The 57,671-nt window shown below is 49.6% G+C and carries 45 protein-coding genes, 1 tRNA gene and 1 pseudogene (2 of these 47 cut by a window edge); 7 read left to right on the top strand and 40 right to left on the bottom strand.

Features of this window, described 5'->3' with window-relative positions; translation table 11 throughout:
• The 3 genes in view from RWO08_RS06560 to RWO08_RS06550 are tightly spaced (at most 19 nt apart) and all read right to left on the bottom strand, a layout consistent with a single transcriptional unit that may run on beyond the window.
• Positions 1-1,231 carry the 5' portion of a family 20 glycosylhydrolase gene (locus tag RWO08_RS06560; protein WP_314211568.1) on the bottom strand. The gene continues 629 nt to the left of window position 1, outside the view, so the window shows 1,231 of its 1,860 coding nt (coding positions 1-1,231); its start codon is at positions 1,229-1,231; the stop codon falls past the left edge of the window.
• Positions 1,232-1,236: 5 nt separating this feature from the next.
• The gene (locus tag RWO08_RS06555; protein ID WP_314211567.1) at positions 1,237-3,930 is read right to left on the bottom strand and encodes an alpha-mannosidase; all 2,694 of its coding nucleotides are present in this window, start codon (positions 3,928-3,930) and stop codon (positions 1,237-1,239) included.
• Positions 3,931-3,949: 19 nt separating this feature from the next.
• Entirely contained in the window at positions 3,950-5,242 is a 1,293-nt protein-coding gene (locus RWO08_RS06550) for a glycoside hydrolase family 125 protein (RefSeq protein ID WP_399495876.1), read from the bottom strand.
• A gap of 210 nt (positions 5,243-5,452) precedes the next feature.
• Between RWO08_RS06550 and RWO08_RS06545 the strand changes: the two genes are divergently transcribed.
• The 4 genes from RWO08_RS06545 (at position 5,453) to RWO08_RS06530 (ending at position 10,258) form a co-directional block, all read left to right on the top strand.
• Positions 5,453-6,721: a DUF1576 domain-containing protein gene (locus RWO08_RS06545; protein WP_314211566.1), complete on the top strand. Its 1,269-nt coding sequence runs from the start codon at positions 5,453-5,455 to the stop codon at positions 6,719-6,721.
• Positions 6,722-6,733: 12 nt separating this feature from the next.
• Positions 6,734-7,078, top strand: a complete 345-nt coding sequence (locus RWO08_RS06540; RefSeq protein WP_070755786.1) for a hypothetical protein — start codon at positions 6,734-6,736, stop codon at positions 7,076-7,078.
• A 32-nt stretch (positions 7,079-7,110) separates the two neighbouring features.
• Positions 7,111-7,383: a hypothetical protein gene (locus tag RWO08_RS06535; RefSeq protein ID WP_314211565.1), complete on the top strand. Its 273-nt coding sequence runs from the start codon at positions 7,111-7,113 to the stop codon at positions 7,381-7,383.
• A 916-nt stretch (positions 7,384-8,299) separates the two neighbouring features.
• Complete coding sequence (locus tag RWO08_RS06530) at positions 8,300-10,258, top strand: ABC-F family ATP-binding cassette domain-containing protein (RefSeq protein ID WP_314211564.1); 1,959 nt, start codon at positions 8,300-8,302, stop codon at positions 10,256-10,258.
• Between the two features lie 152 nt (positions 10,259-10,410).
• Here the strand turns inward: RWO08_RS06530 and tsaD are convergent, their stop codons facing one another.
• From tsaD to infC, 11 genes are all read right to left on the bottom strand, one after another.
• Positions 10,411-11,424, bottom strand: a complete 1,014-nt coding sequence (gene tsaD / locus RWO08_RS06525) for a tRNA (adenosine(37)-N6)-threonylcarbamoyltransferase complex transferase subunit TsaD (protein ID WP_314211563.1) — start codon at positions 11,422-11,424, stop codon at positions 10,411-10,413.
• Entirely contained in the window at positions 11,421-11,906 is a 486-nt protein-coding gene (gene rimI, locus RWO08_RS06520) for a ribosomal protein S18-alanine N-acetyltransferase (RefSeq protein ID WP_314211562.1), read from the bottom strand. The genes tsaD and rimI (RWO08_RS06520) overlap by 4 nt, the downstream gene beginning before the upstream one ends.
• Before the next feature lie 11 nt (positions 11,907-11,917).
• On the bottom strand, positions 11,918-12,511 hold the full coding sequence (gene rimI / locus RWO08_RS06515) for a ribosomal protein S18-alanine N-acetyltransferase (protein WP_314211561.1): 594 nt from the start codon (positions 12,509-12,511) through the stop codon (positions 11,918-11,920).
• Positions 12,483-13,232 carry a tRNA (adenosine(37)-N6)-threonylcarbamoyltransferase complex dimerization subunit type 1 TsaB gene (gene tsaB / locus RWO08_RS06510; RefSeq protein ID WP_314211560.1) on the bottom strand — a complete coding sequence of 250 codons (750 nt, stop codon included), beginning with the start codon at positions 13,230-13,232 and terminating at the stop codon, positions 12,483-12,485. Before tsaB ends, rimI (RWO08_RS06515) begins: the two co-directional genes overlap by 29 nt.
• A 176-nt stretch (positions 13,233-13,408) precedes the next feature.
• Positions 13,409-14,857: an N-acetylglucosamine-specific PTS transporter subunit IIBC gene (nagE, locus tag RWO08_RS06505; protein WP_314211559.1), complete on the bottom strand. Its 1,449-nt coding sequence runs from the start codon at positions 14,855-14,857 to the stop codon at positions 13,409-13,411.
• A 23-nt stretch (positions 14,858-14,880) separates the two neighbouring features.
• Entirely contained in the window at positions 14,881-15,780 is a 900-nt protein-coding gene (locus RWO08_RS06500; RefSeq protein ID WP_023392339.1) for a hypothetical protein, read from the bottom strand.
• Between the two features lie 270 nt (positions 15,781-16,050).
• Positions 16,051-17,817, bottom strand: a complete 1,767-nt coding sequence (locus RWO08_RS06495; protein WP_291454021.1) for an ABC transporter ATP-binding protein — start codon at positions 17,815-17,817, stop codon at positions 16,051-16,053.
• Between the two features lies 1 nt (position 17,818).
• Entirely contained in the window at positions 17,819-19,561 is a 1,743-nt protein-coding gene (locus tag RWO08_RS06490) for an ABC transporter ATP-binding protein (protein WP_314211558.1), read from the bottom strand.
• 95 nt (positions 19,562-19,656) lie between these two features.
• On the bottom strand, positions 19,657-20,010 hold the full coding sequence (rplT, locus tag RWO08_RS06485; RefSeq protein WP_023392342.1) for a 50S ribosomal protein L20: 354 nt from the start codon (positions 20,008-20,010) through the stop codon (positions 19,657-19,659).
• Between the two features lie 30 nt (positions 20,011-20,040).
• On the bottom strand, positions 20,041-20,238 hold the full coding sequence (gene rpmI, locus RWO08_RS06480) for a 50S ribosomal protein L35 (protein ID WP_023392343.1): 198 nt from the start codon (positions 20,236-20,238) through the stop codon (positions 20,041-20,043).
• A 22-nt stretch (positions 20,239-20,260) separates the two neighbouring features.
• Complete coding sequence (gene infC, locus RWO08_RS06475) at positions 20,261-20,776, bottom strand: translation initiation factor IF-3 (RefSeq protein WP_023392344.1); 516 nt, start codon at positions 20,774-20,776, stop codon at positions 20,261-20,263.
• Positions 20,777-21,569: 793 nt separating this feature from the next.
• Here infC and nrdD point away from each other — a divergent pair.
• Positions 21,570-23,460 (top strand): annotated as a pseudogene (gene nrdD, locus RWO08_RS06470) (anaerobic ribonucleoside-triphosphate reductase); the annotation flags it as partial.
• A gap of 2 nt (positions 23,461-23,462) precedes the next feature.
• A complete protein-coding gene (nrdG, locus tag RWO08_RS06465; RefSeq protein WP_314211557.1) occupies positions 23,463-23,996 on the top strand; it encodes an anaerobic ribonucleoside-triphosphate reductase activating protein in 534 nt (177 codons plus the stop codon).
• Positions 23,997-24,132: 136 nt separating this feature from the next.
• Here the strand turns inward: nrdG and RWO08_RS06460 are convergent, their stop codons facing one another.
• From RWO08_RS06460 to RWO08_RS06365, 20 genes are all read right to left on the bottom strand, one after another.
• Positions 24,133-24,897 (bottom strand): class I SAM-dependent methyltransferase, encoded by a 765-nt coding sequence (locus RWO08_RS06460; protein ID WP_314211556.1) that lies wholly within the window; start codon positions 24,895-24,897, stop codon positions 24,133-24,135.
• A 130-nt stretch (positions 24,898-25,027) separates the two neighbouring features.
• Positions 25,028-26,569 (bottom strand): prolyl oligopeptidase family serine peptidase, encoded by a 1,542-nt coding sequence (locus tag RWO08_RS06455; RefSeq protein WP_314211555.1) that lies wholly within the window; start codon positions 26,567-26,569, stop codon positions 25,028-25,030.
• Positions 26,570-26,664: 95 nt separating this feature from the next.
• Entirely contained in the window at positions 26,665-27,774 is a 1,110-nt protein-coding gene (gene glf / locus RWO08_RS06450; protein WP_070755766.1) for a UDP-galactopyranose mutase, read from the bottom strand.
• A gap of 30 nt (positions 27,775-27,804) precedes the next feature.
• A complete protein-coding gene (locus RWO08_RS06445; protein ID WP_314211554.1) occupies positions 27,805-29,328 on the bottom strand; it encodes an LCP family protein in 1,524 nt (507 codons plus the stop codon).
• Positions 29,329-30,005: 677 nt separating this feature from the next.
• Positions 30,006-31,349: a CapA family protein gene (locus tag RWO08_RS06440; RefSeq protein WP_314211553.1), complete on the bottom strand. Its 1,344-nt coding sequence runs from the start codon at positions 31,347-31,349 to the stop codon at positions 30,006-30,008.
• A gap of 198 nt (positions 31,350-31,547) precedes the next feature.
• Positions 31,548-33,854: an N-acetylmuramoyl-L-alanine amidase gene (locus RWO08_RS06435; protein WP_314211552.1), complete on the bottom strand. Its 2,307-nt coding sequence runs from the start codon at positions 33,852-33,854 to the stop codon at positions 31,548-31,550.
• Between the two features lie 316 nt (positions 33,855-34,170).
• A complete protein-coding gene (locus RWO08_RS06430; RefSeq protein ID WP_314211551.1) occupies positions 34,171-35,631 on the bottom strand; it encodes a flippase in 1,461 nt (486 codons plus the stop codon).
• A gap of 22 nt (positions 35,632-35,653) precedes the next feature.
• The gene (locus RWO08_RS06425) at positions 35,654-36,691 is read right to left on the bottom strand and encodes a hypothetical protein (RefSeq protein ID WP_314211550.1); all 1,038 of its coding nucleotides are present in this window, start codon (positions 36,689-36,691) and stop codon (positions 35,654-35,656) included.
• Between the two features lie 192 nt (positions 36,692-36,883).
• Positions 36,884-37,852 carry a glycosyltransferase family 2 protein gene (locus tag RWO08_RS06420; RefSeq protein ID WP_314211549.1) on the bottom strand — a complete coding sequence of 323 codons (969 nt, stop codon included), beginning with the start codon at positions 37,850-37,852 and terminating at the stop codon, positions 36,884-36,886.
• 17 nt (positions 37,853-37,869) lie between these two features.
• Positions 37,870-38,847, bottom strand: coding sequence for a capsular polysaccharide synthesis protein (locus RWO08_RS06415; RefSeq protein ID WP_291428943.1), 978 nt, complete (start codon positions 38,845-38,847; stop codon positions 37,870-37,872).
• Positions 38,848-38,863: 16 nt separating this feature from the next.
• Positions 38,864-39,856, bottom strand: coding sequence for a glycosyltransferase family 2 protein (locus tag RWO08_RS06410; protein WP_314211548.1), 993 nt, complete (start codon positions 39,854-39,856; stop codon positions 38,864-38,866).
• A gap of 1 nt (position 39,857) precedes the next feature.
• The gene (locus RWO08_RS06405; protein ID WP_314211547.1) at positions 39,858-40,949 is read right to left on the bottom strand and encodes a glycosyltransferase family 4 protein; all 1,092 of its coding nucleotides are present in this window, start codon (positions 40,947-40,949) and stop codon (positions 39,858-39,860) included.
• A gap of 9 nt (positions 40,950-40,958) precedes the next feature.
• Positions 40,959-41,669 carry a CDP-alcohol phosphatidyltransferase family protein gene (locus RWO08_RS06400; RefSeq protein WP_291453974.1) on the bottom strand — a complete coding sequence of 237 codons (711 nt, stop codon included), beginning with the start codon at positions 41,667-41,669 and terminating at the stop codon, positions 40,959-40,961.
• Between the two features lie 17 nt (positions 41,670-41,686).
• Positions 41,687-42,634: a glycosyltransferase family 8 protein gene (locus RWO08_RS06395; RefSeq protein ID WP_314211546.1), complete on the bottom strand. Its 948-nt coding sequence runs from the start codon at positions 42,632-42,634 to the stop codon at positions 41,687-41,689.
• Between the two features lie 74 nt (positions 42,635-42,708).
• Positions 42,709-43,404: a polysaccharide biosynthesis tyrosine autokinase gene (locus tag RWO08_RS06390; protein WP_314211545.1), complete on the bottom strand. Its 696-nt coding sequence runs from the start codon at positions 43,402-43,404 to the stop codon at positions 42,709-42,711.
• Positions 43,405-43,419: 15 nt separating this feature from the next.
• Complete coding sequence (locus RWO08_RS06385) at positions 43,420-44,109, bottom strand: Wzz/FepE/Etk N-terminal domain-containing protein (RefSeq protein ID WP_314211544.1); 690 nt, start codon at positions 44,107-44,109, stop codon at positions 43,420-43,422.
• Positions 44,081-44,842 carry a CpsB/CapC family capsule biosynthesis tyrosine phosphatase gene (locus tag RWO08_RS06380; protein WP_314211543.1) on the bottom strand — a complete coding sequence of 254 codons (762 nt, stop codon included), beginning with the start codon at positions 44,840-44,842 and terminating at the stop codon, positions 44,081-44,083. The genes RWO08_RS06385 and RWO08_RS06380 overlap by 29 nt, the downstream gene beginning before the upstream one ends.
• A gap of 495 nt (positions 44,843-45,337) precedes the next feature.
• Positions 45,338-49,102, bottom strand: coding sequence for a pullulanase (locus RWO08_RS06375; protein WP_314211542.1), 3,765 nt, complete (start codon positions 49,100-49,102; stop codon positions 45,338-45,340).
• 639 nt (positions 49,103-49,741) lie between these two features.
• On the bottom strand, positions 49,742-50,041 hold the full coding sequence (locus tag RWO08_RS06370; protein ID WP_314211541.1) for a cupin: 300 nt from the start codon (positions 50,039-50,041) through the stop codon (positions 49,742-49,744).
• A gap of 901 nt (positions 50,042-50,942) precedes the next feature.
• Positions 50,943-51,329: a hypothetical protein gene (locus tag RWO08_RS06365; RefSeq protein WP_314211540.1), complete on the bottom strand. Its 387-nt coding sequence runs from the start codon at positions 51,327-51,329 to the stop codon at positions 50,943-50,945.
• Positions 51,330-51,566: 237 nt separating this feature from the next.
• Here RWO08_RS06365 and RWO08_RS06360 point away from each other — a divergent pair, with 237 nt between their 5' ends.
• A complete protein-coding gene (locus tag RWO08_RS06360) occupies positions 51,567-52,103 on the top strand; it encodes a hypothetical protein (protein WP_314211539.1) in 537 nt (178 codons plus the stop codon).
• Between the two features lie 67 nt (positions 52,104-52,170).
• Here RWO08_RS06360 and RWO08_RS06355 read toward each other — a convergent pair whose 3' ends face one another.
• The 6 genes from RWO08_RS06355 to RWO08_RS06330 all read right to left on the bottom strand — a co-directional run.
• On the bottom strand, positions 52,171-53,223 hold the full coding sequence (locus RWO08_RS06355; RefSeq protein WP_314211538.1) for a hypothetical protein: 1,053 nt from the start codon (positions 53,221-53,223) through the stop codon (positions 52,171-52,173).
• A gap of 63 nt (positions 53,224-53,286) precedes the next feature.
• Positions 53,287-54,051 (bottom strand): alpha/beta hydrolase, encoded by a 765-nt coding sequence (locus tag RWO08_RS06350; protein WP_314211537.1) that lies wholly within the window; start codon positions 54,049-54,051, stop codon positions 53,287-53,289.
• A 104-nt stretch (positions 54,052-54,155) separates the two neighbouring features.
• Positions 54,156-54,482 carry an inorganic diphosphatase gene (locus tag RWO08_RS06345; protein ID WP_291429275.1) on the bottom strand — a complete coding sequence of 109 codons (327 nt, stop codon included), beginning with the start codon at positions 54,480-54,482 and terminating at the stop codon, positions 54,156-54,158.
• Positions 54,483-54,711: 229 nt separating this feature from the next.
• A complete protein-coding gene (gene guaA / locus RWO08_RS06340) occupies positions 54,712-56,262 on the bottom strand; it encodes a glutamine-hydrolyzing GMP synthase (protein WP_314211536.1) in 1,551 nt (516 codons plus the stop codon).
• A 140-nt stretch (positions 56,263-56,402) separates the two neighbouring features.
• A tRNA-Leu gene (locus RWO08_RS06335) sits at positions 56,403-56,485 on the bottom strand.
• A 132-nt stretch (positions 56,486-56,617) separates the two neighbouring features.
• Positions 56,618-57,671, bottom strand: the final stretch of a protein-coding gene (locus tag RWO08_RS06330) for an endo-alpha-N-acetylgalactosaminidase family protein (protein WP_314211535.1). 4,925 nt of this gene lie beyond the right edge of the window; the window shows 1,054 of its 5,979 coding nt (coding positions 4,926-5,979); the start codon falls outside the window, past its right edge; it ends in the stop codon at positions 56,618-56,620.

Genomic DNA, 57,671 nt, shown 5'->3' with positions numbered 1-57,671 from the left:
ATAGGGATAAACCGGAGAAGAAGCTTAACCATTGGCTAAACTCCTCTTCTACATAGTCAGCATGGCTGTCTAGGTAAGAATAGAGGACCAGGCCGAAGACGGCCGCTTCAAATGGCGACTCAGAACTATCGTCTCCCCAGGCGGTCGCCATGACTTCCTGGATGCCGGTTTGGCGGGCCGCTTCTAGGCCGGCCAGGCTAGCCACCAAGGTCTTACGGTGGTGCGGCGTGTAACCCGTCCAACGCCAGGCCCCACCAGCAAAGCTGACTTGAGCCCCTAAACTACGACGTTGGGCGATTTTATCCAAGTAAGCTTGGGTGGTATGTTGGTAGTAATCCCAGTACATGAGGCTGATGCCCTCAGGAATGGCGATTTTCTCGTCTTCTCCTACTTGGTTATACCAAGAGAAGAACATGTCATCCCAAATGATTGGTTCTAGGTCATAGCGGTCACAGAGGGTCTTCATGCGGGCTAGGTGGTCCAACATAATGTCAGTCTTAGCTCGCAAGCCCACTTGATCCAGATAATGGCCTCGCCCTAGGTCATAGGCTTCATCCATACCTAAGTGAATGCGCTTGGTTGTAAAACAAGAAGAGAGAGAGGCCAACATTTGGTCGATTAAGGTATAGGTCTCTTCCCGCCCTACGTGGAGGACGTCCGCTAGATCTGCATATTGACTGTTAATATGCTCCCATTGGAAGAACTGGTTGAGGTGGGCCAAGGTCTGCACACAAGGCACCAACTCAATACCCAAGTCCTGGGCGTAAGCATCCAATTCACGCAGATCGGCCTGGCTATAACGGCCTCGGAAGGCCCCAAAATAAGGCTGCTCCGGAATTTCATAGACATCTTCCATATAGAGCATATACCAAGTGTGGCCTAAGACGGCCAAGCGTCTTAAGAGGGACTTAACATAGTCCACCTTGGCAACGGCATTGCGGGAGTTATCCAGCATGAGGCCATTGCGGCTGAAACTAATGGGCTGGCTAAAGCTGCTAGTCTGGCCGGCTTGTTGCCGCATATTCCAGAGGGCCAAGCCATGGAAGAAATGTGGTAGGTCAGGCGCCACAATGAGGACGCCCTCTCCTTGGTCGGATACTTCTAACTTGCCCGCCGGGCCCGCTTGATAGTCAACCAGGCGGCCATCAGGCGCTAGGGATAGGTCTAATTCTGCTGCTAGACGCTCAACCTTGTCGCGCAAGGCCGCATCTTCAATCCAAATCTTAGTCATACTACTTACCCTTTCTTAAGGCGATAGGTCTTGATTTCATAAGGCGCAATCAGCGAAGAGGTCTCCTCTAGGTCCTCTTCTAAGAGGTTGACCGATTGCAAGTGGCTAGGTAGATAAGGTGCCAGGTCGAGCGTCTCTGAGGCATGGCTGACCAGGCGGAGAATCCAATCTTGGCTATCGTGGGCCTGCTTGAAGGCCGTCACTTCGATGCCTCTTGGCAGGTCATTGACCTTGACAGGGCTGGCTTGCCAGTCAGCCAAACCTTGGCCTAGGCTGGCTTGCTTGACCAAGAGTGGGATGAAGATGGAAGACCCGGTCGCAAAGCTCTGGCTTAACTGATCTTGGCCTTGCCAGAATTGGAGGTAGGCACTGGCTTCGTAATCGCCCAGACATTGGGCTTCCGGTGTTGGGAAGTAACCCCAGTCACCTAATTCGCCGGTGCAACGCAAGCAGGTCAGATAGAGATAAGTCGCTTGGTCGTCAACGGTCACTTCATATTCAGGCAGCCCCTGTACACTCAAGGTCAAACCTTGACTCTCCCCAATGGCCACATTGCGGTGCAAGGCTTGTGGGTTGCTTGGGTTACGCCATTCAGGCGCCACATGGTTAGAGCGCCAGAGCCATTCATAGGCTGAGTCGACAAAGTGGCGGTCCGTGCGCTCAGGTAGCTTGAAGCCCAGTCGTACCCGGTGATCCAAGACCTCATTGTGCCCTTCTAGTCGGATGGCTACACCCCGTGATTGAGGGGTCAGGCTATAGGTCACGAAGATTTCAACCGACACTGTCTCGTCAGCCCGGCCAATTTGGCGTTCGACCACATCGATGACTTGTTTTTGCGCCTCTAGTAAGGCATAGTCAGCCGAAATTGGCACTTGAAGTTGATAGCCTAAGACCAGATGATCGGCCAAGCCATCGTGGATGACCCGGGCGCTAATCAGAGCATCAGCTTGGGTCAGGCGTTGGCCTAAGGATTCGCGGAAAATATACTCATTGCCCACATCCCCAGTTTCTTCTAAGAGACCTTGATCTTCATAGACCTGGCCGGTCACCTTATCGGTGATGGTAACGGAGCCGTTGGCTGCTAGGGCCACTTTGAGGTAGTCATTTTCGATGAACTCCTTGTCTTGGGCCCCACCTTCTAGTTCCAGGTCCTCTGTCTTAGGCACCAAATAGTACTCAGCCAAGGACATGGCAGGCACGGTGGCTAGCCATTCCACTTCTAATTCACGTGCGAAGTAGGCCCGGCGGAAACGGTCATCTGGTAGGTCATAGTCGAAGTTAGCCCCTAGGTCCACAATGGTGGCAGGCACGACTTGGCCTTGGCCATCCACTAATTGGTAGTCTTCAATGGCTAATTCTGCCATGCGTTTGTAGGCTTCCTTAACCGGATATTGACTGAAGAAGGCCCGGTCTAAGACGACTTTGCTGACTAGGCGCCCTTCCTTGAGGCAATTGCTTGGGTTCCAGACCTGCAAGACATAAGGCTGGTCTGCCAAGCGATTTGGCGCTTTGACCTGCTGAGCCAAGAAGTCTAAGATGCCCCGCACTAGGGTCTGGCTAGCCGCTTCAACGGCTTCAAAGCGGGACACCATGCCCCGGTGAACTTCGTCGATACTGCAGCCACAAATGCTGTCATGAGGATAGTTCTGTAAGAGGGTCTTCCAGATAAAGTCAATTTTATCGCTTGGATAGACGTAGCCGTAACGAGTAGCTAAGGTGGCTAACGGCTCCAGAACTTGCTCCAAGTAGTCAGACAGACGAGCTGAATACTGCTTGAGGTAGAGACGGGAAGAAGCGGTATTGGCCAAAGTATACCAACCATCCGTTGCTTGCGAACGTAGTTCCCCTTCCACCACACTTAATTGTGGTTGATTGCTTGCTAGGCTCGCTTCTAGGGCTTCTTGATAGAGGGTAAAGTTGGAGTGGATGAATTCATAGTCTGGGTAGAGCTGGTTGGCCAAGGCAATGGCTTGGGACAGATCAGTCTGGGCAGGTTGGTGGTCACAGCCATTGAGCATGAGCAACTGGTCAGAGACCGCATAGCGCTCTGCATCGGCTAATTTCTTGTCCCAGAAGACTTTGGCTTGCTCAGGATCAGCAGGGATTTCATTGCCGTTACTATACCAGTTAGCGAAGAGAATCCCCAGGACATCCGAGCCATCTGGACTCTTCCAGGTAAGCTCTGAGAAGGCCGACTTGAAGCTGCCTTCTTCAAAGGTCTGGTTGTCAAAGCCCGTTGGTTTGACCCCGCGACCAAAGGCTGCCACAGACATGCCCATACCACGAGTGATTTGTGGGGTTTGGCCGGTTAGGCCGAAGGTGTCCGGATAGTAACCTAATTGTTCGCCCTTAACCCCCCAGCGTTTGAGATCTTGATAACCAATCAGACCGTTACGTACGGTTGCCTCGCCACTAATCAGGAAGGCATCCTGCAAGATATAGAAGGGCCCAATCCGTAATTTGCCGGACTGAACGGCCGCCTTAAGTCGCGCTTCTTGATGAGGACGAATTTGTAGATAGTCGTCCAAGGTGATGGTCTGGCCATCCAGGTGGAAGTAACGGTAGTCTGGATCTGTGTCGAACAGGTCTAGGACTTGATCAATCAAGTCGACTAAACGTAGGTGGTGTTCTTCAAAGGGAAGATACCATTCCCGATCCCAGTGGGAGTGGGAAATGATATGAACTGTTTTCTTGCTCATGTTATTGCCTCATGTCTTTCTAGCGTTTAACGCGAATATCGAAGTAGTCTAAGAGGAGTTCGCAGAACATCATATTAGACCAAGAGAACCACTCCCGGGTGTAACGACTGTCATCGTCCACGTGGAAGGATTCGTGCATTTGGTTGGTGCCGGCATCCGTATTGACCAGCAAGTCTAAAATCCGAGCCTTCTCCGCCTTATGGCTGGTGGTTAAACCTTCCATAGAGAGGGAAATTGGCCAGATATACTGATCCCAAGTATGAGAGGAGCCCAGGCCACTGGCTAATTTGCCACTGTAGTAGTAAGGGTTCTCTGGCGACAGAACGGTCTGGCGTGTGGCCACATAGATAGGATCATCTTCTGAACAGAAGCCTAGGTAAGGCAGGGAAAGTAGGTTTGGCACATTGCCATCATCCATGATGCTGGCATTGCCTAAACCATCTACTTCGTAAGCATAGACTGCCTGACCTTGGGCATTTTGAATAATCCCATAGCGCTCAATGCCGGCCTGGATTTGAGCCTTAAGGGTGGCCGCTAGCTCGATTTCTTCTTGAGTCAAGCCCAAGAAGGGCGCCAATTCTGCCACATAGCCCAAGACCACGCTAGCAAATTGGTTGGATGGCACTAAGTAGTGATAGGTACAACGATCATCACTTGGACGGAAGCCAGACCAGGTCATGCCAGTGTAGCCGACGGGTGAGCCCATGCCATCAAATGGCAGGGTGTCTTCTTGGCGGTCGGTGTCACGCACAAAGCGATAAGGACTAGCCCCTGCATGGTCTTGCTCCGTGCGCCAGAGGTCTAGAATGGTCACCAAGCCCTTGCGGACGGTCTCTGTTAAGTGGTCGGTCCGGCCACTATTAACATAGAGTAGGTAAGCTAATTGAATGGCATAGGCCAAGCTATCGATTTCGTATTTGCGCTCCCAAATCCAGTCATTCATTTGAGTGTGGTCGGTCGCCCCATGGCCTTGGCCATTTGGTTCTTGGTTGAAGGCATTGGTGTAAGGGTCAATTAAGATATAGCCAAATTGGCGCTCGACCAAGCCGGCAATCATGTCGTAGATGTCCTCATGCTCCTTAGCTAAGACCAGGTAAGGCCGGACTTGTGCGGTCGAGTCGCGTAGCCACATGGCCGGGATGTCTCCAGTCACCACGAAGGTAGTGCCGTCTTCTAGGCGTTCAATAGTCGTCTCTAGGGTATTTAAGAAACACTCATGAAAGACCTCAGCCCAACGGGGATTGACCGCCCGGGCTTGATCACAAATCTTTTCCATATATTTTTTTAATTCAGTTGATACTGGCATTGCCATTTTTCTTCCTCCTCATCACGAATCGAGTCTCCTCTATCCTCTATTATTGCTAAGCGCTTACCCTAAATCAAGTCTTGTCACAGACTTCTCTATTTTTTGCTAAAACAACTATAATTTGTTAATATATGCCCTTCAGAAAAACAGTAAAAAACCCCGCGAAAGCCTTTCCTTTGTGCTATACTAACATTAGCAGCTGATAAGGAGGTTCCCATGGCTGATTCTACTATCCCATCTTTCCTGCGGCCCAACAAGAAGTCTAGTCTCTTAGTGCTGGCCCTCTATACCTTTATATTTAGCTTCTTGATGCCAGATGCTGGAAGCCTCTGGTCTGATTACGGCCAAATTTTAAGTAAACAAAGCTACCTAATGACTGACTTTACGGCCATGGGGATGGCGGCTACTTTCTTCAATGTGGCTTGCCATTTCGTTATTGCCTACATCCTGGTCTACACCAACACGCGGTCACGCCTTAATGGTCTGCAAGCGGCAGCTGCCGGTATCTTTGCTGGCCACGCCCTCTTCGGGACCCATATCTTGAATATCCTGCCTATTATTTATGGGGTCTACCTCTATAGTCGCTGGACCGGCCAATCCTTCGGCTCCTTGACCACGGTCAGCCTCTTCGCCACTTCGGCGGCGCCCTTTATCTCCTTCTGGGCCATCGCACCTGGCTTGTCCTGGTGGTCGCTCATTTTGGCAGCCCTGATTGGGACTGGTGTCGGCTTCATCTCGGCGCCTTTGGCTGAGCAATACCTCAAGTTCCACCAAGGCTTTAACCTCTATAACTTTGGCTTCGCCATGGGCATCATCGCCATGTTCGGGACCATTAGCTTCCGCTACTTCAAGCTAGAGGCGCCTAGCCTCAGCATCCTCAATCAAGAGCATCATGGCCTCTTAGTCCTCTATCTGCTGGGCATCTTGCTGGGACTCTTTGGCCTAGCAGCCTTCAAGCGAACAGAAGTCAAAGCCAACTACGGCAAACTCTTGCGCCGGGCCGGTCGGACACCAGATGACTTCTTAGCTCACTTCGGCTTCGGAACGGCCGCCTTCAATATGGCCCTTAACGGCAGCCTCTACTTGTTGCTGGCCCTGGCCTTGGGTGTCCAATTCAATGGGCCTATCCTGGGCGGTATCCTAGGGATCATGGGTTTCTCCGCCTTCGGTAAGCACCCGCGTAACTGCCTGCCTATCTCAGCCGGCATTCTACTAGCTGCCTTATTACTAGGCCAAGACCCCGCCCAATCCTCAGTTTGGGTGCCTATCTTATTTGGGACCACCCTAGCACCAATTGCTGGACATTATGGCATCATTTATGGTGCAGTCGCAGGCTTTTTGCATTATAATGTAGTGAGTATGGTCTTTAGTTTACACGCAGGCATGAGCCTCTATAACAACGGCTTTGCGGGTGGCTTTGTCGCCGCCTTCCTGGTACCCATCTATGATACCCTGCGCAGCAACCATCACGCTTATGATGATTAGAAGGAGTCCCCTATGAATATCGAAAAACACAAAGCAACGCGTATTATGAAGGAGATTGTCTCCTATTTCTTAGACAATGGCCTCAATGATTTTAACCTGGACTTTAAGGCTAGCAACCAAGTCATTGAAATAACGGTCCAGGCGCCCTGCCAGGCCGAACCCGCTAGCTTCCAAGAGCTACTCAAGGATTTACAAAGTCCGCGGGAAATCGAAGTAGACGAATACTTTAACGCCCTCCTGGGTAGTCACTGCTCCGGCCATGACTACAGCTTCCTGGGCAAGGCCATCGATGAAGCCCAGGGTGGCTTCCAAGATGGCGTCTTGACTCTCACCATCAGACGTTACAAAATCAAATAATTTAGTCACTAGTAGAAAGGATTGTTTCCCCCATGGAATTTCTCCGCATGCCAGCTTATCAACTCTTCTTACATCCGATTACGGGTGGTGCCATCTGGGGCTATGTGCTTGCCATGATTTATCTGCGCTATGTCCGCCGCTTCCCACAATACAAACCGCACTTCTACGGCGCCTTGGCTGTCTTGATTTATGTGGCACCCCTCTTCTTAACCCGGCACATCAACGAAATCCACGGGCTGACCTGCGGATTAGCCTATGTCCTGACCCGTCTCTATGACTATGACCGAGCACAAGTTGCTAGCTAAGTAGACACGAGCTCCTCTTGAGGAGCTCTTTTTTTGTGGCTAGCTTGATAAGATTTGAGGCAAAAATATTTTGGGGCATTTTAGCTTTTGCTTAATATTTTTGGGATGACTCTTGGTAGAACAGCCATAGTAGGAATCGCTATAAACTTCTTGGTTTTCAGCTTTTTGATGCGAGTTGTGGTTAACCACAACTCGATGCCAAATATTGATTAGCAAGATTATTTTGTTTTAGGGTTGGCGCCTAGTAGTTCTGGGCATCTTTGGTCTTTGAGTCTAAAGTAGCTATCTGGCAGCGCCAGTCTTTTGCTTCGATAGGCTATTTTCCGTAAAAATTATTTTAGGCATTTCAAATTCCTTCCCATATTATTTCTATGAACGTTGATATCATATTAATAGTAGACTGTACAATCACTTTCTTGCTTTTCAGTATTTTTATGCGAGTTCGGGTTAACCCGAACTCAACGTAAAATATTGAAAAGCAAGATAATTAAATTCTCGGTGTTTGTGGCGAGAACTCGTGATCGCCTTTCGGCATTTAAACCTAAAGCGGGCATTGGGAGCTGGACCGGCTCTAGCCTGGCTAGGCTTCCAACGGATTTCTCGCCGTCCGACCCCTCTTTTGTCCCAAACATGAGCCTTGTCTCCGCTAAAAAATACTTGGGCTAGTTTAAGTTTCTCCATGTTTTCTACACTTCCATATTGAGATACAGGCAACGGCGCCTTTTCCTATGACTTTCTTGCTTTTCAAGATTACCCACCCAGTTCGGGTTAACCCGAACTGGGCCTAAAATATTGAAAAGCAAGATGACGACAGCCCGCCCTCCAGTCTCCGAGAATGCGTCCCTTCTCTTTCCTTGAAGGTCCTGAATCTTCAAGGTATAATGATAGAGACACTGATAGAAAGGAATCGCCTGCTATGATTCTACTACAAGCCAATGACCTGGCTCGGCGCTTTGCCGATGACACCCTCTATGAAGGGGTCTCCTTCAATATCCAAACTCAAGACCGTATTGCCCTAGTGGGCCGTAATGGGGCCGGCAAGTCCACCCTGATTAAGCAAATCATGGGCGAGGAGCCAATCTCGGACGGTTCCATCACCAAGGCCAAGGGCCTAAAAATCGGCTACCTGGCCCAACATGTTCGGACCGAATGGAACGACAGCCTGTCCATCTGGGATACCATGCTGGCAGTCTTCCAGGAGACTTTGGCCCTGCGCCAGACGGCTGAAGAAGCCGCCATGCGACTAGCCGAGCTGTCAGACGACACCCAAGCCCCAGCCTACCAGGCGGCCTTGGAGCGCTACGACCAACTCCAGGAAGCCCTAACCCAACGCAATGCCTATGCCATTGAGTCCGATATCCGGACAGTCCTACATGGTTTCCGTTTCTACGAAGCCGACTATGCTACGCCGGTTAGCCAATTATCCGGGGGGCAACGGACCCGCCTGGCCCTGGCCCGCATCCTGCTCATGGACTATGACCTGCTGATTCTGGACGAGCCGACCAACCACTTAGACATGACCACCCTAGCCTGGCTAGAAACTTACCTGACTGGCTACAAGGGCGCCCTCCTCCTGGTTTCCCACGACCGTTATTTCCTAGATAAGGTGGTCAACCAGGTCCTGGAACTGCGCCATCATCGTCTCCACACCTACAAGGGCAATTACAGCTACTATGTGGAAGAGAAGGCCCTGCGCCTGGCTGCAGAAGAGAAGGCCTATGCCGCTCAACAAGCCACCATTCAAAAACTGGAAGACTTCGTCCAACGTAACCTGGTGCGAGCTTCAACGACCAAACGGGCCCAAAGTCGCCGCAAACAGTTGGAGAAAATGGACCGCCTAGACAAGCCTAAGCAAGACAAGCAGGCGCCCCGCATCCAGTTCCTAGCAGCCAAAGACTCCGGTGAAGACGTCCTCGCCGTCGACCATTTGGCGGTGGGCTATGAGGCCACGCCCGTCGCCCAGGATCTCAACCTCCAGGTCCGGCGCCAAGAAGCCATCGCCCTAGTGGGGCCTAACGGGGTCGGCAAGACCACCCTGCTCAAGACCCTGATTGGCCAACTGCCTGCCCTGGCAGGGACCTATCGCTTTGGCGCGGGCGTCCAAATCGGCTACTACGACCAGAACCTGGTCTTGCCTGACGAGAATTTGACCGTCTTAGAAACTCTCTGGCAGGCCCATGACACCACCGACGAGAAGGTCATTCGGACCATTTTAGGTAGCTTCCTCTTCTCGGGCGATGACGTCCTCAAGAAGGTCTCCATGCTGAGTGGGGGCGAGAAGGCCCGGCTCAGTCTAGCCCTGCTAGCCACCGAGCACGACAACACCCTGATTCTGGACGAACCGACCAACCACTTGGATATCGACAGCAAGGAAGTTCTAGAAGATGCCTTGATTGCCTTCGATGGCACCCTACTCTTCGTCTCCCACGACCGCTATTTCATCAATCGATTGGCGACGCAAGTAGTTGAAGTCACCCCACAAGGCGTCAAGACTTACCTAGGCGACTATGACTACTATCAAGAGAAGAAGGCCGAAGAAGCCTTAATTGCCCAGAGCCAAGCTAGCGAGGCAAGCACTGAACCTAGCTCAGCTAGTTCAGCTAATCCGGCCCAACAAGACTATCAAGCCATGAAAGAAGCCAAGCGTCAACGCCGCCGCTTGGAAGAAGCCGTGGATCAGGCAGACGCAAGCCACGCCCAATGGGAGGCTCGCATCGCCCAACTCCACGCCCAGATGGAGACGGCTGCCTTGGCCAATGACCAGAGCCAGCTAGCCCAGCTCCACCAAGACCTGCAAGAGGCTGAAGCTGGACAACTTGAGGCCTTAGAAGCCTGGGAAAGCGCCAGTCTGGCCTTGGAAGACTTTCTAGCTTAAGTTTAGCATTTTCCCAATATATCCTATATGATATATCGGGAAATCAAAAAGGCACTGAGACTTAAATCTCAGTGCCTTTTTCATTGGCTTAAATCGATTTAGTGCCCCTTAGTGCGCAAACTTTGGCCCTCAAGAAGAAAAAATAGCCCAGCTTATAAGAATAAGCCAGGCTTAGCATTGAGGGTCAGTGGACTATATTTTTTTTGTAAATAAAGCGGATAGGCGGCCGCCCCAATCATGGCCGCATTGTCGCCACAGAGGGATAGAGGCGGAATCAGAACTTCAAGCTCAGGATAGCGACTGGCCAATTCCTCGCCGAGACGCTGACGCAGGCCAGAGTTAGCGGCTACCCCACCGGCCAGAATAAATTGCTTAACAGGATATTGCTCTAAGGCCTTGAGGGTCTTGCCCACCAAGACATCGACAACCGCCTGCTGGAAGCTGGTGGCCAAATCAGCCGTCACCAGCTCCTGGCCCCTTTGCTTAGCATTATGAACTAGGTTCATGACCGCGCTCTTCATACCACTAAAGCTGAAGTCCAAGTTATCTTCTTGCAGCATGGCCCGTGGCACCGGATAGGTGTCCTGACCCTGATGGGCCAAGGCGTCCACATGCTTGCCGGCCGGATAAGGCAGGCCCAGCAAGCGGCCGACCTTATCATAGGCTTCGCCGACCGCATCATCCTGGGTCTCCCCCACGACTTGATAGCTTGCATGCTCAGGCATATAAACCAACTCGGTATGGCCGCCCGAAGCAATCAGGGCCAGCAGGGGAAAGGCTAGTGGCTGGCCGATTTGACTGGCATAGATGTGGCCGGCCAAATGATTGACCGCAATCAAGGGCTTGTCGTGGACCAAGGCCAAGGTCTTAGCGGCTGTAATCCCGACTAGGAGGGCGCCGACTAGGCCAGGCCCTTGGGTCACCGCAATGGCATCAATGTCCTGCCAAGTGACGCCTGCTTGTTGTAAGGCCAGACGGGTCACCTGACTGATTTGTTCCACATGGTGGCGGCTGGCTACCTCTGGCACCACCCCGCCAAAGCGGATATGGCTTTGGACCTGGGAAGCCACCACATTGGCTAAGATGGTCTGGCCGTCTTCGACAATGGCCACACTGGTCTCATCGCAAGACGATTCAAAGGCCAGAATCCGAACTTTTTGACTCATGAAGGCTCCCCCTCCTTTTCTGATCGACTTAGTAATTTTTGCATAATGACCGCATCATCCACCGGATTTTGATAGTAACGCGGCCGGACAATTAAGGTTTCAAAGCCGGCCTGCTGGTAGAGGCCCAGGGCCGCTGCATTAGCCTGGCGCACTTCCAAGAAGACATGGCGGATGCCCCGATGGGCTAGTTGATTTAAGACGAAATTCAGGAGCTGGCGCCCCAAGCCCTGGCCCCGTAAGTCAGCTTGGATATAGACTAGGTTGAGGGTGGCTTCATCCAAGACATGGTGGAGGCCAACATAGCCCCGCACCTGATCATGGTCTAGCAGCAGGTAATACTCGGCCTGGTCCAGTTGGAAGTCGTCCCGACTCTGAGCTTCATTCCAGTGCAAGGCCTGATTGCCTTCAATAATAACCTGACGGAAGGCCTCGGGTAGCTGGGCGCCGGTGAAGGGCACCACCTGATAATGTTTGCTGTCCATGCCGACACCTCCTATTGCTGACAGTCGTAGACCATGAAGAGGGCGTCCTCCTGCATGGTGTGGTAGTAGTTGGGCACTAGGCGTTCAATTTCAAAGCCTAGCCCCTGGTAAAGGCTTTGAGCGGCCTGGTTGGTCGCCCGAACCTCTAAGGTCACCCGCCGGCTGCCGATTTGGCTGACGCAACGACACCAGCGTTGCACCAGGCGACGGGCATAGCCCTGGCGCCGAAAGCGCGGGTGGATGAAGAGATGGCTGATGTGAGCGGTCTTTTGCTGGCAACGGCCAGAAATCAGGCCCTGAATATGGCCATCGATTTCTAGCACCCAGTAGATAGCGTAGAGATTATAGCGGAAGTCGGTCCGGAAATCCTTGAGGGTCCAGGCCAGAAAGCCGTCGTAGCAGAGTTCTTCTAAGGCCACTAGCTCAGGCAAATCCTCTTCGAGTAATGGCCGTAGATAGGCCCCCGCACCCAAGGGCTGGGGCGGGAACTGACTGATGTCAAGGGCCGCATGACGCTTGGGTTGCGTCTGACTCGCTTGCTCAGGCTTGCGTCCTAGCACCCGCTCCTGCCAGAACTCACGAATAATAGTGGATAAGTGCTGCATGGTCGACACTGGTGCCTCCTTCTTTGGCTAGCCATTCCTGTTCCGCTAAGGTCAAATGGCCATAGACAGGCTCCAAGAGAGCTGGCTCTGCCACCCACTCATGGGCGACTTGCTGGAACTTATCGGTATGAGGATAGGCGGTCCAACCTTCCACAGTCTTAAGGCTGACATCTGGCAAGGCCTGGCTAAAGGTCTCAGCAAATGGCGCCAGATTCTGGCCTATCATCAGGACTTGGGCTCCGGCCTGCAAATGTTGGCGGGCTTCAGAGCTCAGCCAAGTCTGCCAATCGGCATGGCAATCCGCCGTCACCGCCACCAGGCCCTGGTCTGTCTGCTGATAGAGTGCGGTGTAGGCTGACAAGCGGCGGGCATCCATGAGGGGAATAATGTAATCTCCTACAGGAACGCTGGCTTGAGCTGCTAACAGGGCCAGGGAAGACATCTGATAGAGGGCTAGGCCCAGACTGTCCGCCCAGGTTTTAGCCAGGGTCACCCCAATCCGTACGCCGGTATAAGAGCCAGGCCCTACCCCCACATAGAGGCTATCCACGGCTTGGCGGTCCACATTGCAATCCTCCAGCAACTGGGCCACAACCGGCACCAAACGCTCCCCATGCTGTCTGCCAGCCGCTAAGCTAATATGCCCTAGTATCCGGTCCGCATCATCTATGACTGTCACTGACAGTGCCTCCGTCGCCGTATCTAATGCAAGCTTGGCCATGCCGCTCGCCTCCTTCTCTGATTTATCACCTATCTATTTTAACACAATGTGACCGGCAACTGAAGAGGCCAAAAGCTAGAAAACCAGCCTTTTGCCCTCTCTCGTCAAGCCATAAGAAAAAGCGTTGGAGCCTGAGGGCTCCAACGCTTTTTTATCTACTCTTTCAATAGACTGGCTTATTTTACTTGTGCTGCTAAAGCATCGTGAACAAATTGTACTTCGGTCCCGATAATGACTTGCACGTTCTTTTTGTTGAGGACACGCGTTGCAACAGCACCGGTAGATTTGATCTTAGCTTCGTCAACCTTGCTAGTATCAGCTAGGGTTAAACGTAAGCGAGTAGCACAGTGGTCAGTTGCTTCAATGTTGTCCTTGCCACCTAAACCTTCAATTAATAAAGGAATGTTGAAGTCGCTAGCTTTAACGGTCATGTTAGGGTCATTTTCAGTAGACTCGTCATCTTCACGGCCTGGTGTAGTGAAGTTGAATTTCTTGATTAAGAAGTCGAAGACCAAGAAGTAAACTGCGAACATTACCACACCTAAGACAATCAAGAGCCAAGGATTGTTAGCCATTGGCAAGCGGCTAGTTAAGATAAAGTCAATCAAACCAGCACTGAAGTTGAAACCTGCAGTAGCATGTAACAAGGCTGCAATTGTCAAGGATACCCCTGTTAAGACAGCGTGCACCAAGTAAAGAACAGGTGCTAGGAACATGAAGGCGAACTCAAGTGGTTCGGTAATCCCGGTTAAGAAGGAAGCCAAGACAGCTGCTACTAAGAGGGCTGATACAGCTTTTTTCTTGCTGTCTTTGGCATTGCGGTACATTGCCAAAGCAGCCCCTGGTAAACCAAACATCATGACTGGGAAGAAACCAGCTTGGTACATACCAGTTTGACCTAGAACCCCAGTGTTACCCCAGAAGTTCCCGATATCGTTAATCCCAGCTACGTCGAACCAGAATACAGCGTTAAGGGCATGGTGTAAACCAACTGGAATCAAGAGACGGTTGAAGAAACCATAGATACCAGCACCGATGGCGCCCAAGCCAACAAATGACTTACCAAAGGTAACTAAAGCACTGAAGACTGCTGGCCATACGAAGAGCAAGACAAGGGCAGCAAGTGATGCTACAAGACCTGCCATGATTGGCGCAGAACGACGACCGCTGAAGAAACCTAGAGCGGTTGGTAATTTAACATCTTTGAAACGGTTGTACATTTCCCCACCGATGATCCCTGATAAGATCCCGATGAAGGCGTTAGTGCTCTTAGAGAAAGCCAAAGCCACTTCTTCTGGTTTTACCCCTTGTAATTGAGCCACAACATCCTTAGATAGGATGGTCGTGATAATCAAGAAGGCTACCAAACCACTGAGACCGGCTGCCCCGTTCTTATCTTTGGCTAAACCTACAGCCAAACCAACGGCGAATAAGAGTGGAATTTTGTCGATTAAGACTAAACCTGCTTGAATCAAGAAGACTGCTACTGGGTTGGTCCCGGTTTGGCCTGGAACACCTAAACCAGCAGGGCTAATCCAGTAACCAATCCCCATTAAAATGGAAGCCACTGGTAAAATGGCAACAGGTAGCATCAAAGAGCGACCCATTTTTTGTAAATATGACATCATTGTTTTTTCCTACTTTCTATTTATCTTAATACTGATTGTCCCATACGGAAATAAGTATGTCGCTTCCCTCTAATTGCTAGCGACAAGGCCAGAATATTCTCTGGATCTGGCATGCGTCCGTAGGAACCATCGCCAATGTGATGAATATCTGTACCCACGCGTTTGTTGGCTAGCGCAAATTCGCGAATGGTCCCACTATCGGCACTTTCCTGACTGGTGCCAATGGTTGAGATAACTAAACCGCCCAAGTCCTTGACCTGCTCGGCAATCCGCGCCACCTGGTCTTCTCTGACACCTGGCACGGTCCCCACACTTGGAATCAAGACGCCATCCGCACCTGCTGCCATATAGGCTAACAAATGCGCTTCAGAGACCACTTTCTCGCCAGTCCCGGCACTGTGCATCTTACCTGCAAAGACCAGTCCCTTGAAATGCTGCTTAGCTAGCCGCACCGTGGCTTCAATGGCCTGATGACTAACCCCTGTCGAAGGGTTACCCGTCAAGACCAAGAAATCAAATCCCTCTCGGTTAGCGGCTTGGAAGTTCTCTACTGTGGCACGTCGGCCCTCAGGTAGGTCAATCCAATCTTCTAGCGCTTCAGCACTTGGGTCAACAGGTTCTAAGTTCAACCCCATAGGTCTACCGGTTAATTCTTTGAGATAGGCAATGGGCGCGTCCATGGCAGGCAAACTATGGATAAATTTGGTGGATAGATCATATTCATTCAATAATAGCATATCCGCACTAAATGCCCGCATCATCTCCGCATTGCTCACCCCTTCAATTAGCGGCGCCTTAGTAACCACTGTCTCCGCCAAGATAATACGGCCTTCACTGGCCTTAATGGCTTGTTTTAGTTCCGCGGCTGTCAAAGTTTTGACCTCGCTGGCTGTGCAAGACAACAAACGTTTATGAGCCATGCTTCTCCCCCTTTCCAGATATTTTTGAAACGTATTCTAGGATACGTCTTGCCTTCATTATAGTCCTGAAACCCCTTAATGTAAAGCCTTTCCGCTCCAAATTCGGCACATCACTAATTGAGATAAATTTCAGCTTAATTTTGACTCCCCTTCCGATAGGCAACACTTGGACGATAAAACTATAAGCTATCTAATCCGCACTATTATGACACTTTTTTGTCTAGTCTAATTACAAAAATAAGGTTAGGACAAAATCCTAACCTTATGGGCTTATTGATTAAATTGGCTTTGATAGAGCTCATAGTAGAAGCCCTTGGCTGCCAAGAGGCTGTCGTGATTGCCTTGTTCTACAATCTGACCGTCACGTAAGACCAGAATCTTATCGGCTTCCTGAATGGTCGACAGACGATGGGCAATGACGAAGCTGGTCCGCCCCTCCATCAAGCGACTCATGGCCTTCTGGATGAGGAGCTCCAGACGGGTATCCACTGACGAGGTGGCCTCGTCCAGAATCAGAATCTTAGGATCTGCCAGCAAGGCCCGGGCGATTGTCAGCAGTTGCTTCTGACCCAAGGAAATATTGCTGGATTCCTGGTTCATCTTCATATTGTAACCACCCGGCAAGGTCCGGATAAAGTGGTCCACGTTGGCGGCCTTAGCTGCTTCCACGATTTGTTCATCAGTAGCGTTTAAGTTACCGAAACGCAGATTGTCCTTAATGGTCCCTTCATAGAGCCAGGCATCCTGGAGTACCATGCCAAACTGCTGGCGCAATTCCTGACGTGGCAAATCCCGGATATCCAAGCCATCCACCAGGATAGCCCCCTGGGTCACATCATAGAAGCGCATGAGCAAGTTTATCAGGGTTGTCTTACCAGCACCTGTCGGCCCAACGATGGCAATCATTTGACCGGGTTCAACTTCTAGGTTGAAGTTACGAATCAGAGGCTTATCTTCTTGGTAGTGGAAGGCCACGTCCTGGAAGCTGACCCGCCCTGTTAGCGGCCCTGCCAAATGAGCCTTAGCACTCACCACTTCTTCGGGCGCATCCATCAATTCTAGAATCCGGTCCAGGGAAGACTTAGCTGACTGCAAGGCACCTGTCAGCTGGGTGATCGTCTGAATCGGTTGGTTGACCTGCCAGACATACTGGACGAAGGCTTGCAGGTTCCCGATAGTCAGCACCCCTTGCAAGACGGCCAAGCCCCCCAGCAGCGCTAGGAGCAAGTAGGTCATGTGGGAGATGAAGCCTACCAGCGGCATGACCATCGAAGACACCATGGTCGCCTTAAAGCCTACTTGTTGTAAATTATGGGTAATGTCATAAAATTCCTGGGCGGATTGTTCTTCCCGGCCATAAAGCTTGATGACATTGAAACCCGTTAGGTTCTCCTGGACAAAGCCATAGAGGCGACCTAAGGCGTCGGCCTGGCCCTTGAAATAAGGCTGAGATAGAACCAGGACCTTCTTAGCCACCCAATAAGACAGTGGCATAGAGATAATGACCACTAAGGCCAAGCTTGCGTTAAGCCAAATCATCATGGCTATCACCAAACCAAGGGTGAAGACGGCATTGACAATTTGGAGCAGGCTCTGCTGCAAGGCATTAGAAACGGACTCCACATCACCGGTCATACGCCCCAAGAGGTCACCAAACTGGTGTTGGTCCACATAGGAGACCGGCAGGCGGTTGAGTTTCTGGTTCATGGCCTGACGTAGATCTCGAATGGTCCCTTGGACGGCATTGGTGATGGCCACGTTGGCTAGATAGGCAGACACTTGATAGGTCAAACCACGGAAGAAATAGATAACTAGAATCCAGCCAATATAGGCGTAATTGAGGCTAGCGCCCGGTACCTTTTGCAGGATGGCCACGCTACCACGCGAGATTTCCGTCAGGGCTAACCCCCAAATGAAAGGCTCCAAGACGGAGGCAATGTCGCTCACAATGGTCAAGAGGATTGCCCAAAAATAAGACAAGCCATAAGGCTTCATATAAGGCAGGAGGCGCTTGATACTAGATACTTTTTTATTCATCTTACATGGCCTCCTCATCTAGACTGGCTTGTTTAAGCTGAGAATTGGCGATATCACGGTAAATCTCATTGCTAGCCATTAATTCTTGGTGAGTGCCGCGACCCACGATTTCGCCCTTGTTGAGGACGATGATTTGGTCAGCATTCATAATGGTCCCCACGCGTTGAGCTACTATCAGGACGGCCGCCTCTTGGGTCACTTCCTTGAGTCGCTTACGCAGTTGGGCATCAGTCTTATAGTCCAGGGCCGAGAAGGAATCGTCGAAGATATAGATATCAGGTCGCTTCACTACGGCACGGGCGATAGACAGACGTTGCTTCTGACCCCCTGACAGGTTGCTGCCGCCCTCTTCTAGGAAGGCTTCATAGCGTTCAGACCGGCTATGAATAAATTCCCGCGCCTGGGAGATATCGCTGGCCTTCTCCAACTCGCCTTCACTGGCATTCCATTTACCATAACGCAAGTTGTCGCCGATGGTCCCGGTAAAGAGCAGGGACTTCTGCGGGATAAAACCAATCTTCTGGCGTAGGGCCTTGAGATTGTAGTCGCGGACATCGACGCCATCCACCAGGATTTTACCCAGGGTGACATCATAGAAGCGCGGAATGAGCTGAACCAGCGAGGACTTCCCGCTCCCGGTCGACCCGATAAAGGCCATGGTCTGGCCAGGCTTGACTTCAAAGCTAATATTATGAAGCACCGGACTCTCCGTCTCACCTGGATAGGCAAAGGTCACATTCTCGAAGGTCAGATAGCCCCGCGTTTCCGTCTCGGTCACTCCGTTGGGATTTGGATCAATAGAAATAGGTAGATCCATGACCTCCTGCAACCGGGCTGCCGATACGGCGGTCCGCGGATACATCATGAAGAGGTTGGCGAAGAGCATGAAGGAGAAGAGAGCATGGAAGGCATACTCCACAAAGGCTACCAGATTCCCCACTTGGAGTGAACCCTGAGCGATTGGCTCCAAGGCAAACCAAACAATGGCGACAATCATCCAAATCAAGATATGGACGAAGAGTGGGTTAGCCCAACCCATTAATTTGAAGAGGCGGGACGAGGTCTCGGTATAGGATTGGTTTTGCTCATCGAAGCGTTGCTCTTGGAAATCCTCGCGCGCAAAGGCCCGGATAACCCGCAAACCAGATAGGTTCTCGCGGGCATACTGGTTAATCTTATCTAGTGTCTTCTGTTGTTGCTTAGACAGGGGCGTCGACTTTCTGGCCAAAAACCAGATGGAAATGGCTAGCGGTGGCACCGCCAATAAAATCAACCAGGCCAGGGACGGGCTGGTTACCAGAATCATGACCATGGAAGATGCTATCATAAAGGGGGTAATCATCCCCAGACGCAGACTTTGGTCGGCAAATTGCATGAGGGCGAAGGCATCCGAAGTTATCCGGGTTACCAAACTAGAAATCCCAATCTGCTCATATTCATGGTGGGAAAACTGCTGGATTTTGTCATAGAGATCATTACGCATCTCCCGAATCATCTCGGTAGTTAGCTTGCTGGCGGTGTAGGAGAGCAGGATGCGCCCTGCCACCCCGGCCAGAATCACTAGGAACATGATGACAGACCAGTAATAGAGACGGCTGACATCGTGAGGTAGGATGGCTTCGTCTACCATACGGGCTAGGATGGTCGGCAGGCCCAAGTTAACTAAGACAAAGAAAAAAGCCCCTAAGAAATCTAGAAACAAGAGCTTGGGTTGCTTGCGTAAATAACGCCAAATGTACTGCATATAGAACCTCCTTTTTGTTATTGATTGATTAAAATTCAAAAAATAGAGGCATCGACCGACCGGTCCTGCCTCCATTTATCTGCTTAATCCGCTTCTTATAAAGCTTTCTTAGCTTGTTCTACTAAAGCAGTGAATGCTGCTGCATCGTGAACTGCTAAGTCAGCCAACATTTTACGGTTCACTTCAACGCCAGCTTTCTTCAAGCCGTTCATTAAGACGCTGTAGCTGATCCCGTTCATACGAGCTGCCGCGTTGATACGGGTAATCCATAAACGACGGAAGTCACGTTTTTTCTGACGACGGTCACGGTAAGCATACATGTAAGATTTCATTACTTGTTGCTTAGCGGTCTTGAATAAGAGATGTTTGGCACCGTAGTAACCTTTAGCTAATTTTAATGTACGTTTACGACGTTGACGGGTAACGTATCCACCTTTAACACGTGGCATAGTAAATTCCTCCTTGGTTCTTCTCTAGTATTATAATTGCGAAATTTGTTGTTTAATACGTTTGTAGTCTGAATTAGATACTAAGTCAGCTTGACGTAATTGACGACGTTGTTTCTTAGTTTTACCATGGAAACGGTGGCTAGTGAAAGCGTGTGAACGTTTCAATTTACCTGAACCAGTCTTCTTAACGCGTTTTGCTAAACCGCGGTGTGTTTTTTGTTTTGGCATGGGAATTCCTCCTATAAAAAGATTAGTCTTGTTGCGCCGCTTGGGCTAATGGGGCTAGCACGATGAACATGCTGCGACCTTCCATTTTTGGTCGAGCTTCAACCGTTGACACATGGCTTGTGTCATCAATGAAGTCTTCCAATACGTCTTGACCCAATTCCTTGTGGGTGATGGCCCGCCCGCGGAAACGAATGCTGGCTTTGACCTTGTCACCATGTTCGAGGAACTTGATGGCCTGGCGTAATTTGGTTTGGTAATCATGGTCTTCGATACCAGGAGAAAGACGAACTTCTTTGACGGTTACGATCTTCTGATTCTTCCGTTGTTCCTTTTCCTTCTTCTGCATCTCATAACGGTATTTACCGTAGTCCATAATCCGAGCAACAGGTGGCTTGGCATTTGGTGAGACAAGTACTAGGTCAAGTCCGAAAGATTCTGCAATAGTGAGCGCATCATTAAGTGATTTGACTCCGATTTGTTCACCATTGTCTCCAATCACACGTAATTCACGTGCGCGGATATCTTCGTTAATGATCATTTCTTTAACGATGGTAGTCCACCTCCAGTTAGATTTCGAGCCTTACAAGAAAAAAACTAGCTTGTGTACACAAACTAGCCGCTACTTATCCCCGCACCAAGGCGCAAAGGAAACTCTCTATCAGCCAAGCACCTAAGGGGATTGGCGAGAAACGGCTGGTTTCTACTTGTTTTACTCAACTACGATAGTATAGCACAGCTTAGACCGGTATGCAAGGGGAAATTTTTTGTTTTTGCTAGTCGCCTAGTCAGCTAGTGGGGGATTGGAGTGTGACTTTTTCGGGGCTTCTGACCTGGTTGCTGCCTTTTTCTGGGGAGCTAGTGGTCCACTCGACAGAGTGGACCACTGGCTCACGGCTTTTCCTAGCTTTTGGCCCAGTTTCCGCACTTTTCCGGGCAGCTAGTGGTCCACTCGACGGAGTGGACCACTGGCTCACAACTTTTCCTGACTTTTGACCCGGTTTCGACACTTCCTCGGGTAGCTAGTGGTCCACTCGACGGAGTGGACCACTGGCTCACGCCACACTATATCTTGCGAAACTTTAGCCTAGTTTTGGTTGTCAAAGTTGCCTTGTCTAGACCGGACATTGGCACAGTTTAGCTCAGCTGTTTTGGCTATGGATCAGGCGCCAACCAAGTTAGTGCCCCACACCTCAACGGCCAGACAGCAACACTACATATAGTTGTGGAACAAGTTTATAAACACTATATATAGTGTAAAGCCTATTGACTTTACACTAAGACTGGGGTAGCATATTTTTGAGGTGATAAGTATGAATCCACAAATTAGAGCGGCCCAAGATATTCAAGCTGCAGTTGACCGCCTGCACCAACAGGAGTCAAGTATTGTTAACGAGAATGCCAACAAAGACAGCCAAGTCTACAACACTCAACGAGACTTGACCGCCAGGCATCGTTGCTAAAGCCATCGGCATTGGCATGTTGCCGGAAGCAGTCGCCCTAGCTCATTTGAACGGCGACTTGCACTATCATGATTTAGACTACCATCCCTACCAGCCTATGACCAACTGCTGCCTGATTGATTTTAAGACCATGTTCAAGCTCGGTTTTAAGATTGGCAATGCAGAAGTCGATTCCCCTAAATCCATTCAGACCGCCACCGCCCAAATGGCGCAGATTATTGCCAACGTGGCGTCTAGCCAGTACGGGGGCTGTAGTGCCGACCGTATTGACGAGGTCCTGGCGCCTTACGCCCAGCTCAACTACGAGAAGCATCTCAAGCTGGCAGAAGACTGGATTCCCGACACCACCCAACACCATGACTTTGCTACGGCCCGGACTAAGAAAGACATCTATGACGCCATGCAAAGTCTGGAGTACGAGATCAACACCCTCTACACCTCTCAGGGCCAGACGCCCTTTACCACCTTGGGCTTTGGCCTGGGGACTTCCTGGATTGAACGCGAAATTCAGCGCGCCATCCTTAAGGTTCGTCTGGGCGGTATTGGCAAAGAGAAAAGAACGGCTATCTTCCCTAAGCTAGTCTTCTCCCTTAAGCGCGGCGTCAACCTAGCTCCCAAAGATCCCAACTATGACATCAAGGAGCTAGCCGTCCGTTGCGCCACCAAGCGCATGTATCCCGATGTCCTCATGTATGACAAGCTAGTCGAGCTAACTGGCAGCTTCAAGGCGCCCATGGGCTGTCGCTCCTTCCTGCAAGGTTGGTGGGACGAGCACGGCCAGGGAATCAATGCCGGCCGCATGAACCTGGGCGTGGTGACCCTTAACCTGCCCCGCATTGCCCTCGAGAGCCAGTCACTAGAGGAATTCTGGCAACAGCTAGAAGGCAAATTAGAGATTGCCCGCCAAGCCCTCTGCTTCCGCATCGAGCGAGTCAAGGACGCCAAACCTTACAATGCCCCTATCCTCTATCAACACGGGGCTTTCGGTCGCAAGTTGAGTCGCGATGGCAAGGTCGATGACCTCTTCCGCGACAAACGGGCCACCATCTCCCTGGGCTACATCGGCCTCTATGAAGTGGCCACCCGCTTCTTCGGTCCCGACTGGGAGACGGATCAAGAGGCCAAAGCCTTTACGATCGACATTGTCAAAAAGCTCTACCAACACACCCAAGACTGGGGCAATCAATACGGCTACCACTTCTCCGTCTACGCGACACCAAGTGAGAGCCTGACCGATCGCTTCTGTCGTCTGGATCTAGAGCGCTTTGGCTCGGTGCCCGATATCACTGATAAGGGCTACTATATGAATAGCTTCCACTACGATGTGCGCAAGAAGCCGACACCTTTTGAGAAAATTGATTTTGAAGCGGCCTATCCGCCTTATTCTTCAGGCGGCTTCATCCACTACTGCGAGTACCCTAATATGGTTCAAAATCCTAAGGCTCTGGAAGCCGTCTGGGACTTTGCCTATGACCGGGTCGGCTATCTGGGCACCAACACACCGATTGATAAATGTTTTGAGTGTGGCTACGAAGGGGACTTTAACCCGACCGAACGGGGCTTCGAGTGTCCTTACTGCAAGAACCGCAATCCCGAGACCTGCGACGTGGTCAAGCGGACCTGTGGTTACCTAGGCAACCCTCAGGCTAGACCCATGGTGGCTGGGCGTCACAAGGAAATTGTGGCCCGGCAGAAACACTTGACCATCCGCATTAAGTCCTCCGACAAAGGCCTGGACCCAGCTGACGACAGGGAGGACTAGCCATGGCCATTCCTGAGACGACTACCAAGGTGGCCGACTACAAGCCCTATAACTTCGTGGACGGCGAAGGCGTTCGTTGCAGCCTCTATGTCAGCGGCTGCCACTTCGCCTGCCCGGGTTGCTACAACAAGGTGGCCCAGAACTTCAACTACGGCACTCCCTACACGGAGGAACTCAAGGAAAGAATCCTGTCCGACCTGGGCGCCAGCTACTGTCAAGGTCTGACCCTATTGGGTGGCGAGCCCTTTCTCCATACGGCGGTCCTGATTGACCTCTGCCAGGAAGTCAGACGACGCTATGGCCACAGCAAAGATATCTGGTCCTGGACGGGCTACGACTGGGAGGAACTCATGCAGGAGACGCCGGACAAGTTGGAACTCCTGTCCTATGTCGATATTCTGGTCGACGGCCGATTCATTCAAGAACAGTTAGACCTAACCCTGCAATTCCGGGGTAGCCGCAACCAGCGCATCATCGACGTCCCCAAGTCCCTGGCGACCGACCAAGTCGTCATCTGGGACAAGTTAGTCCGCTAAACACTAGACGATTTTTTGAAAGCACCCCATAAGTTGGATTTTGATTGTCCAACTTATGGGGTGCTTTTCATTTGATTGAGTCTTTCTCAAGTCCTTATCTTCCATTATAGAAACTGGGATTTTTTTACCCTTAATATTATAGTTTAATGCAGAGTGTAGCGATATAGTCATTTCCATAATGTGATAATCTATTTCTTTTATCACATGATTCATAAAAATCGATCATGGCGAGACCATTTTTAAGTTGTCCTCTAATCTGACTTTCTAAGGTATGGCTAAATTCATAGCCATACTCTGGATCTATGGTTATTTTGCCTTCCGCTTCAAGCTCTTTTGAATTAAAAGGTAGTGCAAACTTCAAAAGTAATTCCTCATCGGGTTTGTCCCATACAATGTCGGCATCATACATGTAGATCCAAGGATTCATAAATCCGACCATTAAGAGTCCACCCTTTTTCAATACTCGAGCGGCTTCTTTATACATATTTTCTAAATCTTCTATATAGACATTTGAAACTGGATTAAAAATAATATCAAAAGTTTCATCTTCAAATGGAAATGATTTGGTCATATCGCCTTGAATCGTCTTAATTTTTAAGCCTTCTCTTTCAGCAACCATCTCGTCTCTTTCTAATTGTGATTTAGAAAAATCCATGATGGTGACATCATAACCTTTTACAGCAAAAACTGGCCCCTGCTGGCCACCACCACAAGCTAAACCTAATATCTTTTTTCCCTTGGCTTTTTCAAACCATTCTGTCGGAACTTTTTTCCCAACAGTTAAGGCAACAGAAATTGGATGCTTTCTAGCTTCTTCTAATTCTTCATGTGTCAATGGCTCAGTATAGGCATTTTTTACCTTATTCCATCGATCTTCATTTAATTTTATATAATTGTTCATCTTCTGATCTCCTCGTTATTTTGTGCTATTTCGACTTAAGCATTAGATCCTTTTCCCCTGTCTATAGATCACTCATGTTCAGTTTATATTATGCAACCCAGGCCAGTAGTCCATCGCTTTTTTAATTATCTTATCGGTGTTGGGCGTTGAGCCAGTGGAAGACATCCTGATAGGGCTGGCCGGCCACTTGGACTTGGACCTTGCCACCGCCGCTGGCATTATCGGCCTCAAAGCCGCTCAAGCCTGGGCTTTGGCGAATGGCTTCCGGGTCTTGCACGCCCTGGACCTGCTGATTGAAGAAGGGAATCCAGGAGAAATGGCCGGAATAGCGCATCTTAGGCAGGTCTTGGCCTTGCACCGATTGGAAGAGGGACAGCCAGACATTCTGACCGCCCGCATCGACCAGGTCCTTGTAAATCGGCAAGACATAGGCATTGGCTGGCACGGTCGGGTCATCCAGACTATGGACAAACCAAATGGCTTGGCCTTTGAGGGCAGCCACCTTGTCCTGGTCAAACCAGACTCGCTGAGTCGGTGCATAGGCTTGAATACTACCCCGTTTCTTAGGGTCTTTAATCAGATAGTGACCGTTGTCCAGGCGCTGGAATTCATAGTAGGAATAGGCTGTTGCCTGGGGCACCAAGCCGGCAAAGTAGTCCGGATAGTGCAGGGCCATGTTGAGGGTCATATAGCCCCCGTTGGAGCAGCCCATGAGATGCACCCGATGCGGGTCAATCTGGGGATGGCTGGCCACATAGTCGCCAATGACCTGCATAAGGGACTCGGTATAGCGGGAATGGCCCGCCCCCGGCCCATTCAAGCCATCGCCCTCGTCCATCCAGTAGGTCGGCGTCTGCACCGCTAGGACATAGGCGCCCTTAAGCTCGGGCTGGTCCGTCGCCGTAAAAATCTCTTGAACTTGTGGCCGACTAAGGGTGGTCACCTCATTGCCTAGCAGGGCAATGCGAGGATCCTCGCCCCCTTCGGCTTGGCCATGCAACCAAATCAAGAGCGGAAACTTGGCCTGGGTCTGATCCTTGGCAGCCGCCGGCTCAAAGGCTCCATAGTGCAGAGTCTGGCTCTCCTCTTGGCCAGTCAGGGGATTGGTTACGCCGTCTACATGGACTTGCTCAAATTGATAGCCGGCCAAGTCCGGTAGCTCCAGATGGGGCAGGGCGTCATAGTCCGTCAAGCGAATCTGGGCCGACTTGCCCTCTTGGGTCGTCACCTGCACTGGTCCCACCGCGATGAGATAGTTAGCCTGCCACTGACTAATCAAGCGCTCCTGGTTGTAGCCAAAGAGACTACCTAAATCCCAAGAGTCCACCACCAAGTCCAAGGCCAGCCATTGACTGGCTTGACCCTCTGGCAAGGCCTGGCCCTGCTCGTCGGCTAGATAGAGGGCGCTCACTTGGCGCCCTTTGCCTTGGGTGGTGACCTCTAGCTTGGCACCAGGGTCCACCGCCGTCACAGGATGACTGAGCTGAAGGACGATTTTATTAACGGCCGGGCCAAACTCATAGCCCTGGGCCTGAATCTTGGCTTGAACCACCTGCACCTGGTCCGAATCTACCTGGGCTCGCGCCGCTTGGCTAGTCCACCAGCCCCTAATGACTAATAAGGCACCCAGGCAACCCGCTAGCAGGGACCACCAGTATTTGGCTTTCTTCATGACGACAACCTCCCTTTTGTCTCCTATTCTAGCAGAAAAGCCTGACCCACGCAAAAGCCCCCTTACCAACCAGTAAGGGGGGCTTGATTCTTGATTTAGTCTACTTTGGCTGCCAATTGCAAGGCCAAGCCGATGACATGGTGCATGTCATAGTAGCGGTAGTGGCCCAAACGGCCGGCGAAGGTCACCTGTGGTAGGGACTTAGCCAAGTCAGTATAGGCTTGATAGAGCTTGGTATTGCGCTCATCATTAATTGGGTAATAAGGCTCATCCCCGCGTGACCAGTTGGCTGGATATTCACGCGTTACCACGGTTTGTGGCTGAGTGCCGTACTCGAAGTGTTTGTGCTCAATAATCCGGGTGTAAGGCGTCTCGCGGTCGGTATAGTTAACCACCGCATTACCCTGATAGTTGGCCTGGTCCAAGACCTCGGTCTCGAAGCGCAAGCTACGGTATTCTAATTCACCCAACTCATAGTCGAAGAACTGGTCGATCATACCGGTATAGAAAATCTTAGGAAAGGCCGCCAAGTAATGCTCCTTGTCCGCGAAGAAGTCTGTCTCTAGGCGCACTTCAATGTTAGGATGATCCAACATCTTCTCCACAATCTGGGTATAGCCCCCGATTGGAATGCCTTGATAACGGTCATTGAAGTAGTTGTTGTCATAGGTCATGCGGACAGGCAAGCGACGGATAATGAAGGCTGGCAATTCAGTGGCTGCCTTGCCCCATTGCTTCTCAGTATAGCCCTTAATCAGTTTCTCGTAGATATCGCGCCCTACTAGGGACAGGGCTTGCTCTTCCAAGTTGCTTGGCGTCTTGCCTGCCACTTCAGCCCGCTGTTCTTCAATTTTGGCGGCCGCTTCTTCCGGTGTCACCACACCCCAGAGCTTGTTGAAGGTGTTCATATTGAAAGGCAAATTGTAGATTTCCCCATGGTAATTAGCGATTGGGGTATTGATATACTGGTTGAATTCCGCAAATTGATTGACGTAATCCCAAACGGCCTTGTCGTTAGTATGGAAAATGTGGGCGCCAAATTTGTGGACTTGAATGCCCGCGATTTCTTCCGTATAGATATTTCCCGCCACGTGGTCGCGCTTCTCAATAACTAGGACGCGCTTGCCTTTCTTGGCAATTTCGTGGGCAAAGGTAGCGCCAAAGAGGCCGGCACCTACCACTAGATAATCATATGTTTGTGTCATAAGTTTCTCCTTTTCTCCTTGAAAGCGGGCCTATTGGCCGAGTACTTGCTTGATTTGAGCTTGACGCTCAGCCAAGCTAGCCTCATCCACTTGCATCATATAGAGCTCAGCGCCCGGCATAGCATAAGATGGCAAGCCAGTTGAACCATGGCCAGTCAGGGCGACTGAGGTAACCGTGTAAGCTTGACCGCTCTCGAGTTGCTCGTTGACCAGTTCCATGACCTTAGCCAGTGGCAGATTAGTTTGCACCGACTGGCTCATGCGGTCCATGACTTCTTGGGCTTGGAGCAAGGTCTGGCGACTGCCTAATTTCTTAATCAGGGCGGTAATAACCTTCTCATGGTTCTTGCCGCGGTCATTATCCCCACCTGACAGGGAGTAACGCTCACGCACGAAGCCTAGGGCTTGGTCGGCATTAAGGTGAAGTTCACCAACCGGGAAATCGTATTTGCCGTAGAGGGAGGTAAAGGCTTGGTCGTTGTAGACATCAATGCCCCCTACCGTATCAATGATATTGAGGAAGGAGGTGAAGTTGAGGCGGACATAATAGTCGATTGGCGTGTCATAGAGACGGGCCAAGGTATGCATGGAAGCCTCCACGCCATAGATCCCCGCATGAGTCAACTTGTCCTTCTGGTCTGCCCCGCCATCCGCAATCGGCACATAGGCGTCACGCGGTGTGGTGGTCAGAAGAATCTGATGGGTCTTAGGGTTGATAGTGGCGATAACGTTGACGTCTGACCGGGAGACGGAGCTGACTGGCCCGAAGGTATCAATCCCTGAAATGTAGAGGTTGAAAGGCTGGTTCTCAGCTGGCGTCTGGCTAGTTTGCTGGTTGGCTGCCTCTGGCTTAGCCGGCTCTTCGGCTACTTCGGTCACATGATTGTACTGATAGAGCTTCTTGATCTTGCTGCTAAAGTCGCTAGCCATGCCTTCTAAGAGGGACTCATAGCCTGAGTTGAGGACCATGGCTTGAGCCTTGCCGTCCAGGAGTTGTTGGTAGGCCGCTAGGTAAGATGGCACTTCCTCAACGGTCACCCTTACCTGGCGTTTGGCCTTGAGGTCGTCGACTAGGGCTTGGACATTTTCGCGATCTTGGCCCAGCGGCGCTAGGACCACTTTGCCGTCTAAGGCCGACACATCTGCCACGCCACCTTCTGCTAGGGTAGCCAGGCTCATGGTCAGTTCCTTTTTCTGGGTATTGGTATTGAGTTTGTTGAAGAAATTGACGGTGGCATTCATTTGGTAGGCGCCGTAGCTAGCCCCCAAAATGACGATCGTGGCTAGGACCAGGGTGGTCTTGCCTAGGCGCTTGAAGCCGTTAAACAGAATCAGGAGCAGTAAGACCGCGCCCAAGCCGCCCAAGACCCAGAGATGGTAGCCACGCCCGGCCAGAATCTTGTAGGTTAAGAGGAAATAGGCAACCAGGCCGCTAGCTACCGCTGCCAAAATAATAAAGAGCCAGTTAATCCGCCAGAGCACTGACTTAGTCCGCCCATGGCCATGGCGGGAGTGACCGTGACGCCGGCCCTTTGAGTGATGTGATGCTGTCATTGTTAAGTTCCTTCCATAAATTGGATATCATTTCGTCGTTACTTTTTGCACTAAAAGTTATTATAGCAAAGATTCCGCCCTGGCAAAAGCCCCTAAGGGGCTTTTTTTCTAGCTAGTAACCCAGGTTTTTGGCCTTTCCATTCTAGCTAGTGGTCCACTCGAAAAAGTGGTCCACTAGCTCACGACTTTCTCCCTGTTTACCGCACTTTTCCGGCCTTTCCAACCGAGCCAGTGGCCCACTCCAAAGAGTCGTCCACTGGCACATGACTTTTTCCACGGTTTCAGCCTTTTCCGGCCTTGCCAACCGAGCTAGTGGTCCACTCGAAAGAGTCGTCCACTGGCTCGCGGCTTTCTCCCCAGTTTCCAGCTTTTCCGGCCTTGCCAACCGAGCTAGTGGTCCACTCCAAAGAGTCGACCACTGGCTCGTGGCTTTTTCTCCGGTTTCGCCCTTTTCCGGCCTTGCCAACCCAGCTAGTGGTCCACTCTCCAAAGTGGACCACTGGCTCGCGACTTTTTCCACGGTTTCGCCCTTTTCCAGCCTTTCCAGCCCAGCCAGTGGTCCACTCCAAAGAGTGGACCACTGGCTCGCGGCCTCTTCCCCAGTTTCTGCCTTTTTCCCAGCCCCCTACATAGCCAATGGCCCACTCCTCTGAGTGGGCCATTGGCGCAAAACTATATTAGCGATGAATATCGGTATCTTCCTGGGTCCACTGGGTTTCTAGGTGGCTGACATAACGGAAGTCCTTGGTATAGAGCTGCATGCGCTGGCGAATAATCTCGTACCAGTCGGCGCCCTCGGTGACCGCGTAGCGATTGTAGTCGGCCATCGGCACCGTTTCGTAGAACTCCGCATTCTCGGCGCCCGTAATATAGATTGGCATGAACTTCGGATCAGTGACGGTCACTTGGCCGTCCTCGCCGCGTTTGAACGTCACCTCGGTGATGCCACCTTGCTTATTAGCCGGGTAAATTTGGCCCGACATGAAGCTAGCCTGGGAGTAAATGGCAAAGGTCTGCTTGCCGTTAAACCACTGCATAGGTTGCAAGACGTGCGGGTGGCCGCCCAAAATCAATTTGACGCCAGCATCGCTCAGGGCTTGGAAGACTTGCTCCTGGGTTGGATCTGGAGTAGTGTCATATTCCTGACCTAGCTGCAAAGTCACCACTACAGCATCGACCTTGTCTTTGAGGACCTTGACATCTTCTACCATCTGAGGCAGGTCTACCAGGTTAATCAAATAAGGCTGGTCTTCTGGCACGGGCACGCCGTTGGTACCGTAGGAATAGGTCAAAATCCCTATCTTAATGCCATTCTTCTCGATAATGCGCGGGGTATCGTGATCTTCCTGGCTCTCAAAACTCCCTACATAAGGCATCTGCGCCTCTTTGAGGTTAGCAATAGAGGCTAGCGCCCCACGCGCCGAATAGTCCAAGGTATGGTTGGTCCCGTTGGTCACCATGTCCACACCGATAGCCTGAAGGGCCTTAATAATCTGCTTAGGCGCATTGAAGGAAGGGTAGCCAGTCACCGGATACTGAGGGTTGGCCACAATGACTTCCATATTGGCTAGGGTCACGTCAGCATAGGACATGTAAGGGGCAATCTGCGCCAGCATTGGATAGAAATCATAGGCGCCCCCTGGGTTCTCCCAGCTGATCCCATCCTTGTGGAGCCGGTCGACCGCCGATTTGTAGAAAGGATTCTTGACGCTAGCCATCTCGCTGACAAATTCATGCAACAAGACATCGCCAACTGAGCGCAACTTGAGCTCTCCTTCCTTGCCTTCAAAAGGCATCTCCTGATCCTTGGCCTTGAGACCTACTAGGGGTTCTGCCAAGACCAAGGGCTTGGGCTCGCTACTAGAGCTCTCACTCACCACTGACTCAGACTCATGCGTCTGCAAATGATCGTGGGGCTGGCCAGCCAGGAGGCCAATCATGGCGAATCCAGCCACTAGAAAGAGAACAAAGGCAAGTGCAATAAGCTGCGGACGATACTTACTTAAAAACTCTGATTTCATAAACAAGACCCCTTTGTAGGAAGATAAGCGCTATAATTACAGAAATAAGACATTTATATTACATATTTTACATCCGCCCGGTCAACCCCGTCAAGCCATTCCCCTAAAAATATTAGAAAATTTACTTGAATTTTCGTCCTTCGCCCACAAAAAGCAAAAAACGGCAGAAGCCTCAGCTTCTACCGTTATCATCTATACTTAAGCCTTACCGAAGTAAGCCTGAATCCCTTGGACCAGACCCTTAATGAGCTTTTCCTGATAGGCAGCTTGATTAAGTTTCTTGAACTCCTCGGCGTTATCCATGAAGCCTAGCTCCACCAAAACAGCTGGCATGTCCGTCTTACGAGTCACATGCAGATTCTGAGGACGTGCCCCTTGGTCGCGGGCGCCTGTCATCTTAACCATTTCGCGTTGCAGAAGTTGGGCCAGACGCTTACCTTCTGTAATCTTGCTTTCTGGGTGATAAGGCATGGACATGAAGCCTTCTTCCTCAATGCTGTGATCGTGGAAGAGGGACAGAATCCCCTGCACCTTACCTGATAGAGCCGCCGGCATGGCGTTGTGGTGAACGCTGACGAAGATATCCGGCATGAGTCGGTTAGGCTCAAACTCACGTTGGCCTAGCGGAATTTCCTTATCGTCCACGCGCGACTCATAAACTTCATAGCCCAGACGGCGGAGTCGGTCAGCCAATGGCCGGGTAATGTCTAAGTTCATGTCCTTCTCGGTACGTCCAAAGGCCACCGCCCCGGTCTCGGCACCACCGTGTCCTGCGTCAATGTAGACGGTCCGCTTGCCCATTGGTACTTCCACTAAGTCAGAACGTTTAGCATAGGCGAAGACCTTGTTATTGCGAATCAGCGCTACTTCAGCGTTCTTAGCGCCTGACAGACTCGCCACGCCAAAGCGTTGACCGAAGTAGTCCTTAACCGGCACGGTCTGGCGCTTGCCATTGGCGTCTAGGACTTGAATGGTCGTACCAATGCCGCGAACTTTGACTTCGTGGTTGACTAGACGCTCTTGATATTGCAGCTGCAAACGACCACCCGGTGCTGTCAGCAAGAGGTTGCTCCCTTGTTGGCTGAGGCTACGATCACCATGCCAGATAACTTCGCTAGCATTGCCTACGCTGCCTACTACTTGATAGACTTGTCCCTTACGGATTTGGCTAGCGTCGAATAACAACTCGAAGAGACGCGGGTTTTGAGTGGCTTTCACTTGGACATTGACTTTATGACGGCCATCCTGAGACAGAACTTGGGCACTCACTTCCTTGGCTGGCGCCGCTTCTCGATAGCCGGCCGCATCATAAGTCCCGTAAGACAAGTGAGCCAAAATCTTAGCTACCCCGTCTACTACAGAGAAGTCATAGAAAGAAGTCGAAATCCCCTTATCAACTGGCTTAGCAGGCGCTGACTTCTTGACTAGCACTCGTTGCTTAGCTACCATGGCGGTCAAGTCCCCTGACTCTTGCTTGTAGCTGTTATCGCCTGCCCAGAGGGCTTCTTCCTTATTGTCCACACTAATCAGCACCCGGTAAGTCTGGTCGGCCTTAAGCGCCGTCCGGTCAAAGTCTAGGTTGAAGAGGCGTGGATTTTGGCTAGCCCGCACCCGCAGGCCGACTTGATGCTGACCCTTGGTGGCTTCTAAGCGAGCCTTGATGACAGCTTGCGGCGCCACCTCGCGGTAACCCGTCGCATCATAAGTCCCATAGGCAATATGGGCTAGGATAGTCCCCACCGTATCAGTCGCCGAAAACTCGTAGAAAGAAGTGGAAATCCCCTTTTGCACTGGGGCTGCCTTGCGCAAGCTGACGCGTGCACCTTGGGCATTGAGTTCTAAGCCGGCCACTGCCTGCTTATACTGGCGGTCGCCATACCAGAGTTGCTCCTGGTTATCAGCTACCTTAATCATCACCCGGTAAGCCATATCGGCCGCAAGGGCTTTGGAATCGAAGCTAAGCTCGAAGAGACGTGGGTTCTGGGTCGCCTTAACTTCTAGAGGCACATGGCCTTGGCCAGTGGCGGACTGGAGTTGCGCACTAATCTGGCTCTTAGGGGCCACCTTACGGTAGCCAGCCTCATCGTAATCCCCGTAGGAAATATGAGCGAGGAAGGTCCCACGCCCGGCTGATTCGGTAAACTGGTAGAAAGAAGTCGAGATGCCTTGGTCAACCGGCTTAACTGGCGGCTGGCTGTTAGCCTTAGGGGCTAAATCCAGGGCAGGAACCGCAGACAAGGTCGCCGGCTCTGACTCATGAGCTTGAAGCGAATCGGAACTAGCTTCTTTGGCACTAGATTCCTGATTTTGGGACGCCGACGTCTCTTGGCTTGTTTCTTGGCCTGCTGCAGCGGGGGCCACTGCTGGGGCCGATTCTTGTAGAGGGTCCTGCACTTCATGACTGGCAGGTGCTACTGGACTGACTGATTCAGCATGCACCTGATCCAAAATCATGACAGAACCTAGGGCAAGGCCCACTAAGGCCGCTAAACCATGTTTCTTCATTTTGGTGATTCCTCCTAAAAAAATACACATTTGTGGCTTGTAAATCCTTGTCTATCATACAAGTAAGCCATTCAAAAAGCAATAGATTTTTGCCCAATTGTCACCAAAAAAATAAACTTTCATCTTATAGTTAAGCCAGTGTTATTGAATGTCATCACATGGTGACAGACGTCATAACTCTGGCCTATTCAAAAAAATCCCTCGCGACTAACTATAGCCACGAGGGATTTTTAAAATTTGTTTATAAGAGAGCACGTATTTTGGCTGACTTCTACCCTATCTATTAGTGTAGACACTAATAGATAGGAGCACTTAATCAGACCTTGCGTCTTTTTAAGAAACCTAGGGCCATCTGGCCTAGATAGCTGACAAACTGCTCGCGACTGAACCAGAGAATAGCCAAGTAGATTAGGCCGAAGACAGAGGCCGATAGCGCCAAGGTCCAGAATGGCGAAATCCATTGTCTGAACAAGAAGGTGCTCAGCGTCGCCAGGACTGTCGCCAAGCCAATCTTGCCTAGGTCGGCGAGGACCACCATTTCTCTGAGTTGGTCGCGTAAGTACCAGGCCTGATAGAGGGTGACAAGCAATTCTGCCAAGAGCGTGGAGAAGGCCGCCCCGGCTACTCCCCAGCTTGGAATCAAGACCAGGTTAAGGGCGAAGTTCAAGACGGCACCCCAACAGACAGAAGACAAGACCACCCGCTCCTTACCTAGCGGTAGGAGAATCTGAATCCCCAACAAGTTAGACAGACCAATCAAGACAATGGTCGGCATAACTAGTTGCATAGGGAAGACCGAAGGCAGGAACTGTTCCTTGGATAGGAAGAGAATAGCCGGCTCCGCCATGGCAATAAAGTAAGTTGAGAGTGGAATACTAGCGAAGCAGACAAAGGCAAAGGCCTTACGAGTCACCCGCTTAAAGGCTTCATGCTGTTCCGTCTGAATATAGTGCGACAGACGAGGTAGGAGCACCCCACCTAGGGCCGTCACCAGACTAATCAAGATGTTCTTAATCTTAATGGCCGCATCATAATAGCCAACGGCTTCCTTGCCAATCATCATACCTAACATAACAGAGTCCAGACTGGTATAGATGGTGGTGGCGACAGCCATGAGGAAGAACTGTAGGGCTGGGAAGAAGTGACGCCAGATCTCCAAGTTAGGCTCTAGCTTGAAGCTGATATAGTGGCGGGCGTGAATGAAGTTGAGGACATTAGCCCCCACCGTCGCAAAGACCAGAATCCCCCCATAGATTAAATAGTCCGAAGTTGAATGAACCAGGAGGAACATGAGCACCAGGGACAAACATTTGAAGGCAATGGAACGTACCGTAATATAGCGGTACTGCTCCAAGCCCCGATAGAGCCACTCCATACCGAAGAGGTTGAAGACAATCCCCACCCCGTTAATCAGGAAGAGGGTCTTATCTTCCGCAAACCTTGGCACCAGGGCAATACTAACCAGATAGAGGGCCAGGGCTCCTAAAGTGGTAATGGCATTGAAGAAGAAAATCTCCTGAACCGTCTTGTTAAGCTCCCGCTGCTGGTTACGCACCCGCGCGACCGCCCGAATCCCATAGGTCGGAATCCCCACCATCCCTAACATGGTGGCGTAGCTAGCCACCGAAGTAGCGAAGGCAATCCGCCCCGTCCCTAGCGGCAGCAAGGTCCGCGAGATGTAGGGAAAGGTAATAATAGGAAAGATAAAGGACGACACCGTTAAGATGAAGTTCATGATAAAGTTGATTTTAATGGATGCTTGTTTGTGTTGGGTCATGAGCGACCTCCTAAGGAATCAATCAGTGATTGGTGAGTTTGGGCTGCGTAGATAAAGTTGCTTCCTCACTTCTTGAGTAAAGGACATACATAATACATAAAATAAAGGTATTGTTATGAAGATAGAGAATCAAGTCATCAATTAAGCCATGAACCGCAATGACGCTTAGGGCCAAAATTAAATAGTAGCGTTTTTGCTTCATAGCCTTATACATCACCATGACCATAACAGCCAGAAATATAATCATAAAAATCAGACCGTAACGTTGTAGGACTTGAATATAAAAGTTATCAACGTAGTTGTAGGTTTCGTTGACTAGCTCCCCCTTGGAGTCCAAACCGTAACCTATCCAGCTAATCACTTTACCGAATAGACCAAAGCCATAGGTTTGGAGAGACACTTGCGCTAATTGTAATCTATTTCCTAGGAAAGAATTCAGGTTAGCTTGCCAATCAGAAAACCAGTTAAAGCGAACGACAAAATAGTAACTGAGAACAAAGCTCAGCGGATAAATCCACATAGTAAGATAGGATAATAGCTTGTAATCTTCCTGCTCTTGTCTGTTGCCTCTCAGCTTCATAAAAGCTACAACTATCAAAGTAACGACACTTAATAGGAAAGTCAAACGCGCGTCAGATTTGATGTAATAGTAGTAGTTGGCAACAAATAAACCAATAAGTTCTAGCCAAGCAATTTTTTCTTTTCGAATATAGAGATACAACAGAGTCAAGTTGGACATGCAAGCTGCCCCAAAAAGAACATATCGGAAGCCAAGATACTCTCGGGCAACGCCACCACGAATGCTGACATAATTATTAATAACCCCTAATCGGGAAGATAGGACAATAAAAAGGAAAGTGGTTAGAATAAGCTTGAATGAATAACGTGTGAGCGTCTCAAAGTCAATATTCCGTGCACTAAAGACAAACAAGAGCATGAGGGGAACAATTTTAGCCCCTACCCCTGGCGAGACCATAAAGGTTAGCACAAAGCTCACGCCAACACCAACTAAACCTAACAAGTAGCGATTAATTGACCGTACTTCGAGGATTTCTTTCATTAACAGCAAGCTTGCCACGAAAAGTAATATCAGTAAAAAGAGGCTACTTTCAAAATAACGAGCATAAAACGAGGTATTCAACAAAGTAAAAAATACAAAGATAGTATAGGCACTATAGAATAAATAGGTTGGTATACGAGATGGATATAATTTGATTGTCACTTAATCACCTTCACATTTGTTTGCGATGAGCTAGGTCTTGTTCCGCTTCCTTACAAGCAGATAGAGTCGGGGAGTCCAGAGAAAGAGCTGGTACTTCAACTTAAACTGGAGACTAACATGGTGCGATTGCCGAACGGTGTCCTGATAAACACGCAAGCGCCGGCGTATCCCATCAAGCTCTCCATACTGCTTAGCATTTGCAATTAGATCAATCAACCGGAAAGAGCCAGCCACACATTTGATATTGAGCGCAGCCTCCACCCGCTCAGCCTGATTACCAAATCCAGGCAAGAGCGCTCGATTTGCCTCCACCGCATCATAAAAATCATAGTGTTTAAGGCTAAAGTTTGAATTAACCGTACTTCCTGACCTTTGGTAATAATGATAGGTCACCAAGGGGCTTACCACAATCGTCTGAGCTGCTAAAACATGGGCAGCAGCAACAGAAAAATCCTCATAAATTTTCCCTACAGGAAATGGGTGGGACTCAATCAGCGACTTGCGATAGAGCTTACCACACGCGGAAACAGTCGCTTCATGATTATAGAGCATGGCCTCCAGAGCTTCTGCTTGACTGGATGTAGAGAGCCTGAAATCCGCTTCCATCAGTGTATACCCGTTATAGTCTTCGTACACTGTGGTCAACTCAACCTTAGTCGAGACTAGGTCAGCCTTGTAGCGACGTTGCAATTCAATCATTAAAGACAGGCTGTACGGCTCGAGATAATCGTCCGGATCAAGGAAGGTCACCCACTCTGCCTGAGCCTTGGCTACCCCATAATTCCGTGCGTCAGATTGGCCACCATTGGCCTTGGCATAGTAATAAACATGGTCATAGCGAGACGCATACTCTTCACACAAGCGACCCGAATCGTCAGTAGACCCGTCATTGACAAGAATCACTTCATAGTCTGTATAGGTCTGGGCCAGGAGACTCTCCAAAGCATAGTGGAGATAGTTCTGTACATTATAGACCGGTATAATAACAGATACCTTCATGTTAAGCTCCTTTCTGATTAGAGTGCTTGATTGAGCAGACGATGATAGTAGGTGTCGCCTGACGCTGTGAGGGAAATCTTATAGCTACATTTATAGAGCTGAGTCGTTGACTTCACCCGGTCCCATTCGCTCACATCAACGAAATCATTGGCATGGTTAGCGATAAAATACAGGTCCTGATTATTCTGAGGAACCGCATCAATCGCCTCCCGAATGACATCTGAGTACCGATAGCCAATGTCCAAGAGGTAGTCAATAAGAAAATAATCAATCGGTAATCTATACCGTGTAAAGTATGCCACCTGAAAATCCCGTAAAAATCGGAAAATCACATGATTAGCTGAACCTGCTAGGCAGAACATTGCCCAGCGGTTATTGGCCACATACTTGGGATACCATTCTTTACCACGTGCAGGAATGGTATAAAAATCATTTGCTAAATACGAGGCACTACTTGTATCGGTCACATAGAGCGTCGAGTCGAACCAGACGCCCCCATAATCAGACAGAAGACTGCAACGAATCAAATCTGATAACTTGACGACATCAATGTCGCCTTGATCTACAAACATCCTGAGGCTATCTGGCACCTGGAAGTAGTCACTGAGATTGTCTTGCGTCAAAAAAGTCCAATTAAAACCGTATTGCTCAGCAAAAGCTTCCTGAGATGCAAGCGTAGCTTGCACCAAAGGTGGTGCCGCCTCACGTCCTTGGAGCCAAAGGGAGAAAATCCGTCGTGGAGTGGTTTTCGACTCGGATGCCGGGCCTGTGAAGTCATAGTTTTCCAAGAAATCTTGAAAATCACGTTCTAAATAGGTTAGAATCGCCCGATGTTTGGCTAAAAAGCCATGATGAACCAAGGGGCGAACGAAGGGAAGAGGAAGTTTGGCGAGCTTAGTTAGCACCTTATCCAGAAACTGAACCCACATAATCCTCCCATTAAAGACTTGCCGGTAGCGCGATAATTCACGCCACTTCTGTCTGATTTTGCCCATGGAAACATCTCCCTTCTTAGTTAGTTCGGGTATTCTTAAAACGCTTGAGATAGTGGCGTAATAAGCCAAAGAGACGATAACGACTGAGTCGCAAGACATACACTAACTTGCTTGGTGCTTCCCGCTTAAAGTCCGGTGCTAGGGTAGCCTCGAAGGCCAATAGTTCTTTCTTCCCTTGGCGAGTATCCGGTAACATCAAATAGAGTCGAACCTGTAAATTAATCATACGTTGAATTTGTGCCTTAACCACTTGAGCGCGAATCCCTTTCAACTTACCTGTTTGGTAAAAGGACACGAGCCGGTAAATCACGTTTTGGTGCATGACCCGATTCTTGAGATAACTTTCAAGGCTGACACTCTGCCCCACGCTACCTAGTCGATAGCGATAGATAGGGGCATCAAACAAGCTGACTGTCTCGATATAAGGCATAGGGTAAGTGATATATTCCATATCGACATAGAACATCTTCTCACCCAAGCGCACCGCATTATCCCGCAAAATAGAGCTTTTAATGGTCATGGTATGCATACCTAGTGTATGTTGCGTAATATTTAATAGTTCATCGAAAGTATAATGATGTTCTGGTGTCACACCTTGAAATTCGTGGTGCAACTCTTCTTGATTGCTGTCAACATAGACCTTAGTATAAGGCGACACTACCAAATCATCATCCACACCCGCTAGATAGTCTAGGAGCGCGTCAAAGGCCTGAGTATCCACCCAGTCGTCAGCATCTACAACCTTGAAGTATTTACCTCGGGCCGCTTCAATCCCGGCATTAACGGTAGAGCCATGCCCCCCATTTTCCTTGTCGATAACCCGTACTACCTGTGGGTAGTCAGCCGCAAATTGATGGCCAATGGTCGAGGTCTCGTCTTTGGACCCGTCGTTGACAATCAACAATTCAATTTGATCAAGGTGGCGGCTAGCCAGAATAGTTGGGACCGTCTCAGGTAAGTAGCCTGCTGCATTATAGGACGGCATGACTACGGTCAATAATTTTTCCATCTTACTCTCCTAATAGTTCATGAATCAGGCCTTGCCATTGAGCCAAGATTCTTGCTTTATCGAATTTTTCGGTATCATCCATAGACCGGTCAGACATGGATTGTCTAAGGTCGGCATCATCAATCAGGGTCTGGATGCGGGTCACCATGAGAGCCACATCATAAGGCGCCACTAGATAGCCATTGCGGCCGTCACTGACAATCTCAGAAGGTCCAGTTGGACAAGCAAAGCTGACAATCGGCAGGCCATACTGCTTGGCTTCTAATAAGACCAAGGGCAGGCCTTCATGATAGGATGTCATGACATAGAGGCTGTGGCCTGGATAGATATGGTCCATGCCTTTGACATTGCCTTTGAAGTCTACTTGATGGAGACAGCCTGCTGCCTCTAGGCTCGCTACTAGATCAGCCTTGATGCTATCCTGGCCCTCCCCGTAGATATCCCAGGTCCAGTCCGGATTGGCCGGCAGGATTTGGCTGGCTACCTTAGCCAACAAATCATAACCCTTTTGTTGACTAAGCCGGCCTACTGTCAGGATTTTTTTAACTGACATGTCAATTTCAGGCTGGCCTTCTAAGGCTTCTAGCCAGTTGTAGATAAAGCTGACCTTGCCGGCTTTCAAATGATACTTTTCAATGTAGTTTCCGCGGTCTTCATCAGTTAAGGTGACTACTCTATCCGCAAACTTAGCGCCTAGATAACGCTGAAGGCGACGTCCTCTGCCGTCATCGAAGGCCAGACTATGATGATCGCAGAAGACCGTCTTGATTCCTGTCCCCATGCAGGCTAAGAGCATAATGGTGTTAGTAGCGGGCGCAATGGAAAAGACCAGTTGAATGCCATGTTGCTTGAGATAGGTCCGTAGGGCCCGACTGGCTTTCCAGGTTAGCTCGCGTACCCGCGGATTGCCCTGGAAGAAGTTGTGAAAATGAACAGCCGGGTCCAAGTCGAAGGCCAGACCCGCCCCATCCATAGTCATGGACAAGAGATGCACTTGATAGTCGGCAGACAAGGCATTGGCTAGATTGACTGCTACCTTCTCAGCGCCGCCGACATGGCTGAGATTATAGCGTAGAATTGCAATTCGTTTCATGGCGGCCTCTTAGCGCAGGACCTTGCGTAAGGATAGAATCATAACCAGACCATTCAAGAGGAAGTAACCTACTGTGAAGAGATCATTCCACCCCAGAAGAATAGCAATCAGCATGAAAACTTGCGGCATGCCAGAAATGGAAGTTAAGTTCAAGGCAATGATTTCAGCTAGACCAAAGTTTTGACGGCCCTTGAGTTGTTGGCTTTCTTGGGTCTGCACCGTGTTAATAGCCTTATGCATGACTAGTCGCGGGAAGATAACGAAGGCACCTGACAGAGCCCCCATGACTAGTAGCCATTCAGGTTTCCAAATGCTGAGCGCTGAACGATAGCTGGCCGCTACCCCCATGGCTAAGTAGGTGATAAACATGGCAGCATATCCGCTCATGGCGTCAACTACACTCCCCATTGGCGAAGAAATCCCCTTGTAACGGGCTAGGTTGCCATCAACCCCATCCAACAAATTCCAGAGGAAGAAGCATAACCAAGCCAGGACTTGCCCTGCTAGAGTAGGAATCAGCAGCGTAACCAGCAATCCTATGCCTAGTGGAAGCAAGGATAAATAAGACACCTGGTTAGGCGTGATCGAGCTATTAATGAAGGGAATGGTTAATAAATAAGAGATTGGTCGTCCCACATAAAAAGCGAATAAATCTTTCTTGGCTTCTTGCCGCTTTTCTGGTGACATGGTCTTAGCTTCGATATCATTAATTGTGACCATTGGTAATTTGGCTCCTTTTATTTTTTGAGATAACGGTATAAACGAGGACGAATTTGTGACTGGATAAAACCCAGGCCGTGAACGAAGAGTCCTTGCGGCAAATGGCGATTGAGGCGCGTCATCAGCCCATCCTCTTGCTGAATATATCGACCTTGATAGTAATGCTTAAAGTCCTCGACCCCAGCCACCTGACTGCCCTCCACCCAAGGACGCTTGGAGGCGAAGCAAGTGGTAAAGTGTCGTACCACTGGTTGGGCTTTTGCTTCCTCTAAGATGGCTTCTGAATAATAATTGACTGGCTGCTTAAAGGCCAACATAGACCGATAGTCAAAGTCATAGAAAATCGTCATGGCATTAAAACGCGGATGCACTTGCTTGTAGCGGTCATAGAGTGCCGCATTGAGAATCCCTAAGTCAGCCTGTAAGACCTTGCCTTGGAATTTTTGAATAATGGCGATGAACTTGTCTTCAATTTTGTCCTGACGCCAAGCATCCAAATCAATCCATAGCACACCCGGGTTAAACATAGGCCGGTCAGCTGGAATGCCCAAGACTTGCTTATACTGCTTGTTGAAGGTATCCGATACCCCCATGACAATAGCCCCATCGAAAGGCGTCTCCACCAATTGATCTAGCGGCCCTTTGATGACCGTATCCCCATCTAAATGCAGAACCTGGTGGACTGATTCCGGTAGGATAGTCCCCAAGAATAGGCGACCAAATTGACTCAAAGAGCCCCGGTCTGACTGCAATTCTGCCGGCAAATCTATATCCTCTAACCATTCTATTGGCGCTTGATTGTACTGACGAGCTAGCTGCTCTAACTTGAGCTTACTAGAATTGGTCACACCATAACTCAAAATCCAAACTCGTGGGCTGAGGTGGCCATTAGTCTCATACAGCGAGGCCAGCGAGACTGCTAAGATATCCACAAAATTATCACTTGTTGCGTATACAATATCCATTATTTTTTCCTCTTTACCGAAAAATAAACCGATAATTCCACATTATCGGTTCAGTACTATTAAGTTCAGGCTTACTATGCCTTCTTACCATAATTGCCATAGTTCCCATAAGAACCATAGGCACCATAGTGACTAGCCTTAAGGTCTACCTTGTTGAGGACGACCCCTAAGAATTTAGCTCCCGTATGTTCTAGGAGTTCCTGAATCTTCTTCACGGCACGACGTTTAATGGCGCCAGCTTCAACTACCAAGATGCTAGCATCACACTGATGGGCCACAATAGAGGCATCTGTAACCAAGCCCAATGGTGGCGTATCAACAATCACATAATCATAGTGATGACGGCAAACATCAATCAGCTCTTGGAAGGAATCCCCCTGTAAGAGGGCCGTTGGGTTAGGTGGCACTGGGCCAGACAAAATCATGTGTAAGTTAGGCTCCGTAGTCCCGAAGACAATCTCCTTAACGGTTGCTTCACCTGCTAAATAGTGGGTCAAACCCACCACCTTGGAGCGAATCTTCATTCGACCGACGAAGACGGAATTACGAGTGTCTGCGTCGATAAGTATGGTGCGCTTACCTAACGCTGCAAGTGAAGAAGCAATATTCATAGCCACAGTAGATTTACCTTCATTGTCCTTGGTTGAGGTAATGGCAATCACCTTAATATCCTTACCAGAGAAGAGGATATTGGTCCGAATGGCGTTGTAATATTCTTCTGTCTCTGCAGAAATGAGTTTTTTATTTAATCGTGGTTCAACTTGTTCCATAGGACACACACCTTTCTACTTGAGCTTAACTTGAGGGACAACCCCCAAGAGGACCATACCTAAGCCGTCTTCCACGTCTTCCGCATAACGCACGCGGTCGTCTAAGAGTTCTCGCACCACGATATAACCTGCTGATAAGAGGAAGCCTAAAGCTGCCGCCAAGAGGGTGTTACGGCGAGTTTTTGGTGAGGATTTAATATTAGTTGGCTTAGCTTCTTCCAAGGTGGTCACATCGTTCACCTTGGTGACGCGTTTAATTTGTTCAGAAGCCACTTCACGGACACGGTTAGCCAGGTTGCTGGCCTTTTGTGGGTCGCGGTCAGAGACTGAGATGGATAGAATCCGCGTATCACGAGGAGAGTCTACCTTAACCACACGTTTGAGTTGGCTAGGTGTCATGCTGAGGTTCTCAGAGTTGATGACTTCTGACATAACGGTGTCAGATAGGATGATTTCCTTATAGTCCTTAACCAGGAAGTTCCCTAACTGCAAGTCTTGAGTGGTGACGGCCTTGTCTTCGGTCTGGTTAACCACATAGACGCGGGTAGTCGATTCGAAGGTTGGTCGAATGACTACTAGGTTAACTAATAAGGTCGCAACTGCTAGCACAACCGTAACAAAGACAATAATAAACTTAGCCGCCCAGAGCTTGCGCAAGAGGGCCATTGGATCAATTTCAACAAATTCTTGGTTTTTTGTTTCCATGGGGGTGTGAACTTCCTTTTCCTATTATTTTTTCAGGCTTGCTGACAAAGAGTTGGTGGGCATAGTCGTCTCCATATTTTTTGGCTACAAAGGCATAGGCTTCAGCCATATGATAAGGACGGCTTTCTACGTGATGAGCATCACTGGCAATGATGTCGATTAAGTCGGCATCTAAGAGTTGGCGTGCTCGCTTCTTGAGCACCTTGTAACGGTCAAAGAGCCCCATTGGCAAGAGACTAGCCGCATTAACCTGGATGAGACAGCCTAGTCTTCTCATTTCTTGCACTCGTTCCGGATGCTTGTGGAAGGCGTCGTAACGCTCAATGTGCGCAATGACCACATCATAAGCCAAGCCTTGAATGGCTCGAATGGCACGTACAATTTCCCGGTAAGGGAGCCCATAATCGAATTCCACCAAGACATAATCACTGCCGGCTAGAGTCAAGATTTGCCCCTGCTCCAACCGGTCAAGCATACTATTAGAATAGAAGACTTCTGTTCCTAAATGCACAGTCAAATCTGGCGCTACTTCTCGGGCAATGGTTTGAAGGTCCTGGAAGTGCTTGTCAATAGTGGAGCGACTAGCCTCGAAGCGCCCTTTGCGTTGGTGAGGTGTCGCGATGAGGGTCTTAATACCTTGGCCATAAGCTTGACGCAAAAGGGCCCGCGTCTCATCCAAGGACTGAGCCCCGTCATCCACGCCATAGAGCACATGGGAATGTATATCTATCATGCTTATGCCACCTTATCCTCTCACTCAATATCACTGGCGCCCTAGGGCGTCAAATTTGTCCAACCTATTGTAACATAGCCGCTATTAAAAGTATATAGACCTGTAAAAGTTAATCGGTTTCTTCTATACATTTTGCTCAATTATGTTAAAACTGAAAGTTAATCCGCTAATTGCTCTCCCTTATACTTCTACTAAAAGAGTTGATAAATTAACGATTCAGCCACTTTCAATTAGTATAAGAACTTCTTCTAGCTTCTATAAGCTAGCTTTAATTTTTTTGTCTCTTCTGATATTAATCCTCTATATAATCAGATTCTGATGACGACTTTTGTGTCACCACCACGCTCTTAACTACGTTGCTTGTGCTAAGGTCTAACAATCACTATACAAATTACCTAGTCGACTCTAGCTAACGGAAGCCCCCCCTTGTTAAGCTAGCTCACAAACAAAGCAAAAGGCAGGGGATAGACCCCTACCTTTTAAGTTTACTTTATGCTATTGTGCCTCGCGTTCTTTCTTCAAGCCTAAGCCGACCATGAGGCTACCTAAGCCAGCCATAACCGCCGCCCAGAGACTGAGTGGGGCTTGGCTCTCACCGGTTGCAGGCAGTTGGCCTGCTGGTGCTTGGGCGACATCGCCGCCAAAGCCTCCAAAACCGGCACGCGCCACAGATAGAGGATCAATTCGGTCTGGTGCTTGGTTTTCTTGCTCAGGTTCAGGCTGAGGTGCTTGATCTGGCTTGGCCTTGATCCGCAAGATCGTCGCCGTTAAGGGTTGCAAGGTGACAGATTCTGCATCATAGGCTACCCCTACCAGATCCGTCAGGGCTTGGGTCCCGGCACGGGCCCCATCCACCAAGGCTTCCGCCTTATCCAGACCAGGGAAGCGGTCAGGGTTGAAGCGCAGCTTGCGAACCTTATTATCTGCATTGACTACCACCACATAGCGGTCGCCATTAGAGTCCACTGCCTGATAGGCAATGACATTGTCGCTATCCGCAATGTCTGGCGACGTCATCATGGTCACTTGGTCGGCGATTTCCTTAGCCGTTCCTTTGCGGAAAGCATCGGTAGACTTACGTAGGGCAATCAAGCCGCGAGTGTAGGCCAGCGTGGCTTGGTTATGAGGATATCGGCCATCTTCGGCAACCTTACTCCAGTCAAAGCGGTTAATGATGTCGGAAGAATCATAGGAATCGTGAACGAAGTATGGATAGTCGAATGGCTTGCCCTGCTCATCGACTAAGAGATGGGTCTTATAAGGCGCCTTGTCGTCATCCACCTTATTCTTGTATGCAGGGTCCAACAATTGCTTGGTCCGCCCCATTTCCTGACCGGAATGGATAAATGGCGTCCCTTGGGAAGTCAGAATCATAAGGTTACCCAAACGAATGCGTTGATGAATCTCAGCCGCATGGGTCTTAGGATCCTTCTTAATGGATTGGGCGATAATATCATGCAGGGTTAAATTGTCGTGAGCAGCAATGTATTGAATCACATCACCCGGTGCATCTGCAATAAAGTTACTTGGGTTAGCAATAATATTATTGAAGATTTGGTAGACATTGCGTGGTCCGCCTGTCAAGAAGCGAGGTTGCCCTTCAGATGGGTAACCGGACTTGAGCTCGTTACGGATCTCATCGGAGAAGACCGCCACACCGTCAGTCGACCGCATCCAGTCTTGGTCGGCCGCTTGAACAGGATCCCCTTCGTCCCCGACAAAGGTCCGCCAACCTTCCCCAAGCATGAAGACCTTAGGATTGAGGGCGCTGGCTGCCCGGTAAGCCTGGGCAATAGCTTCAGCATCATGGTCCCCCATCATGTCGAAGCGGAAGCCGTCCACCTTGAAGGTGTCGGTCCAGTATTTAATGGAATCCACTAGGACCCGACGCGCCATCTTATGGGTAGTCCCTAGGCGCCCGCCACCAAAGCTTTCACGCGGACTACCATCAGCATTCATGAAGTGGTAGTAACCTGGCTCAATGTCTTCAAAGAGATGGGTCTTAGCGGTGTGGTTGTAGACCACGTCCATGATAACTCCCATACCTTGGTCATGGATCGCCTTGATTAATTGCTTGAATTCTTCAATGCGGGCTTGTGGCTTGCTTGGGTCGCTAGCATACATGCCGCTAAGACTGAAGTAGGATTGCGGGTCATAGCCCCAGTTGTAGTTATTGTTTTGGGTGCTTGGTTGGAGCTCACGCTGAGCACGAGCGCTCTCATTAGCAAAGTAGTAACTCATGACTGGCAAGAGCTGGATATGGGTCACACCCAGTTGTTTGAGGTAGCTGAGACGTTCCGCAAAGGCTGAGAAGGTCCCAAATGGTGACTTAAGCTGGCCTTCTAACTTAGGATCAGAAGTAAAGTCGCGGACATGGGCTTCATAGATAACTGCGTCCTCGCGTTTCTTGAAGCCTGGAATATTGGCATAGGATAATTTTGGTCCAATCTTATTTGGATCCACGATTGCTGCCTTGGCTACTTTTTCCTTGGCAGTGGCTTGGTCCCATTTGGCTAAGGACTTAGCATAAGGGTCTAAGACCAGAACCGACTGACCGCCACGCTCCACTTGGTAGTGGTAGAAGTAACCATCCAAATTCTTGGCTGGCGTGTTTTGGCCATTCAAGGTCACCGTCCACAGGCCCGTGCTAGCATCCTTAGTCAAAGGCACGCGCGCTACCACTTGGTCCGGATTATCCTTGTCATAGAGGACAGCCGTCACAGCATCCGCGCTTGGCGCCCAGAGACGCATAAGAGCGGAACCGTCTGCTTGTAGGGTGGCGCCTAACTCGCCCTGATAATTATAGAGAGAGTCTGTTAGCTTCCAACCGGTCTGGCTGTTGACGGTCTCGTCATGGTAGGTCAGCTTAAGCGGCGTCCGGCTGACATCCTCTTCAGTTGTCAGAATCAGGCGCTTGTTAACTGCGTCGACTTCAATCTTAGTGACTTTGACTGCTTGGCCGGTATTAGTGGTAACAGTTAGGTCTTGCTGGACTTTGGCTAGGTCCAACTGATCCACTGCCGTAAAGTTAGCTAAGACTTGGTGCGGCGCCGTCACTTCGGCACGGGTAATACGTTCAGATAAGGTCTTAAATGGCGTCGTGTAGACCGTGTCTTCCTCATCATGCAGGTAGACTTGCTCATGGTTGGCGCGGTCGCTGAAGCTCATGTCTTTGGTTTGTTTTGAAGTTGCTTTGTTCACGAGTAAGAAATGAATGTCCTTTCCAAGTTCTGTAATAGGTAAATCTAAGTAGCGACCAAAAGGCCCGCTCTGATTGAATTCTAGGGCGCCCTTAGGCCAGTCGCTAGAGGGGTGCTCCACATCCTTACCCCAGACCCAGAGACCCCAGTTGTCATACTGGCCGTCAGCCCGGTGATAGTGGACGCGCAGGCGATTCTTGTTGGCAGGAATTGGCTCTTCCACACTGGCCTGGTAGTTTTCGTCCAACCAGGCTTGTTTCATTTGCGGGTTGGTGATGGCTAGGCTTAGGTCCTCGGTAAACTTCTTGCTGCCATCGTTGACGTTGTTGAGCAAGTAGTTGATGGCGGTCGCCTGAGGTGTCACCGGCACATCCAGGTAGTAGCCATAAGCCGTCTTCTTGTCTTCTGAGAAGCGCATCGCCCCAGTCGGCCAATTGTTGGACGGCGCTTTGACCCCGTTACCCCATACCCAGGCGCCAATCTCGCTAATATTATCGCTTGGCAACTTAGCAAAATGCATACGGAAATGCCCCGCCGGAATCTCCGGCGCTTGGTTGGCTGGCGCCACCTGCGGCGCCACTGCCAGGGTAGCTGTAGGGCTGTCGCCTGACTCAGGGGTGGCTGGTTTGGCGGTGTCGGCTGGGGTGGCGCTGTCAGTTGGCTTGGTGCTGTCGGCCGGGTTAGTGCCGTCAGTTGGCTTGGTGCGGTCCGCTGGGTTAGTGCCATCACTTGCTTGAGCGCCTTCCGCCGCTTGGCTGGCATCAGCCGGTTTCTTGCCATCAGCTTGGCCCGCTGAAGTGGCTTGGTCAGCTGGCTTGGCGCCATCAGCCTGCCCAGCGTCTGATTGACCCGCTGGCGCTGGTGTCACCTGGTTGCCTGCGTCAGCCGCTAACTGGCTGCTAGATGCCTCTTCATTAGCCTGACTAGCCGCTAAGACTTGGGCACTGCCCGGCAGGAAGTATAGGGTAGTTGCTACTAGGACAGAAGCCACCCCCACACTGAGTTTCTTAATGCCATAACGCTCTTGGCGTCGGACTTGAGTTAATCGCATATCTTTCATAGTTCAGATATCCCTTCTATATTATAATGCGCTTTCATTTTTTTATTATAGCATGCTCTACCCTTCTTTGCTCCTAGCCTAGGTCATTTTGTTAACGCTAACAAACTTTCTTCCTGCAAAAGAGGGCTCCGCCAGTCCATTGTTCTGCCTATCAATGGACTGGCCTCACAAAAAACACCCCTAAACGCCCTTTTTGATAGAAAAAGCTCGCAGCTAGTCCATCGTTCCTCCTATCAATGGACTGGCTCACGCCTCCCCTCTGGCTTGGCCCTTTCTATCAGATTTCTAACCTAGCTAGTAGTCCATTAGCTCATGCCTTTCGCCACATTTCGGGTACTTTTTACCTGTTACCTGCCCAGCTAGTGGTCCACTCCAAAGAGTGGACCACTAGCTCGCGACTTTCGCCTCAGTTCTGCCCCTTTCCCCCAGTTTCCCACCCAGCCAGTGGTCCACTCTCCAGAGTTGACCACTAGCTCGCGACTTTCACCTCGTTTCTGCCCCTTTTCCCCATTTCCACCCCATCCAGTGGTCCACTCTCCAAAGTGGTCCACTAGCTCAAGAATCCCGCTTCGCTTTTAGCTCTTCCCCCCATACCAAAAAGCCCCTGTACTAAGGACAGGGGCTACGCCACCGATACACCTAGGCTTCTGGCGCTAGGTGGGATTTGATGACCATGAGTTCGCTATCTTCGACGGCTTCCAGGGAGTGTACTTCGTGAGGAGCCATGCGAATGATAACGCCGGGATAGATTTCGGCTGTCTCCTTCTCATCAGAGAAAAGGATTCGCCCTTTGACTGGGACGACGACCACCGTATAAGGGACGTGGTGCTGACCAATAGCTTGCCCGGCAGGTAGGACCAGGTGGGTGACTGTCTCGCTAGGCGTTTCCACCAAATGCTCAAAACGCTCAATGTCTGTGCGACCGTGATAAACTTTCATACTTCAAACTCCTCTCTAGTTCATAGTTCTATTATAACACAGCTCCTATCGATAACAGGCATTAAACAGTTTGCCCCAACATTATCTCTATGCAAAAACCGCACCCCTTGCATCGTGGCAAGCGGGTGCGGTTCATGTCAATGCTTAATTTTGTCCAGCAGCTTATTCTCCCTCACTTGTAAAATAAGCCTACCCCAGCTCAAGAGTCCCTAATCTCTCGAGCCAAGCCTCCTCAAGTGCAGAGCCCTCGCTCTGCACGCGCACCTGATACTGATGACAAAAATCTAGCATCTCCTTGTATATATGACGATCCGTTGAAAAAACGCCTTAAGCGTCTTAGCAGCCCTATCCATAAATAGCAGCTACCTGACCATGGATGGGTGAAAATCCATTCAGCCATCGAATCCTTGACTTGAGGCACTTGAGCAAGCCTCTTCGTCATCCCTCTTACTTAGAAGGAAATCCTATGAAACTATATATTCGACAAGGAATCAGTACCCCCATACTCGACTTCCTTGTTGAGGAGTTTTATCAGGTTGCAAAGGCATTATAGCATGTCTTAAGTCGCTTGAAAAGAGTATAGACTCATTTTTTGTAGAATTATGCACTTTTTTGACAATCTCCGATTTCGCTAAAGTTTTGGATGTTTTTTCGGAATAAATTAGGACAGAATTATCAGTCATATCATCCGCCTATATTCCTTTTAAAATAGAGATTATCATGTTTTTGAACTAGAGCTCTAGCCAGGCTCACATACTTAACAATATTGAAAATTCCTTTTCACCATTCAATATTCTAAATTTGTATATATACACAGATAATTGTATAGACTTTAATCCGATTTGTCGCGCAGTTTCACTCACGGCTCTCAATCGTGTCCGAACGCAAAAAAGAGACCCGGCTATCGCCCGGCCCCTTTGTCTTCAAGTTTGTCTTTAACGCCCGCTACCATGCTACGACCAAAGCCCTTAATATGAGCTAGAAGGCCTAATAGACTGTCCCAATAAGTATCATCACCGCGCACCGCCAACATGACGGTCTCGCTCCCCATGTAAGCAGCCAAGAAAATCAGGAGGCTATAGACCAAATTGAGGACTTGCACACCTGTTCCTACCTCATGCTGCCAGTAAGCCCAGACTTCTTGAACGGCATAAAGAGCTAGGATTAAAAGCAAATACCAGACCGCCTTCTGCCATTCAGGCGTGAAACGTGATTTGCGGCGCAACAAAAGATAGCCCGCTACACCCGTTAAGATAATATTTACAGTCACTAGTAAGAAGTTCAGCATCTTACTCCCTCCTCGCATCATATCTTTCTCTACTTCTAGTATAGAAAGTTTAGGCTTCCTAGGCAAGGAAAACTTTGGGCCAAGGCCAAAAATCAGTCTCTAGACCGAGCTTTTGTCCAGTTTAAAACTACTTGTAGGTTTTTTCATAATCTCCTCCTATTTTGATGCGTGCTAGTTGCCTTTTTATGCAAAATTGCTATAATGATGATAGTATACTTGCGCACAAGGAGCAACAACATGAAAAAGGCAAAACTCTTCGCCCATATTATTCTTATTCTATTAGCTATCGGGACAGTAGATGTCCTAGCCAACTTCAGTGGCTTAGATCTCTTGACCCATCTCGATTCCTGGGTAGGTCGGCGCCCCGACCATATCTCGGCGCCTAATGAGTCTAGCCGCGAGTCGTCCAAGGACTCCTCCTCTAGCGACAACTCCAAGGAATCAGCTGAATCCAAATCGGAAAGCTCCTCTTCTAGCTCATCCTCTTCATCCAGCTCTTCCTCATCTGAATCCTCTTCGTCATCTAGCCAATCCTCCGAATCCCGGCCAGGAACCCAAGACAACGATGACCAAGATTCTCCAACTAGTCCAAACACTCGCCAAAACAACGACTACACCGCGCCAACAAGTCCAACCACCCCGGCGCCAAACCCAGACCCAGTCACTCCGCCAACACCTGCGGACCCAGTGGTCGAACCCCAACCAGACCCAACACCTGACCCAGCCCCAGCCCCGCCAGCCGATGGTGGCGGCGTTGATGGTGCGGGGGAATAAGTAGATAGAAAATCCCAATCCATCATGGATTGGGATTTTTTGTTATTATATGTCTCTTTACTTAGGGCTAATTTTTAGCCTTCTCCTTATAGTCTTTGACAGCTTTCTGATAGAATTCTAAATCTCTCATGACTAGAATATTGAAGCGGAGATTCTTGCTCTCCTTATCGCCAAAAGTTCTGATTGCCACGCCGACCTTATCATTCTGGATGAGAACAAAACTGTCTTTTCCTACTTGAGGATCAGCCAACAGTTTCTTAAGCTCGCTCGTCTCTTCAAGCTTGAGCACTTTTAGGTAGGCAAGTAAAGCTTCCTTAGTTCCCAAGGTCAGGCTATAGCCCAGCGTCTTGCCATCCGGACTCGCAATAATACCTTCCTGATCTTCGCTAATCTTATAGTACTTGACAGACCTGCCATCTTCTAATGTAATTTCATCGGCATCTTGGAGATGTGTGTTCTTAATTAAGTCCATATAATTCTTATAAGAAGCTTCCGCATCATCGTTAATCAAGCTCTCTACCTTAGTAAAATGGTCAGTATATAAGTCAACTAGCAAATCCAAGGCTTGATCTGCTTGTTCTTGGTCAGCTGGCCGACTCACCTTTACAAAAAAGGCTAAATCACGATAAATCCGGATACCAAACTGCCCTTCGAAGGCAAATACTTGGACGATTGCCTTGTCATTCTTAAGGATTAGGACGCGCCCCTGGAATTTGGCGGGACTTGTCAGCATCGACTCTAACTCACTGGTTGGCTCAAGCCCTAAAGCTGCTAAATAGCCTTTAATAGCCTCGGCAGGAAGTTGATCAAAAGCATAACCAAGTGTTTGCCCCGTGGTGCTACCAAAAAAGGCAGCCTTATTATCCTTATTATCTCCTGTTCGATATAACAAATAGTCAACCTGAGATGACCAGGTTTCTTTCTTAGCCGGAATGCGCTCCGTGGCCTTGATAAAGTCCATGTATTGATTATAAGACTTCTCCACATCGTCGGTGATTAAGCCCTCTACTTGCGTAAAGTAGTCCTTGTATTCCTCAGCTGTTTGAGGCACAGACTCCGCCCTGACAAGGCTAGGCACCATAAGCACGAGGACGAATATGGCGAGTAGTAGTTTTTTCATTGGGTCACTTCCTTTATGGGGATTCTTTTCCATTATAGCACGAAAGTGCCAGGGACAAACAACCTACTTTAATAGGCACTTTCGAATAGCCTGCGCCAGACCCTCAGGGTTTTCCCAAGCCATTGAGTGGCCTGCATTCGGCACTACTTCAATTTTCACACCCTGCTCTTGCAACTTCTCAAAATCAGGGTCAGGTAGTGTTTGTTCGCCGAAAATAAAATACTTTGGAAAGTCAAATTGATACAAGAGCTGTCTCCAAGAGACTTGACCGCCTTGAACCGCATTTCGAGATATTTCAAATGCCGCCTTTGGCAGCCAATTTCTTAAAGTTGCTAGCCAAGTTGTATAACCTGCTTGTTGGTAGTAGACCAGCTTCTTGGCGAATTCCTGCTCCAAGTTGGTCTGATCCAGACTCGCAATATCAAAACTGGCTGCCCCATCTGAACTTGGATCTAGATTCGATTCACTTAATATCAGCTTCTTGACGCGCTTGCTAATCAGATTACATAATTCGATAGCGACAGCGCCGCCTAGACTATGGCCGAAAACAATCACTTGATCTAGCTTCAAATCTTCCACAAACTCACTTAAATATTGAGCATGAGCCTTAACACTGTATTCAAAATCCAAGGGCTTATCGCTGTAACCCGCGCCCAACAAATCAATCAGAATGATTCGCTGGCTATGCCCCAGCATAGCGGCTACTTCAATATAGTCGAAAGAACTGGCGCAGCCTAAACCATGTATGAATAGGATCGGTGTCCCCTTGCCATAAAAATTATGGTAACGAATGGTGTATTCAGTCTCCCTAATTCTGTACTCTCTCATTTCTAGTTCCCCCATTCTAAATGATGTATGACTTGACACTAAAGCCTCCCATCAAAATGATAGAAGGCTTTTTGTATCATTCAGTTAAATTACTTTGCTTGCGATTATACCCGCTCAATATGAGACTTGAAATATTTCTCTTGAAATCTAACAGCTTCTTCAATTTCTTCCACTGTATATTTTGTTCCTATTGGAGCGACAACCCATTTTTCTTCAACGTCATCGTCCCTTTTGATAACTGCAATTAATTCTCCCTCATATTCATCTACTGCTTTATCAACGCCAAGTACATACACATCTTGTTCTTCTCCATCAGGAGCGATTATTCCTTCAACATAACCATAATTGATTGGATAAATATGTTCCGGATAATCAGGGTGAGAACTCCCTAGTGGACGATCTATTTTAACTTTTATAACTTTGCCAATCATATTATCTCCTCCACAAATTCAGGTTTGTCACCCACTATTTCCACAAAAACCTCCCACCAAAATGATGGAAGGATTTCTTAAAATTCACCTAAATTCCACAACTTCCTTTTGAACCTACTTTTGGGGCTTTTTAGTATCAAAATAGTATCACTAAAGCAGTATTCACGCTTTCAAATCTCTAAAACAAAGTATTTTCAAACGCTTCATAACAGTAACATATTTGCTTCTGTTACTCCCATTCAATGGTCGCTGGTGGTTTACTTGTAATATCATAGACCACGCGGTTAACATGGGCTACTTCGTTAACAATACGGGCGCTGATGACTTGCAGCACTTCCCACGGTAGGCGGGCGAAATCGCTGGTCATCCCGTCGATAGAGGTGACGGCACGAATCCCAACGGTATAGTCGTAGGTCCGGCCATCCCCCATAACCCCAACAGACTTGAAGCCTGGGAGTACGGTGAAGTATTGCCATACGTCACGGTCTAGGCCATGGTTGGCAATCTCTTCGCGCAGAATGGCATCTGATTCACGGACGATTTCGAGTTTTTCTTCGGTGATTTCACCGATAACCCGAATACCGAGACCTGGGCCTGGGAATGGTTGGCGCCATACCAAGCTGTCTGGCATCCCCAGCGCTGTCCCCAAGGCACGTACTTCGTCCTTGAAAAGGGTGTTGAGGGGCTCAATCAACTCGAACTGCATGTCTTCTGGTAGACCACCCACGTTGTGGTGAGACTTGATAGTCTCGGCTGTCTTGGTCCCAGACTCGATGATGTCGGTGTAGAGGGTCCCTTGGGCTAGGAAGTCTACCCCTTCCAGCTTAGCCGCTTCATCATCGAAGACATAGACGAATTCGTTGCCGATGATTTTACGTTTTTGTTCAGGGTCGCTCACGCCAGCTAACTTGGACAAGAAGCGATCCTTGGCGTTAACCCGGATGATGTTAAGACCGAATTTACCAGCTAGGCTATCCATAACTTGATCGCCCTCGCCTTTACGCAAGAGGCCGTGGTCGACGAAGATACAGGTTAATTGGTCGCCGATGGCTTTCTGTAGGAGCACCCCTACGACGCTGGAGTCTACCCCACCGGACAAGCCAAGCAGCACCTTGCGGTCGCCAACTTGTTGGCGAATTTTGGCTACTTCAATTTCGATGAAGTCTTCCATGGACCAGTCACCTTTGGCCCCACAGATATTGAAAGCGAAGTTGCGGAGCAAGTCATTCCCGTGCTCAGAGTGACGCACTTCTGGGTGGAACTGGACGCCGTAGATTTGACGGGCTGGGTTCTCGAAGGCCGCCACCGGGCAGTGATCGTTAGACGCCGTCACGCTGAACCCTTCAGGCACTTGCACGATTAAGTCACCATGGCTCATCCAAACCTTCTCATGGCTATCTAAGCCAGCAAAGAGGCCTGTTTCACGTTGGTGAACATCTAACATGGAGCGACCATATTCGCGCTTGTTAGCAGATTCGACCTTACCGCCTAGAAGGTGGGTGGTCAACTGCATGCCATAGCAAATCCCTAAGATTGGAATCCCCAATTCGAAGATGGCGGGGTCAATGGTGAAGGCACCCTCAGCATAGACGCTATGTGGTCCCCCTGAGAAGATAATCCCCTTGACATTGCCTTCGGCTTGAATGTCGGTAGCACTGGTATCATTGGGTAATAATTCACTGAAGACCCCAAATTCCCGAATGCGGCGGGTAATCAACTGGTTATACTGACTCCCAAAATCCAACACAATAATTTTCTCTAACGATGCCTGTGTTTTCATGCTCTGCTCCTTTACTTCATCTTATTATTGCCTATTGTACCAAAACCCTGTCCCGGTGTCATTAAATGTCGATGAGAGTTAGAATGACTAGCTCCCACCCTATATATAACAAAAAAAGGAGGGTTGCCCCTCCTCGGTGATGCGGCCAAGAAGACTCGAACTTCCACGGGGATACCCCCACTGCCCCCTCAAGACAGCGCGTCTGCCATTCCGCCATGACCGCAAAATCACTACTCGACTATTATAGCATCCTGGACTAAGCATGGCAAGCAATTTTTTCAGAATTTTATTGCTAGGCTCCTTGCCCTAAATAGAAAAGAGGCTGAGACAAAAGTCTCAACCTCTCTTATCTAAACTAGGCTTGATCTTCAGGACGTTTGGTTGCAACGAGGCCTAATCCAGCGAGTAAGGATAGGGCAGCTGCGCTGAAGAGTAAGGTTTGATCACTTTCACCAGTAGCTGGCAATTGTCCCTTGCCCTCACTTGGAGTTAATTGAACAGCCTGAGCCACCAATGGTCCACCAGCTTGTTCACTTGGATTGGCTGGTTGACTTGGGGTGGATGGCTGACTTGGAGGCGTTTGTTGACTTGGAGTTTCTTGACGCTTACCGAAACTTACCGCATAGAGCGAGAAGTGGTTAACCGTCAAGGCTACGCGTCCATCATCCATCATCTCAAATGGCACTTCATTGACGATTTCCTTGGTGTCGCTGGTCAAGTAGTAAGCCTTAGTCACAGCCTTATCCACTGGGAAGATGACCTTAGCATCACCTTTGACAGGGACTTCCTTGCCGTCCTTGTTGAGGAAGCTGATTTCATAAGCTTGGTGCTCATCTTCGCCTAGGGCTGCCAACTTCTCTTTGAGCGGCACAACCGATACTGCCACGATGCTTGGATCCAAGTGTTTAGTTGGAATCTTAACCGAAACGCGCGTATCGCCGTCATTATCCTCGAAGGTCGCTTCGGTCTTGTCCGCATTGAGGGTCACCTTGACCCCTTGGGTCTCATAGAGTGGTAACTTGGTACCTGGTTGGTCTGGTTGACTTGGTTGACCTGGCTGACCTGGCTGACTTGGTTGATCCGGCTGACCTGGCTGGCCTGGTTGACTTGGCTGACCTGGCTGACTTGGTTGATCCGGCTTACCTGGCTGGCCTGGTTGACTTGGCTGACTTGGCTGACCTGGTTGACCTGGCTGACCTGGCTGACCTGGTTGGCCTGGCTGACTTGGTTGGCCTGGTTGACTTGGCTGACTTGGCTGACTTGGCTCTGGCGTCTTGATTTGCTTGAGGTAATCAACTAGACGATCCAAGGCCGCCTTAGTCACCAGGTTATCTTGGTTCAAGCCTTGATAATATGCTTCTACAGCAGTGGCCGCTTGACGAGCTACCTCAGTATCAATTCCTTTAACG

It is taken from the genome of uncultured Abiotrophia sp., assembly GCF_963520105.1.
In the GTDB taxonomy this organism is placed as follows: domain Bacteria; phylum Bacillota; class Bacilli; order Lactobacillales; family Aerococcaceae; genus Abiotrophia.
This window is presented reverse-complemented; position numbering and strand designations above follow the sequence as displayed.

Bases quoted from the DNA above. Each gene is read 5' to 3' on its own strand.
- RWO08_RS06555 (WP_314211567.1), bottom strand. From the start codon at position 3,930: ATGAGCAAGAAAACAGTTCATATCATTTCCCACTCCCACTGGGATCGG.
- RWO08_RS06550 (WP_399495876.1), bottom strand. From the start codon at position 5,242: ATGGCAATGCCAGTATCAACTGAATTAAAAAAATATATGGAAAAGATT.
- RWO08_RS06545 (WP_314211566.1), top strand. From the start codon at position 5,453: ATGGCTGATTCTACTATCCCATCTTTCCTGCGGCCCAACAAGAAGTCT.
- RWO08_RS06540 (WP_070755786.1), top strand. From the start codon at position 6,734: ATGAATATCGAAAAACACAAAGCAACGCGTATTATGAAGGAGATTGTC.
- RWO08_RS06535 (WP_314211565.1), top strand. From the start codon at position 7,111: ATGGAATTTCTCCGCATGCCAGCTTATCAACTCTTCTTACATCCGATT.
- RWO08_RS06530 (WP_314211564.1), top strand. From the start codon at position 8,300: ATGATTCTACTACAAGCCAATGACCTGGCTCGGCGCTTTGCCGATGAC.
- tsaD (WP_314211563.1), bottom strand. From the start codon at position 11,424: ATGAGTCAAAAAGTTCGGATTCTGGCCTTTGAATCGTCTTGCGATGAG.
- rimI (WP_314211562.1), bottom strand. From the start codon at position 11,906: ATGGACAGCAAACATTATCAGGTGGTGCCCTTCACCGGCGCCCAGCTA.
- rimI (WP_314211561.1), bottom strand. From the start codon at position 12,511: ATGCAGCACTTATCCACTATTATTCGTGAGTTCTGGCAGGAGCGGGTG.
- tsaB (WP_314211560.1), bottom strand. From the start codon at position 13,232: ATGGCCAAGCTTGCATTAGATACGGCGACGGAGGCACTGTCAGTGACA.
- nagE (WP_314211559.1), bottom strand. From the start codon at position 14,857: ATGTCATATTTACAAAAAATGGGTCGCTCTTTGATGCTACCTGTTGCC.
- RWO08_RS06500 (WP_023392339.1), bottom strand. From the start codon at position 15,780: ATGGCTCATAAACGTTTGTTGTCTTGCACAGCCAGCGAGGTCAAAACT.
- RWO08_RS06495 (WP_291454021.1), bottom strand. From the start codon at position 17,817: ATGAATAAAAAAGTATCTAGTATCAAGCGCCTCCTGCCTTATATGAAG.
- RWO08_RS06490 (WP_314211558.1), bottom strand. From the start codon at position 19,561: ATGCAGTACATTTGGCGTTATTTACGCAAGCAACCCAAGCTCTTGTTT.
- rplT (WP_023392342.1), bottom strand. From the start codon at position 20,010: ATGCCACGTGTTAAAGGTGGATACGTTACCCGTCAACGTCGTAAACGT.
- rpmI (WP_023392343.1), bottom strand. From the start codon at position 20,238: ATGCCAAAACAAAAAACACACCGCGGTTTAGCAAAACGCGTTAAGAAG.
- infC (WP_023392344.1), bottom strand. From the start codon at position 20,776: ATGATCATTAACGAAGATATCCGCGCACGTGAATTACGTGTGATTGGA.
- nrdG (WP_314211557.1), top strand. From the start codon at position 23,463: ATGGCCATTCCTGAGACGACTACCAAGGTGGCCGACTACAAGCCCTAT.
- RWO08_RS06460 (WP_314211556.1), bottom strand. From the start codon at position 24,897: ATGAACAATTATATAAAATTAAATGAAGATCGATGGAATAAGGTAAAA.
- RWO08_RS06455 (WP_314211555.1), bottom strand. From the start codon at position 26,569: ATGAAGAAAGCCAAATACTGGTGGTCCCTGCTAGCGGGTTGCCTGGGT.
- glf (WP_070755766.1), bottom strand. From the start codon at position 27,774: ATGACACAAACATATGATTATCTAGTGGTAGGTGCCGGCCTCTTTGGC.
- RWO08_RS06445 (WP_314211554.1), bottom strand. From the start codon at position 29,328: ATGACAGCATCACATCACTCAAAGGGCCGGCGTCACGGTCACTCCCGC.
- RWO08_RS06440 (WP_314211553.1), bottom strand. From the start codon at position 31,349: ATGAAATCAGAGTTTTTAAGTAAGTATCGTCCGCAGCTTATTGCACTT.
- RWO08_RS06435 (WP_314211552.1), bottom strand. From the start codon at position 33,854: ATGAAGAAACATGGTTTAGCGGCCTTAGTGGGCCTTGCCCTAGGTTCT.
- RWO08_RS06430 (WP_314211551.1), bottom strand. From the start codon at position 35,631: ATGACCCAACACAAACAAGCATCCATTAAAATCAACTTTATCATGAAC.
- RWO08_RS06425 (WP_314211550.1), bottom strand. From the start codon at position 36,691: ATGAAAGAAATCCTCGAAGTACGGTCAATTAATCGCTACTTGTTAGGT.
- RWO08_RS06420 (WP_314211549.1), bottom strand. From the start codon at position 37,852: ATGAAGGTATCTGTTATTATACCGGTCTATAATGTACAGAACTATCTC.
- RWO08_RS06415 (WP_291428943.1), bottom strand. From the start codon at position 38,847: ATGGGCAAAATCAGACAGAAGTGGCGTGAATTATCGCGCTACCGGCAA.
- RWO08_RS06410 (WP_314211548.1), bottom strand. From the start codon at position 39,856: ATGGAAAAATTATTGACCGTAGTCATGCCGTCCTATAATGCAGCAGGC.
- RWO08_RS06405 (WP_314211547.1), bottom strand. From the start codon at position 40,949: ATGAAACGAATTGCAATTCTACGCTATAATCTCAGCCATGTCGGCGGC.
- RWO08_RS06400 (WP_291453974.1), bottom strand. From the start codon at position 41,669: ATGGTCACAATTAATGATATCGAAGCTAAGACCATGTCACCAGAAAAG.
- RWO08_RS06395 (WP_314211546.1), bottom strand. From the start codon at position 42,634: ATGGATATTGTATACGCAACAAGTGATAATTTTGTGGATATCTTAGCA.
- RWO08_RS06390 (WP_314211545.1), bottom strand. From the start codon at position 43,404: ATGGAACAAGTTGAACCACGATTAAATAAAAAACTCATTTCTGCAGAG.
- RWO08_RS06385 (WP_314211544.1), bottom strand. From the start codon at position 44,109: ATGGAAACAAAAAACCAAGAATTTGTTGAAATTGATCCAATGGCCCTC.
- RWO08_RS06380 (WP_314211543.1), bottom strand. From the start codon at position 44,842: ATGATAGATATACATTCCCATGTGCTCTATGGCGTGGATGACGGGGCT.
- RWO08_RS06375 (WP_314211542.1), bottom strand. From the start codon at position 49,102: ATGAAAGATATGCGATTAACTCAAGTCCGACGCCAAGAGCGTTATGGC.
- RWO08_RS06370 (WP_314211541.1), bottom strand. From the start codon at position 50,041: ATGAAAGTTTATCACGGTCGCACAGACATTGAGCGTTTTGAGCATTTG.
- RWO08_RS06365 (WP_314211540.1), bottom strand. From the start codon at position 51,329: ATGCTGAACTTCTTACTAGTGACTGTAAATATTATCTTAACGGGTGTA.
- RWO08_RS06360 (WP_314211539.1), top strand. From the start codon at position 51,567: ATGAAAAAGGCAAAACTCTTCGCCCATATTATTCTTATTCTATTAGCT.
- RWO08_RS06355 (WP_314211538.1), bottom strand. From the start codon at position 53,223: ATGAAAAAACTACTACTCGCCATATTCGTCCTCGTGCTTATGGTGCCT.
- RWO08_RS06350 (WP_314211537.1), bottom strand. From the start codon at position 54,051: ATGAGAGAGTACAGAATTAGGGAGACTGAATACACCATTCGTTACCAT.
- RWO08_RS06345 (WP_291429275.1), bottom strand. From the start codon at position 54,482: ATGATTGGCAAAGTTATAAAAGTTAAAATAGATCGTCCACTAGGGAGT.
- guaA (WP_314211536.1), bottom strand. From the start codon at position 56,262: ATGAAAACACAGGCATCGTTAGAGAAAATTATTGTGTTGGATTTTGGG.